Genomic DNA, 56,717 nt, shown 5'->3' with positions numbered 1-56,717 from the left:
CGATACTTCATCAATCCACCAACCTGAACTGTTGCAAGTGCTGGTAATCAGCCTGAAGTTGTTGAGCCAGACGTTGCGCACGCCCCAGGCGCACCGGCGCCAGTTCCATATCCACCAGCAGAGTGGCACACGGCATCGGCTGCACGGTGTTCCAGTGCTGCAGGCGACCGTCGGTAAACACCAGGCAACGTAACGCTTCTTCAGGCTGGGCCCGTTGCCGCCCCTGTAGCCAGTGCCGAGCCTGCTCCAGCGCCGCGATCAATGGCGTGCCACCACCGGCCCCCAAGGCTTGCAGCCACGGTTGCAAAGCGGCCGAGGCCTTCAGGCCGTGGCGCTGCCATTGCGGCGTGCGCCCGCTGGCAGTAAGCAGGGCCAGCCGGGCACGCTGGCGGTAGGCCTGGTCGAACAGCGCCGCCAGCAGCCCTTTGGTTTGTGCCAGCGCCTGATGGCGGCGGGTCGAGGCCGAGGCATCGACGATCACCAACCACAATTCTGCGGGCCTGGCCTGGCGTTGCTGCCAGCACAGGTCCTGGCGCTGGCGTGGCCGGCCCTTGAGCAGGGTCGGCAGCCAGGCCACACGACCGGCCGCAGCACTGTGCGCCCGCCCACGGCTGGCCCCGTACTGCTTGCCCGCGCCGGTTTTGGCATCCGCCCCTTTGGCAGGTGGCTGGGGGATGCTCAGGGCTTTTTTGCCCAGTTCGGCACCTCGCGGCGGGCACCGCTGGCCACGGGCTGCGCCGGCAATGCGCCCCAGTCGCCCTGCCCGCCTTGTTCGCCAGGGTTGCCAGCGCCTTGCTGACTGGGCGGCTGCTCAGGCTGCGACGGCGGGTTGGCCTGGGGCGTAACGCGGCGACGATGGCGCAAGGCGAACTCGGCCACTGCATCGACATCGGCTTCTTCGATCGCCACACCACCGCGCCAGGCGCAGTGGGCGCGGGCGGCGCGTAGCCAGACCAGGTCGGCGCGCAGGCCATCGACCCCAGCGGCGTAACAGCGCTCGGTGATCCAGGCCAGCGCCTGGTCATCCAGGGCAATGGCGGCCAGGGCGTGGCGCGCCGCCTGGCAGCGCTCGCGCAATTGCGCCTGGGCTTGCGCCCATTGCGCGCAGAACGCTTGCGGGTCACTGTCGAAGGCCAGGCGACGGCGGATGATCTGCTGCCGCGCCTGCGGCTCGGGCAAACCCTCCAGTGCCACATTCAAGCCAAAGCGGTCGAGCAACTGCGGGCGCAGCTCGCCTTCTTCCGGGTTCATGGTGCCGATCAGTACGAAACGGGCATTGTGCCGGTGCGAAATACCATCGCGCTCGATGCGGTTGGTGCCGCTGGCTGCCACGTCGAGCAACAGATCGACCAAGGTATCGGGCAGCAAGTTGACTTCATCGACATACAGCACGCCACCGTCGGCCTGGGCCAGCACGCCCGGGGAAAACTGTGCCTTGCCCTGCCCCAGCGCGGCATCCAGGTCGAGGGTGCCGACCAGCCGCTCTTCACTGGCGCCCAGCGGCAGGGTGACGAACGGGCCCTCACCGAGCAGGTCGGCCAAGCCGCGGGCCAAGGTGCTCTTGGCCATGCCGCGTGGGCCTTCGATTAGCACACCGCCGATTTTCGGGTCGATGGCGGTCAGGCACAGCGCCAGCTTCAGGTCGTCGGCGCCGACCACGGCGGCCAGCGGAAATTGTACGGGTTCACTCATTTCAAGCCTGTTCCTCGCCGTCGAGCAGCTGCTCCTCAAGGGCTTCGCGGTAGTCGCCTGGCGCCTGCCACAGGCCGCGCTGCTGGGCCTCCAGCAGGCGTTCGGTGAGGTCGCGCAGGGCCTCGGGGTTGTGCTCGCGCATGAAATCGCGGGTTGCCGGGTCGAGCACGTAGGCATCGGCCAACCCCTGGTAATGATGGTCGTCGATCAGGTGCGTGGTGGCGTCGAAGGCGAACAGGTTGTCGACCGTCGCTGCCATCTCGAAGGCGCCCTTGTAGCCGTGGCGCTTGACCCCGTCGAGCCACTTCGGGTTCAACGCCCGGGCGCGGATGACCCGGTTCAGCTCTTCCTTGAGGGTGCGGATGCGCGGCCGGTCAGCCTGGCTGTGGTCGCCGTGGTAGCTGGCAACGTCAGCCCCGCTCAAGGTTTCCGACGCCGCCAGCATACCGCCCTGGAACTGGTAGTAGTCGTTGGAATCGAGCAGGTCATGCTCGTGGTTGTCCTGGTTCTGCAGCACCGCCTGCACCTTGGCCAGGCGTTGGGCGAACTGGGCGCGGGCCGGGGTACCGTCGTCGCTGGCGCCATAGGCGTAACCGCCATGGTTGAGGTAGACCTCGGCCAGGTCGTGGCGGCTATGCCACAGGCGACCGTCGATAGCGTTCTGCACCCCGGCACCGTAGGCACCGGGCTTGGCACCAAACACCCGCCAGCCGGCCTGGCGCGCGGCCTGTTCGGCGTCCACGCCCTGCTCCAGCAGTGCGGCCCGCTCGCTGCGCACGCGGGCGGCCAGGGGGTTGAGGTCGTCGGGTTCGTCCAGCGCGGCCACTGCCTGCACAGCGGCGTCGAACAGGCGGATCAGGTTGCCGAAGGCATCGCGGAAAAACCCGGAAACGCGCAAAGTCACGTCCACCCGTGGGCGGTCGAGCAAGCTTAGCGGCAGTATTTCGAAGTCGTCGACGCGCTGACTGCCGGTGGCCCACACCGGCCGCACGCCCATCAGCGCCATGGCCTGGGCGATGTCGTCACCGCCGGTGCGCATGGTTGCCGTACCCCACACCGACAGGCCCAGCTGGCGCAGGTGGTCACCATGGTCCTGCAAGTGGCGTTTCAAGAATCAGGTTGGCCGAGGCGAAGCCAAGGCGCCAGGCCGTGGTGGTGGGCAAGTTGCGCACGTCCACGGTATAGAAGTTGCGGCCGGTGGGCAGCACGTCGAGGCGCCCACGACTAGGCGCGCCGCTGGGGCCGGCGGGCACGAAACGCCCGGCCAGCGCTGCCAGCAGGCCATTCATTTCGGCGGTGCCACAGGCGTCCAGGCTTGGTGCCACCGCATCGCGCAGGGCCTGTACAACGTCCTGCACCGGCTGCCATTCGCTCTGGTCGGGCAACTGCGCTGCGCTGCTTAACGCCTGTTCGATCACCTGCAGCGCCAAAAGCTCCAGGCGTTCGCGGGTGTCGCCACAGGTGCGCCAAGGTTCACTGCTCATGGCCTGCAGCTGGTCAGGGCGTGCGCCCTGCCACGGCTGGCCAAGTTCGCAATCGAGCGGGTCGAAGCCCGGCACCAGCGCCTTGGCCAGGGCCCGCAACAGGCTGGCATTGCCGCCACGGCCGTCGCCACGCTCGACCCGCAACAGCGCCAGCAGGGTATCCAGGCGCAGCCGCCCTTCAGGCGATTCTCCGAACACATGCAGGCCATCGCGAATCTGCGATTCCTTCAGGTCGCACAGGTAGGTGTCCAGCCGTGGCAGCCACACGGCGGCATCGTCCAGTTGCCCTTCCAGTTGCAGCTCGCGGTCGATGTGGTTGGCCTTGACCAGTTCGAGGATATCGCGCTGCAACTCGCGCGCGCGCCGCGGGTCGAGCAGCTGTGCTTCGTAGAACTCGTCGGCCAGTTGCTCCAGGTGCCGCAGCGGCCCATAGGTTTCGGCGCGGGTCAGCGGCGGCATCAGGTGGTCGATGATCACCGCCTGGGTGCGGCGCTTGGCTTGGGCGCCCTCGCCCGGGTCATTGACGATGAACGGGTAGATGTTCGGCAGCGGGCCGAGCAAGGCGTCCGGCCAGCACTGGGCCGACAGCCCTACGCCTTTGCCGGGCAGCCATTCGAGGTTGCCGTGCTTGCCAACATGGATCACCGCATCAGCTGCAAAGGCATGGCGCAGCCAGAAGTGGAACGCCAGGTAGCCGTGCGGCGGCACCAGGTCGGGGTCGTGGTACACCGCACTGGGGTCCACCTGGTAGCCGCGTGCCGGCTGGATGCCGACGAAGGTCAGGCCGAAGCGCAGGCCGGCGACCATCAACCGGCCACTGCGGTGCATCGGGTCTTGCTCGGGCGGCCCCCAGCGCTCCAGTACCGCCTGGCGGTTGCCCTCGGGCAGGCGCTCGAATGCGGCCTGGTAATCGGCCAGGCTCAGGCTCTGGGCGCAGGGGCGCTGATCGAGGTGGTCGAGATCGTTGGTCACGCCGCCAAGCAGCTGGTGGATCAGTTGCGTGCCGCTGCCCGGCAAATCGGCCAGCGGGTAGCCTTCGGCTTGCAGGGCCTTGAGGATGTTCAGCGCGGCTGCGGGGGTATCCAGGCCGACACCATTGCCAATGCGGCCATCCCGGGTCGGGTAGTTGGCCAGCACCAGGGCCACGCGCTTCTGGGCGTTCGGCAGGCGGGCAAGCTCGACCCAGCGGCGCGCCAGTTCGGCGACGAAGTCCATGCGCTCGGGGTGGGCGCGGTAGCACACCACATCGGACTGGCTGCGTTCGCTGCGCCAGGCCATGTCCTTGAAGCTGACCGGGCGGGTGATGATGCGCCCGTCCAGCTCGGGCAAGGCAATGTGCATGGCCAGGTCGCGCGCGCCCAGGCCCTGCTCGCTGGCTTCCCAGCCGGGCTGGTTGTCTTGCGCGCAGATGGCCTGCAGCACCGGAATGTCGCGACGGAACGGGCGCAGGTTGGGGCGTTCCGGGCTGGACAGGGCAAAACCGGTGGTGTTGACCAGCACCTCGGCGCCGACCTCGTCCAGCCAGGCTTCGACCTGCTCCAGGCAGGCGCTTTCCTTGAGGCTGGCCACGGCGATCGGCAACGGGTTGAGCCCGGCGGCCTGCAGGCGCTGGCAGAACACGTCGATGAACGCAGTGTTGGCCGCCTGCAGGTGCGAACGGTAGAACAACAGCGGCGCCACTGGGTGTTCGGGGTGCCAGTGCGGGTACCAGTCCTCCAGCGCCGCGCTGCCCTTCTGCGGGTGGTACACCGCCGTGCGCGGCAACGGCTGCGGCTCGTCCCAGGCATAGTCGCGGCCCAGCCATTGGTTGGCCAGGCAGTTGAACAGGTTGATGGCGTTGGCCTTGCCGCCCTGGCGCAGGTAGTGCCAGAGGCGCTCGGCCTGCGCGCCGCTGACAGTGCCCAGGCTGGTCAGCTCCGGGTCCGGGCGGTCGTCGCCCGGCACCAAAATCAGCTGCACGCCACGGGCTGCCAGCTCGACCAGTTGCTCGACACCATAGCGCCAGTAGCCAACGCCACCGTGCAGCGACACCAGAATGACCTTGGCATGGCGCAGCACTTCGTCAACGTATAGATCGACCGAGGCGTGGTTCTGCACCTGCATCGGGTTGGCCAGGCGCAGGCTGGGGAAATCCTCGGGCAATTGCTCGGCGGTATCGGCGAGCAATGCCAGGTGCGAATCGCCGCTGCAGAGAATCACCAGCTCGGCGGGTGTCTGGCCGAGGTCGGCAATGCTGTCATCCGGCACGAAGCCGCCGGGCTGGGTCCGCAGCAGGTGCATGGGTCAGGCGCCCAGGGCCTGGCGCAGGCGCGCTTCAAGCTGGGCGGCATCGAGGTCCTGGCCGATCAGCACCAGGCGGGTGATGCGCGGCTCGTCGGCGCGCCAGGCGCGGTCGAAGTGCTTGTCGAAACGGGTACCCACGCCTTGCACCAGCAGGCGCATCGGCTTGCCCGGGATGGCCGCGAAGCCTTTGGCGCGCAGGATGCCGAACTCCACAACCAATTGGGTCAGGGCGTCGAGCAGCAGGCTTTCGTCGGCTTCCGGCAGGTCGATGGAGATGGAATCAAAGGCGTCGTGGTCATGATCGTCATGGTCGTCGCCGTCGTGGTGCGAGTCGTGGTGAGTACGGCGGCCATCGATGTGCGCCTCGGACTCGGCACCCACGCCCAGCAGTACTTCCAGTGGCAGCTTGCCGCTGCTGGCTTCGACCACTTTCACCGCTGGCGGCAGTTCTTCGGCGACTTCGGCGCGGACCTTGGCCAGGCCTTCGGCGTCGATCAGGTCGGCTTTGTTCAGCACCACCAGGTCGGCGCTGGCCAGCTGGTCGGCGAACAGCTCGTGCAGCGGCGATTCGTGGTCCAGGTTAGGGTCGAGCTTGCGCTGGGCATCGACCTGGTCCGGGTAGGCGGCGAAGGTGCCGGCAGCCACAGCCGGGCTATCGACCACGGTGATTACCGCGTCGACGGTGCAGGCGTTGCGGATTTCCGGCCACTGGAAGGCTTGCACCAGAGGTTTGGGCAGTGCCAGGCCGCTGGTTTCGATGAGGATATGGTCCAGGTCGCCACGGCGTGCCACCAGCTCCCGCATTACCGGGAAGAATTCTTCCTGCACGGTGCAGCACAGGCAGCCGTTGGCCAGCTCGTAGACGCGGCCGCTGGCTTCTTCCTCGGTGCAACCGATGCTGCACTGTTTGAGGATTTCGCCATCGATGCCCAGCTCGCCGAACTCGTTGACGATCACCGCGATGCGGCGGCCCTGGGCATTGTCGAGCATGTGGCGCAGCAAGGTAGTCTTGCCCGAGCCGAGGAAGCCGGTGACGATGGTGACGGGGAGCTTGGCCAGTGTTTTCATGTCGCATTGCCCTTGGCAGTGTGGCGCGGGCATGCAGGACGACAGCCGCGGGCCAGGCCGGCCGGGCTTGTTCGCCACCGGATCACCCCGCCCGGTTGAAAGTCGAAAACGTGACGAGGCAGGTCTCCTGGCTCGCACCGTTCCATGTGCCCGCTGGAGCAGCAGGCTGGCGGGATGACGCCTTCCCGCGCGCGGGCGCAGTGGCTGTGTCGATCCGTTGTCGGTGCTTACAGTTGCGGGGGCAGCCGCGGCTTGTACCGCGTTCCCGTCTTAGCTTCGGCCTGGCCGAAGAACCTCGAAGTGGCAAGGCTACGCAGTGGCTGGCGGGTGGTCAACCATTGCTGTCGGGCCGGCCGACAACAATTGGCGCGACTGCGTTACAGTGGTGGCTTTGAGCAGCGAGGCCCACCGGTGAAACCCCTGAACAAGCGCGATATTGCACGCCTGGAGCGTGAACTGGTGGTTTGCCTGACCGATGCCTGCGAAACAGCAAAGGCGGAAATCGTTGGTTTCAGCTGGCTTACCCACCGTCTGGCTCCCGAAGATTTTCCGGCCAGCCTGCGCATTACCTGGGTGTTCGAGCGAGAGGCCGACAAGGCCACCGCCTTGGCGGGCGACGCGAAGGTGCGCATGCTGGCGCTGACGGGCCTTGCGCTGGAGCAGGCCGGCATTCAGCTGGACCATCCGGCCTGGCATGTTCGGTTTGACAGTGAAGAGGCCTGCCAGCAGAGCCACGGGGGCGACTGGAGCAAGCGCTTGATGGGGCGCTGAACCAGGGGCATGCGCGGTTCTGGCGCTTCCTGCCTGCACTGGGCACCGGCTTCGCCGGTGTTCGCGGGCACGCCCGCTCCCACAGGGTCCGTGGCGCACTTGCGGAATCTGTTTTCCCGCGACAACGCTGTCTCTATCCGTTAGGCTACGCATTCCCCTGTTACGAGGTATTCGTCCAATGCGCCATTGATGCCGCCGTCCCTTCGACGGCCAGTCTTCAGCCTCCGGTTCGCCCCGGAGATGTCGCGGCATTTGTGGAGTTGTGCATGACGAACATGTCGATCCTGACGCTGGACAGCGTCTCCTTGGCCTTGCCTGACGGCAGGCTGTTGTTTACCGACCTCAGCGAAACCTTCGACCAACGCCGCACCGGCCTGGTCGGGCGCAACGGCGTGGGCAAGAGCCTGCTCGGGCAGATACTTGCCGGCCAGCGCGAGCCCAGCAGGGGCCAGTGTCGGCGCCTTGGGCGCATCCATCTTCTGGACCAGCAAGTGATCGAGCACAGCACCACGGTTGCCGACCTGGCCCAGGTGGGCTCGGTGCTCGCTGCGCTGGAGCGCATCGAGCAAGGCAGCGTCGCAGCCAGTGACTTCGACACCGTTGGCGAACGCTGGGATATCCGCGAGCAATTGCAGGGGCAGCTGCAACGGCACGGCCTGGGGCAGCTTGACTGGCACCAGCCCGCCCACAGCCTGAGCGGCGGTCAGGCCATGCGCGTGGCGCTGGTCGGCGCCTGGCTCAGCGAAGCGGACTACCTGATCCTCGACGAACCGAGCAATCACCTGGACAGCAACGCCCGCGCCCAACTGCTGAGCATGATCCAAGCCTGGGACCGAGGCTTGCTGGTGATCAGCCATGATCGCGGCCTGCTCGCCCACATGGCGCGCATCGTCGAGTTGTCCAGCCTGGGCTTGCAGGCCTATGGCGGCAACTACAGCTTCTATTCGGCCCGGAAAGCCAGCCAGACTGCGCAGGCCCAACAGCAACTTGCCCGCCTGAAACAGGAGCAACAACGCCAGATGCGCGAACTGCAACGCCAGCGCGAAGACCTGGAACGTCACCAAGCCCGCGCCGGGCGCAACGCCAGGCATGCCAACCAGGCCAAGATCCTGATCGACCGCCAGCAGGAACGCAGCCAGTCCACTGCGGGCAAGCAGCGCCGCGACCATCGTGATGCCCGGCAGGCGCTGCAGGGCAAAGTGCGTGACGCCTCTCGCAAAGTCGGGCAGGACAGTGCCATTACCCTGCACGCACCCACGCCACAGCGCCATCCGGGCCGGGAAGTGCTGGCCCTGCAGGCGCTGCGCCTGCCCCACGGCACGCGCAAACCACTGAACCTGCGCTTGTGCCTGGGCCAGCGTTTGGGCCTGGCCGGCGCCAACGGCAGTGGCAAGTCTACCCTGCTCAAGCTGCTGAACGGTGAATTGCCAGCACCGCCCGAGAATCTGCGCCTCAGTGGCGAAACCGCCCTGCTCGACCAGCACTGCAGCGCATTACCCAGCGATACCAGCGTGCTCGACCACCTGAGCAAGGCGAATCCGACACTGGCCCAGGGCGACTTGCGCAGCCGCCTGGCGCAACTGGGCCTGGATGCGGCCCGTATCGAACTGCCCAGCGGCCTGCTAAGTGGTGGTGAGCGGATGAAGGCGGCACTGGCCGCCGTGCTGTACCGAGAACGACCGCTCGACCTGTTGTTGCTGGACGAACCCGGCAATCACCTGGACCTGCCATCACTAGCAGCCCTGGAGCGCATGCTCGGGCAGTTTCGCGGGGCGCTGGTGGTGGCCTCGCACGACGCGGTATTGCTGCAAAACCTGGCGCTTGACGCGTACCTGCAGCTGTAGCAAACGAAAAAAATGCATTGCAGGCTATCAATTCGTGACTGGCCGTTCCCGATCTGCCACGGATGTATTATGGTGGCGTGGTGCGCATATAACAGCAGCCCGAGCGATCGGGCACCTGCAAGACAATGAGGGTGTCATGAGCAACGAAAGCATTAATTGGGACAAGCTCGGTTTCGACTACATCAAGACCGACAAACGCTACCTGTCCGTATGGCGCAATGGCGAGTGGGACAAAGGCACCCTGACCGAAGACAACGTACTGCACATCAGTGAAGGCTCCACTGCCCTGCACTACGGCCAGCAGTGCTTCGAGGGCCTGAAGGCCTACCGTTGCAAGGACGGTTCGATCAACCTGTTCCGCCCGGACCAGAACGCCGCCCGCATGCAGCGCAGCTGCGCCCGCCTGCTGATGCCGCAGGTGCCGACCGATGTGTTCATCGAGGCGTGCAAGCAAGTGGTCAAGGCCAACGAGAAGTTCGTGCCGCCGCATGGCAAAGGCGCCCTCTACCTGCGTCCGTTCGTGATCGGCACAGGTGACAACATTGGCGTGCGCACCGCCCCCGAGTTCATCTTCTCGATCTTCGCCATCCCGGTTGGCTCGTACTTCAAGGGCGGCATGAAGCCGCACAATTTCCAGATTTCCAGCTTCGACCGCGCGGCCCCGCAAGGCACCGGCGCGGCCAAGGTCGGTGGCAACTACGCCGCCAGCCTGCAGCCGGGCGCGGAAGCGAAGAAAGCCAACTTCGCCGACGCCATCTACCTCGATCCGCTGACTCACACCAAGATCGAGGAAGTCGGTTCGGCCAACTTCTTCGGCATCACCGCCAACAACGAGTTCGTCACCCCGAAATCGGCCTCGGTGCTGCCAGGTATCACCCGCCTGTCGCTGATGGAACTGGCGCAATCGCGCCTGGGCCTGACCGTGATCGAAGGCGATGTGGAAATCAACAAGCTGGACCGCTTCATCGAAGCCGGCGCCTGCGGTACCGCTGCGGTGATCACCCCGATCGGCGGCATCGAGTACAACGGCAAGCTGCACGTGTTCCATGACCTGGAAAAGGTCGGCCCGGTTACCCAGAAGCTCTACAACGAGCTGACCGGTATCCAGAGCGGTGACGTGGAAGCGCCCGCAGGCTGGATCGTCAAGGTTGCCTGAGGCGCTTTGACGGTTTGAAAAACGGGGCATGCCAGCGATGGCATGCCCCGTTTTTTGCGCACTCATGCTCGAAAGACATGTCCCTGTGGGAGCGAGCGCGCCCGCGAACCAGTCGGCTCGGTGGCTGGCACCGGCTTCGCCGGTGTTCGCGGGCATGCCCGCTCCCACAAGGAAGGGCTTATGCAAGGCGACGCTGCATCAGCAGGTGCCGGGCTTTGTCGAAGGCCCAGTTGTACAGCACGGTGTAGGGCAGGATGATCACGAAAAAGCCCAGCTCCACCATGAACGCCTGCAGCAGCGAAATGTCCAGCATCCACGCCGCCACCGGCAGGCACCAAACCACCAATCCGGCTTCAAAGCCCAGACCATGCACAAACCGCGCGCGGGCCTTCCAGTGGATACGCTCGGTCTGCACATAACGATCGACCAGCGCGTTGTAGACAATGTTCCACAGCATGGCGATCACCGACAGGATCACCGCCAGCGCCCCCGCCGTCGCCAGCGATTTGCCCATGATCCAGGACAACAGCGGCGCGCACAGCAGCACGGCGAACACTTCATAACCGACGGCGTGAACCAGGCGTTCGGTGAAAGACACGTTTTTCATTGCACATTCCATCCATTGCGTGAGTCGTGCTTCCTATTTTCTTTGACAGAACCGATACTCGCGAAATAGCTCCCATCGGTTTTATCAATACAATGCGCTACTCACCCGAAGCCCTGGTCGCCTTTGTCGAAGCCGCATCGCTGGGTTCGTTTTCCGCTGCGGCGCGCAAGCTGCGCAAAAGCCAGTCCACCATCAGCATTGCCATCGCCAATTTCGAGACCGATGTGGGTTGCCCACTGTTCGACCGTGGCGGCCGCCACCCCGCGCTGAACGAGGCTGGGCGGCAGGTGCTGAGCCATGTCGAGGCAATTCTCGATGCCAGCGCCCAGCTCGATGCCCTGGCCGTCAGGCTGGCGGAAAACGTCGAGGCGCTGGTCTCGGTAGTGATGTCGGACAGTTACAGCGTGACCTTCCAGGGCGCGGTGATGGCCCGCTTCGCCCAGCACTACCCGCATACCGAACTGCGCTGCGGCCCGTCCGAAGATGCCGATGTGATCGAACTGATCCAGCAGGGCCTGGCACACATCGGCATTCTTGCCACGCAGCCCGGCTACCCCGCAGACGTTGCCGTGGCACGCCTGCCCGAGCAGGCCGAGTTTGGCGTGTACGTAGCCAGCGGGCACCCGTTGGCGGCTTTGCCCAAGGTGCAGACGCAGCACCTGGAAACCGTCAGGCAGCTGTATATAAAGACCTATGCTCCAAGCTTGCACCAGGGTCGTGGCCAGGCCTGGTCGGCACCGGACTACCTCACCCTGCTGGAATTCGCCGTGCGCGGGTTCGGCTGGGCCGAACTGCCCAGGGCACTGGTGGCACGGTTTGGCGGTGGCTTGGTGGAACTGCAGGTGGCTGGGTACCCGCGACGGGTTGATATGGATGTGGTCTGGTCCAGCCGGCGCGCACTGGGGCCGGCTGGGCAGTGGCTGGTAGAGCGGATGTTGGGGCCATAGGCCGTCATTGCTTGCCGGATCGCACAGGGTCAATCCCCCGCAGGCACATCCACCACCTTCCAGCTGTCATCCGGGTCGAAGCGTTTCATCTCCTTGGCCAGCTTGTCCCCGTGGGGGCCGAGGTCTTTTTCGAACACCTCGCCGTCATGGCTGATCATGAAGCTCATCACCCCGGTGTCATCGTACCTGGCCGGCCAGGCAACCATGGCGAAGCCGCGACTCATCTGGTTGCCGATCAGATAGCTGTAGGCACCGCCGGGGGCAGATGGGCCTTGCGCGTCAAGGATGCGAAAATGGTAGCCATACCAGGCATCGCCGACCATGTCCTGGCCGAACAACGGGCCCAGCGGGCTGACCTGGCCATCGTCATCCCAGTACAGCCCGTCATGCTTGCCGGGCTCGCTGAAAATCTTCTGCGCGTACTCCAGCGCACCGTTGCCGTTGTGGTCCTGGGTGGCGTACTCCATCTGCGCATCGTGATAGGCCAGCATCGACTGCATGGCACCCAGTTCGTTGCGACCAATGCGCCGGGCGCGGATTTCGGCGCTGCCGGCCTTGAGGTCGAAACGCCAGCCCTGGCTACCTTTGCTCAACGGTATGGGCAGCGTCCAGTGATCACTCCCTACCGCGAGAATGGCCTTGTTCGCCCCCGACATGTCGATGCTGTGCTGTGCGCGGTACTGCTCCAGGAATGTGTCCACATCACTGCGTTGCACGCCGCCACGCGGTATGTAGGTACGCCAGTCATCACCCAGCAATTGAGCCAGGCGGGCTTCATCCGGTTGCGCCTGGCCCAGTGCCGCAACAAAGGCTTCCACGGCCTTCTCTGGCGTCGGGAATGCCTCCTGCGCAGCGGCCAGGGTTGACCAGGCGATACCGGCGGTGAAAAGCAGTGCTGCTAGCGATTGACGGTTCATCGACGGCCACCTCCGCCACGGCGTGCGGGCGCACTGGGCCGGGAAATCTGGTGCCCGGCAGCACGCGATGCGCTCGGGCGCTGGGCGAACGACTGGCTGGTACGGCCACGGCTGGCCTGCGCGCTGGTGCTCAAGGGCGAACGCACGCCGGCGAAGGCGTTGTTACGCGCCCGGCCGGCGGTGTTGGCGGGCCGGTTTTGCGCCAGTTGCCGCCCCTCGCCTTCGCCCTGCCTGCGCTGGTTCACCTGGTTGTTCTGCTGCCTGGCCTGGGTAGTGCGGGTGTCCTGGCGGCGGTCGGTTGCCCTCGGGTTGTCGCTGCGGGGCTGCATGCGGTTGCCGACCGTATTGCCCGCCTGCGCCTCGCGCATCTGCTGGCGTGCCTGTCGGTTGCTGGTGGCCGGCCGTTCGATGCCGGCCCGGTCCATCGACGCCCGGGCCTTGTCCCGCGCCTGGGCGCGCTGCGCGTCGTCACCACGGAAGGCAGTTCGCTGGGTGGCGCCATCCAGCTGGCGACCGTACTGCTGGCGGCTGCGGGAGTCGCGGTATGGCACGCCGTCGCGGTTGGCGGCGTTGTGCTGCCATTTGTTCTGGTTGTTGGTGATGCGGTTGTTGGCGTTGATGTTGTTGTAGCGGTTGACGTCGATGTCGATGTCATTGTTGCCCCAGTCGCAGTCACCCCACAGCGAGGCAACGATCGCCACGCCAGTACCGAAGGCGAGGCCCGCCACCAGCGCGGAACCAGGATAGTACATGGGCGGTGGCGGGTAGTACGCCGGCGGAGATGCCGGGTAGGCCCAGGTGCCGTAGGTGGTAGTCGGGTTGTAGCTGGGCACGTACACCACTTGCGGGTCGGACGGCTCGATGATGATGGTGGTGGGCGGGCTGCTGGTCTTGACGACCTGGGTGCTGCTACCGCTGGAGGCCTGTGCTGTTGCTGGCGCGGTCTGCACAGTCACGTTCTGGTACTGGTTGCTCTGCAGGTTGCCGGCGGCCTGGGCCTGGTGACGCAGGCGCTGCACCCCGCCCATGACATCGTCGGGCTGCGCGAGGAAGGCGTCGCCCAGGCGCTGCACCCAGACCGGGTCCTGACCCAGGGTTGCCAACACCTGCGGGAAGGCCACCAGCGCTTGTACGCTAGGGTCCCAAGGCTGGTTCGCCACCTTCTTGACGGCATCGTCACCAGTGGCCTTGGGGTTGGCCTTGGACCAGGTCACCGCTTCGCTCACTTGCCCCGGATAAGTGGAAGCCATCAATACCTGTGCCAGCAGCGCATCGGGATACAGCGCGATGGGCGCGAGCATCTGGTCCAGTTGCTCCTGGGTGAACACAGGGTCCTTGGCCGCGACCGTGTCGGCTTGTGGTGCCGGGTCGGGGGCAGGAACGTCTTCTGCCAGCACCAAGCCGGGCGTGGCGCCAAGATACAGAACTACCGACAGGACCGCTGACAACGGGATGCGCATCGCTTCTCTCCATGAGATCTGACCGCGTGGGTTAAGGGTAGCAATGGCGCTGCTTTTGGCCAGATGCGCGGGCGCAAACTTTTCGCGCTCTAATGGATGGGGTGGTTGCTGCTTTTGAATCTATATCAGGGCCGGGCTGAGATCTGTAATTGACTGTACCGGCCCTTTCGCGGGCACGCCCGCTCCCACCGGTACTCCACAATGTTCAGGCCTGTGGTGATCCTGTGGGAGCGGGCGTGCCCGCGAAGAGGCCGGCGCATGCACAAGAACGCATCCAGAAGGAGCCCACCCCGATGAACACGCCCCGCCTCATCGCCGCCATCATGCTAGCCGTGCTCTGCACCTCGGCCTGGGCAGCCACCGACCGCGCCGAACGGCGCCGTGAGGCCCGTGATGTCCGGCAGGAAACCCGCCAGGATGCGCGGCAGACGAAACAGGACTGCCGCCACGCCGACCAGCAAAGCAACGCCGGCTGCCGGCAGGACAAACGCCATACCAAACAGCAAGGCCGTGAGCGCGCCCGCGACATAAAATACTGAGGGGACGATGCTCACCCGCCCAGTGCGATGATCGCCATGATCAGCGCTGCCCCGACCGCGGCCAGGACCACGCCGGTCAACAGGGTACGGCCACCGGAATAGCGTGCCAGCAGCCAGCCCGCAAGGAAGAGCATGGCCAGGGCGACCAGGTTCGACACGCGGATGGCCGTGCCGGTGGTCTCGATCAGCAGGAATGGAATTACCATCGGGAAGGTTGCCACCACCACCAACAGGAAAGTGGCCAGGGCTGCCTTGAAATCATCCACCCCCAGGCGCACCGGCAGCGGGCGGCCAGTATCACGCAGCATCCGCCCGCGCATCATCTCAAGGCCGTCTTCATCCAGTGCCAGGCCAATGCGCGCGGGCAGCGCATCGGCAATCAGCCTGCGCCCCTGGCTGACATCAGCGGCTTGCAGGCGGGCCAGCAAGGTTCGGCTGCGGGTACGCTCGGTCCAGGTACGCAGCAAATAGATGACCGCATCGGCCAGGCCCCAGGCCAGGTTGCAGCCGAACGCGGCAATCAGCATCAGCCGGGCCTCTTCGCGCCCTGCCGTGGCCACGCTCAGCGAGCCGATGAAGGTCATCGCCATCAACAGGCCGAAGATGACTTCGGTGATCCGGTCGATCGGCTCCAGCACGCCCCATTTGCGCGGTTGCTCGTCTTGCCCCATCGCACCCTCCCGGTTCCCATGGAACCATCGATAGTCACTATCGAGAATGGCAATTTCTGCCGAACAACCTGGCCGAATAACCTAGCTCCATCGACTCGCCGCCCACGACCCTGGCCCCTGGAGCTACCTGATGAACACCCTGGCCCGCCTGCTGTCCGCCACCCTTGCCGTTTTGGCCATCGCCATCATGAGCGGCTGTGCCAGCCACCCCGAACTGCGCCCTTACACCGCTGAAGAAACCCGGCAACTGCAACTGGAAGCGCTGCAGCGCCGTGGCCTGTCACTGGACGACTACGAGCAGCAACGGCGAGTAATCCAGCGGGCCGGCAGCCTGCCTGTGGTAACCGAAACCACCGACGCTGACCGGTCGACCAAAAGCTGAGTGAAATGACCAGTCGGGTTACCAGCTGAGGTTGATACATTATAGTCAGGCAGACGTTGCAGGCCCCGACAGTCACGCCCTGCCACGCCCTTCACCCGTTTAACGGCGCGGCGCCAGCGCCAGGGCGATACCGCCGAGCACCACCACGCACGCCACCAGCAAGCGCAACGACAATGGCTCGCCGATCAGGCCGACCCCACCCAACGCCGCAATCACCGGGACGCTGAGCTGCATGGTCGCTGCCTGCTGCGCGCTGACTTGCCTGACCACGCCGTACCACACGGCATAGCCCGCCCCCGAGGCCAGCACGCCGGAGCCCAACGCATACAGCAAACCGGGCGGGGTCAGGTGCAAGCCGGCACCCAGTGACAGCATCGGTACCAGCAGCACCAGGCAAGGCAGGCTCCGGGCGAAATTGCCGGCAGTATCGGCCAGCGGTCTGGGCGAACCTTTGCCCAGCAGCGTGTATACGCCCCAGGCTACGCCGGACAAGGCCATGAGCAAGGCACTTGCAAAGGGTGGCGCCGAGGTACCAGGCAACAGCAGCACCAGCAGGCCGGCAAAGGCGATCAACATACCCAGCAGCATCCGCGCGGTGATGCGTTCGCCCTTGTACCAGGCGAATCCGAACATGGTGATCTGCACCGCGCCGAACAGCAGCAACGCACCCGCGCCTGCACCTAGTTGCAGGTATGCCGCAGAGAACAGGAACGCATACAGGAACAAGGCCAGGCCGCCGCGCCAGCTGCCCCCCATGGCGCCCGCGGGTTTACGCAGGCGGAGCAAGAGCAGCAGGAACAGTGCACCACTGGCCAGGCGCACCACAGTGAAGGATGCCGGGTCGATGGCCCCGTCCTTCAGCGCCAGCCGGCAGAACACCGAGTTGGCAGCGAAGGCCACCAGGCTGAAAAGTGCAGGCCAGACCCAGGCCCGGGCCTTGCGGTCGGCGAGCGCGGTGGTGCCGGTGCTCATGGTGTGGTCACCTCTGAGATCAATTGTTGTCATGGCGGCCATGCTGCCAGGCCTGCACCGATATACAACAGAGTGATTGTCTGGCGCCACCACCGAATGGCCTCACCTATACCGCTGCCACCGCCTCTATCTCCACCAGCATGCCGTCCAGCGCCAGCCGGGGTACCGGTATCAGCGTGCAGGTCGGTTTCATGGAGGAGCCCCAGGCCTTGTCAGCCTCGATTACCCACTCACGCAGGCGCGTTTCAGAATGCTCGACGATCAGCAGGGTCAATTTGAACACCTGGGCCAGGCTGGCGCCTTTCGAGGCCAGGGCAATCTCCAGGTTGGCCAGCGCCTGGCGCGCCTGCTCGGCAAACAGCGGCGACAGCTGCCCGTCGCGGTCTTCCCCGCCCTGGCCGGCGATGAACAGCAGGCGGCCGCCGGCATGTACCTCGGCGACATGGGAATAGGCATTTCCGCTGGGGTCGTACAGGCCTTCAGGATTGCTCAGCTGGAACACGCTTGAGTGGTTCATGGGAAACCCTCGATAAGTTGAAGAGCGAGGGAGTATCGGACCTTGAGTTAACTTGAGGTCAAGCGCGAAAGAGACGGCTCCCGCGTAGCGCGGCACCGCAGCGTAGGACGTTTCGCACAGCGCACCCGCTTGCATGAACCACGCGTGTGTATGCGCAGTGGCCATCAGGCGCTAGATTGCAAGGCCCGGCATGGAGGCCTGCATGCAACAAGGAAAACACCATGAGCAAACACGAATTTCTACTCGCCTACACGATCAAGCCACGTGACCCACAGCGGGACGACTACGATGCGGCACAGGCGCGCCAGCACCTGCGCGAGAACATCGGGCTGGACACCGTGGAACACATCGAAACCACCCTGCTCGGGCTGGTCCAACTCGACAGCATTTCAACGTCTGACAAGGCCCTCGAAGCCGAGAGGCTTGTCCGTGAGCGCATCCACGAAGAGCTCAAGGGCCTGCGGGTTTTGTCGAAAGTGAAGTTCTACGGCTGCCTGATGGTCGACGGCCTGGGGTCAGCAATCCGCTTCGACATTGTCTAGCGAATGAGCGGCATCAGGCCAAAAGCCTGATGCCGCACCCCGTCATTTTTCCTGCAGCACCGCCCTGCCCTTCACCGCCCGAGGCCCGCGCCAGGCCCAGAACAGCAAGCCGGGGAATGGCGCGTAGACCACGAAGACGATCCATAGCATCTTGCGCTCGGCGCGCCTGTCACTGCCGATGATGTGCCAGATGGCCCAGATTTCCAGCAAAATCACAAAGGCCGCGACGATGATCCAGATCGTTCCGATTTCCATGAGCGCTCTCCCATTTGGCATGTAATGGGTTGGGTTGCAGAAGCGGCCCAGGGTTCAGATTGATTTGGCTGGCGGCATGGCAACGCGACCCATTACAGGAGTGGCTTTCAATGCCGTGGTGCTGCCTCCAGCGCCGCCTTCAACGCCGGCGCATCGGCAAAAGCCTTTTGGCTCACCAGCTTGCCCTGCTCCAGTTGCAACCACTGCACCTGGCCATCCTGCCCGGGATAACGGCTGGCCACCCGCCCGTCGCGATCGAGCAGCACCCGGTAGGTGTAATCGCGCATGGCCGGGATGGCCAATAACTTGCTGATCAGCGCCGGCATGCGCTGGATGTCGGCAACGAACACCGCATCGCGCGCTTCCAGGTACCCCTTGGGCTGCTCGGCCAACGCCGCCTTCACCAGCTTGGCACCGTCCATGTCGCGTGCCACCAGCAGAATGTGCGTACCGGCGTCGAGGCTGTAAGCCTGGTCGTACTGGTCCAGCAACGTCCACGGGGCAAGTTTTTCGCCCGGTTCCAGGGCATTGGCCAGTACTGGCATCAGGCAAAGCAACAGGGCAGCGGCGTATTTCATCAAGGGCATCCTCAGTGACGGGAACATCAGCATAGCGGCAATGTGCCAAACCAGGCAGGTTGCCTGAACACGACCTGGAATACGACATGGCCACCCGGAAGATTGTCTTTCCCCCAACCACCCGCCACACTCTCCAGGCCAGCCAGGAAGCGGAGTCCAGAGTGCCCACGCCACGCCAGTTCAGCAAGAAGACCAGCACCAGCAACATGCTGCGGCTAAAGTCCACCAGCGCCAACGCCCAGGCCCCTTATCGGGTCGACTTCGTATTGCTCGAACACTTTTCGATGGCCAGTTTCACCGTGGCCATGGACGTGCTGGTCACGGCCAACCTGCTGCGCGCCGACAGCTTCCGGTTCACGCCGCTGTCGCTCGAAGGCGACCGTGTGCTCAGTGACCTGGGGCTGGAGCTGGTGGCCACCGACATGTCCGCCGAAGCACTGAAGGACCTGGACCTGCTGGTGATCTGCGGCGGCTTGCGCACGCCATTGAAGTACCCGGAGCTTGACCGGCTGCTGGACGATTGCGCGGGCCACGGTATGGCCCTGGGCGGGTTGTGGAATGGCGCGTGGTTCCTCGGCCGCGCCGGGGTACTGGACGACTATGGCTGCAGTATCCACCCCGAGCAGCGTGCCAGCCTGTCCGAGCGCAGCCCGCAAACGCGGATTACCCCGGCCAGCTTCACCCTCGACCGCGACCGCCTCAGCGCCGCCAGCCCCCATGGCGCCATGGAGCTGATGCTCGGCCTGGTGCGCCGGCTGTATGGCGACGGCCTGGCCGAAGGCGTCGAGGAGATCCTGTCGTTCTCAGGTGCCCGTTACCGTCAGGTCGGCCCGGGGGCGAAGAAGTCCATGAGCCTGCACCTGCGCACCATCGTCGAGTTGATGGAGAACAACCTCGAGGAAACCCTCAGCCTCGACCAACTGGCTGCCTACAGCGGGCGCTCGCGCCGGCAGATCGACCGCCTGTTCCAGGCCCAGCTGGGTACTTCGCCGCGGCGCTACTACATGGAGTTGCGCATTACCAAAAGCCGTCGCCTGCTGCAGTATTCCGACCTGTCGGTGATGGAAGTGGCAGTGGCCTGCGGGTTTGTTTCGGTGTCGCACTTCAGCAAATGCTACGCGGCCTACTTTGGCTACCCGCCTTCGCGTGAGCAACGATTGGGCGAGTGAACCTCAAGGCTTCATTGATGTGTCACCCGCGAAAGGGCCAGACGCTGAATGTCTACGCGCGGATATACCGCAGCACAGCATCACAGATCATGGCCTTGTGACGCAGCTTGACCTGCTCATCAGACAGGTCGATCTGGAAGATCTCGCCAAAGGTGTGGCGGTTCGACACCCGGTAGAAGCAGAACGAGCTCATCAGCATGTGCAGGTCGATTACCTCGATACCGGCGCGGAACACGCCTTCCTGCACACCGCGGCGCAGGGTATTGCCCAAGGCCTCGAGCACCAGGCTGCTCATTTCGCGAATGGCCGGCGACTGCTTGACGTACTCGCCATAGTGAATGTTTTCGGTGCAGATGATCCGCACGAAATCGACGTTGCGGTCATGGTGGTCGAAGGTGAATTCCACCAGGCGGCGGATTGCCTGCTCAGCCGGCAGCGACTCCAGGTCCAGGCTTTGCTCGGTCTTGCGGATATCGCCGTACAGCTTGACCAGGCACTCGCAGTACAGCTGCTCCTTGCTGCCGAAGTAGTAGTAGATCATGCGCTTGGAGGTGGCGGTGCGCTCGGCGATGGCGTCGACGCGAGCACCGGCCAGCCCTTGCTGGACGAACTCGTTGATGGCGGCCTGGAGGATGTCCTCGCGGGTTTTCTCGGGGTTGTTCTTGCGCGTTCTACGCACCCCTTCGGTTTCAGGCTGACCAAGGCCGATTACGGAATCACTCATACCCACTCACAGGCTGTTTATTGGAATGACGGGATTATCCGCGAGCATGGCGATGCAGGGAAGCTCGCAGTTGGTCGGCGCCTGGTTCCTCGAAGAAGCCCGCGAGCCCGTGATAAAACAAATGGATATAAAAATAACAAAATAATCTAACAAACATGCATATAAAAAATTGAAAGCCAAACGCCACCTCCTTAGTCTGGGCACATCGTTTCTTACCCGACTCAAGGAGCAATGCCCATGCCCGCCCGTGCCTTCTCCCCGCTGCGCCGCCTGTTGATCGGCGGCTTGCTGGCCAGTGTCGCCAGTACCCTGCTGCCCTGGTCACAAGCCCTGGCCGACGAAGCCAAGACCCTGCGTATCGGCTATCAGAAATTCAACAGCATCAACATCCTCAAAGGCAGCGGTGCCCTGGAGAAGGCACTGGCGCCGCAAGGCGTGAAAGTCAGCTGGCACGAGTTCGCCGCCGGCCCGCAACTCCTCGAAGCCCTGAGCACCGGCGCCATCGACCTCGGCCATGCTGCCGACGCACCCTCGGTATTCGCCCAGGCTGCAGGCAAACCGGTGGTGTACCTGGCCGCCGAGCAGCCCTACCCGCGCGGCATCGGCCTGGTGGTGCGCGAGCAGGACCACCTGGCCAGCGTGCAGGACCTCAAGGGCAAGCGCGTGGCCACCGGCCGCGGCTGGAACGCCCAGTACCTGCTGGCCGTGGCCCTGGAACAGGCCGGCCTCAGCTACCAGGACATCACCCCGGCCTACGTCAACAACGCCGCCGATGCCGTGGCCGCCCTGCAATCGGGCAGCGTCCAGGCCGTGACCCTGTGGGACCCGTTCCTCGCCGCCGCAGAAAGCCAGCCGGGCCTGAAGAACCTGCGCGACGGCAGCGGCCTGTCCAACAACCGCACCTTCTACCTGTCCACCGCGACCTTCGCCGACCAGCACCGCGCGTTGCTGAAGACCTTCTTCACCGAACTGGGCAAGGTCAGCCAATGGGCCAATGCCAAGCCTGCGGAAGTCGCCACGCTGCTGGCTCCGCAACTGGGGATAGACGCCAGTGTGCTGCAAGTGGCCAGCGAGCGGCGCAACTACAACGCCGTGGCCATTACCCCGCAGATCGTTGCAGAGCAACAGAAGCTGGCCGATACCTTCCAGGGCCTGGGCCTGATTCCACGCAAGCTGCAGGTGGCCGACGCGGTCTACCCGGCTTCCGTGTTGCCTTGGAGCGGAGCGCCCCCATGCCTCGCCCGATCCGCTTCAACGCCTTCAGCATGAATGCCGCCAGCCACCAGTCCCCCGGGCTGTGGCGTCACCCGCGCAACACCAGCGTGGCCTTCAACCGCCTGGGCTACTGGACCGAACTGGCCCGCCTGCTCGAGCGCGGCCTGTTCGATGCCCTGTTCATCGCCGACGTGCTGGGCATCTACGACGTCTACCAGGGCAGCCCCGAAGCCGCCCTGCGCGGTGGCGTGCAGGTACCGGTCAACGACCCGCTGCTACTGGTGCCGGCGATGGCCGGGGTGACCGAGCATCTGGGCTTCGGTGTCACGTTCTCGCTCACCTACGAACATCCCTACCCGTTCGCCCGGCGCATGTCCACGCTGGACCACCTGAGCAATGGCCGGGTCGGCTGGAACATTGTCACCGGCTACCTCGACAGCGCCGCGCGCAACCTGGGCCTGGCGCACCAGCTGGGCCACGACCAGCGCTATGACCTGGCCGAGGAATACCTGCAGGTGCTGTACAAGTTATGGGAGAAAAGCTGGGACGACGACGCCGTGCTGCTGGAGCGTGACAGCGGGCGCTATATCGAACCCTCCCGAGTGCACCCCATCAACCATGTGGGCGAGCACTTCCAGGTGCCAGGCATGCACCTGTGCCAACCTTCGCCGCAACGCACGCCAGTGCTGTTCCAGGCCGGTGCTTCGGCACGCGGCCAGCAGTTCGCGGCGCGGCACGCCGAATGCGTGTTCATCAGCGGGCCGACGCCCGCGGTACTGCGCCGCTACGCCGAGGGTATCCGCCAGGCCAGCGAGGTAGCCGGGCGTGGCCGTGACGAAGTACTGATCTATGCCCAGGCGCTGTTGATCGTCGCCCCCACCCGGGAAGAAGCCGAGGCGCGCTTCGCCGAGTACCGCAACCATGTCGACCTGGACGCCGCCCTGGCGCTGTTGTCTGGCTGGACCGGCATCGACTTTGCCGGCCTCGACGCCGACGCGCCCATCGAATACGTCGAGAACGATGCCGGCCGCGCGGCACTGGCCGCCTTCACCGCCGCCGACCCGACCCGCCGATGGACCGTGCGCGAGGCTGCCGAGTTCGTTGGCCTGGGTGGCCGTGGCCCGGTGTTGGTGGGTACTGCCAGCGAGGTGGCCGACCAGCTGGAAAGCTGGCTGGACCAGACCGGCATCGATGGCTTCAACCTGACCTACGCAGTGCAACCGGACGACCTGACCCATGTGGTCGAACTGCTGGTGCCCGAGCTGCAGCGTCGTGGCCGCTACCCGCTGAGCTATGCGGAGGGCACCTTGCGCCACAAGCTGTTCGGCAAGGGTGACCGCTTGCCGGAAGGGCATGCTGGCCAGCAGGTTAGCATTCAGCCAGTAAATACCGGGTATTCCAACATTTAATTTGTGGATGGCACACACTCGACTCTATTCTGTCGCCACATCCCCTGCGCCGCACCGGCCGGTGCGGTTCACGGCATGGGGAGAGAACAACAAACGTCGAGATCGTCCATGTCGAACCATTCGTACTTCGCCCCCCACGGTGGGCACCCGGCTCAGACCGAGCTGCTGACTGACCGTGCCATGTTCACCGAAGCCTATGCTGTCATCCCTAAAGGCGTGATGCGCGACATCGTCACCAGCCACCTGCCGTTCTGGGACAAGATGCGCATGTGGGTCATCGCCCGCCCGCTGACCGGCTTTGCCGAAACCTTCTCCCAGTACATCGTCGAAGTAGCCCCGGAAGGCGGCAGCGAGCGCCCTGAGCTGGACCCTAACGCCGAAGCCGTGGTGTTTATCGTCGAAGGCGAACTGGACATCACCGTCGAAGGCAAGCACCACACCCTGGTACCTGGCGGCTATGCCTTCCTGGCCCCGGGCGCCGAGTGGAGCCTGCGCAACAACAGCAAGTCCAACGTCACCTTCCACTGGCTGCGCAAGCACTACCAAAAGGTTGAAGGCCTGGACGTACCTGAGTCCTTCGTTACCCACCGCGACAACGCCACCGTTATCGAAATGCCGGGCACCGAAGGCCGCTGGGTCACCACCCGCTTCGTCGACATGGCCGACATGCGCCACGACATGCACGTGAACATCGTCACCTTCCAGCCGGGCGGCGTGATCCCGTTCGCCGAGACCCACGTGATGGAACACGGCCTGTACGTACTGGAAGGCAAGGCGGTGTACCGCCTGAACCAGGACTGGGTCGAAGTGGAAGCCGGCGACTTCATGTGGCTGCGCGCCTTCTGCCCGCAAGCCTGCTATGCCGGCGGCCCAGGCAAGTTCAGCTACCTGCTGTACAAGGACGTGAACCGTCACGTGCATTTGACGCTGAACCCTAAGCGTTAAGCCCTGGCTGATGCCCGCAAGCCCGCCAACCTGGCGGGCTTTCTGTTTGCCGCGCATACTGAAACACCCATCCCCCGCGGTACCAGCCATGAACCGCTGCCTGCTGCTCACCGCCCTGCTGCTGTGCACACCCGCCCCAGCCGACGATGACTGGAACCTGGCCTACAACCGCGAAGGCATCCGCGTTTACCTGAGCGCCGCCCCCGACTCGCCCTACCAGCAATTCCGTGGTGTCAGCACCATGAAAGCCAGCGTTCGTACGCTCACCGACCTGCAGGAAAACCTGCGGGTGGCCTGCAAGTGGCTGTACGCCTGCGCCGAGATGCGCTTGCTGGATGTGCAAGGCGAAAACACCTGGGTGTACCTGACCACCAACCTGCCATGGCCGACGATGCCGCGGGACATCGTGGTGAAGGTGACCAGCGAGCGGCTGGACGACGGCACGCTGGTGCGGCGCTTGAGCGCCGAGCCGGGCAGAATCCCCAAGGTTGACGGGCTGATCCGCGTGCAGCACCTGAGCGGTGAGTGGCGGATGAGACCATTGGGTGAACGCAAGACCGAGGTGACGTATCAGTTGCAAGCCGACCCGGCCGGAGATGTGCCGGGCTGGCTTGCCAATCGTTTCGTGGTTGATGCTCCGGTGGTGACCCTCAGAACCCTACGGGCTGTAGCCGAGCGTCAGCCCTGAGGTGACTCCACCAGAGCGCCTCGGTATCACTCAAGGTTCAAAATCCGGTTGGCAATGACCGATTGGAGTCGGGTAGGTACCTTCAGGGCATTCCGGTGCTGGCGCTCCTATACTCTGGATAACCGTGCGACCAGCTTGAGGCTGCTCACTGGAATCGGCATCGTTGGCATGGGCGACCTGAACCAGACCTGCGGCGGCCAGCAGTGTAATAAATGCAATTTTTTTCATATTGGTTTCCTGTAACGACGTTAAGGGACTTGCCCGGCAGATCCTATGCTCCGCCCAGCCCTGGGGGCTTTAGCCAATAGCTTCAAGAGCATTCGGAAATCCACTTCCGCCTTGCGGGAAGCGTCAATGCAGCAGACAGCACATGGTTTGAACGCGATGTGGTCGGGGTGGGATGTCGACCTGCTGGTGCGCTATCATTTGTCGCCCAGAAGCTAGCGTTGATGCTGCAATTTTGGGGTTGCTGCGATGGGCCGCTAAGCGACCCCAGCCGTGTCAGATACCACCACCCGCCAGCAGCTGCGTCATCACCTCGGCCAGCGCCTTGACCATCACATCCGCCGTCGGTCGGTGGACGATGACGATTTCATAGCTGTCCACCTCCGGTAGCCCCTGTTCTGCCCCCAGTACCCGGTGCTCGCCAGTCGCCGCCCGTGGCGGTAGCAGGCTGATACCCATGCCATCGGCGACCGCCGCCTGGATGCCGCTGAGGCTGGAACTGGTAAAGCTGATGCGCCAGCGCCGGCCCATGCCTTCGATAGCGTTGATCATGTCTTCGCGGTACAGGCCGCGCGGCGGGAAGGTGACCAGCGGGATCGGGTCCAGCTCGAAGGCCGGCGTGCGCGCACTGTCGATCCACTGCAAGCGTTCTGGCCAGCAGGCCACGCCTTCACGGGTATTGCGCCGCTGCTTGAGCAGCACCAGGTCGAGTTCGCCGTTGTCGTAGGCTTGGCTGAGGTCACGGCACAGGCCGCTGGTCACTTCCAGCTTCACCTGCGGGTGCTGCCGGCTGAATGCCGACAGCGCGTTGGTGGTACGACCGCCAACAAAGTCTTCGGGCACACCAAGGCGCACGGTAGTGCCCACCATCGCCCCGGCCAGGGCTTCGAGCATCTGATCGTTCAGCGCCAGCATGTGCCGGGCATAGCCAAGCAAGGTCTGCCCGGCATCGGTCGGCAACACGTCGCGGTTGCCGCGTACCAGCAAACGGTGGCCGACCATGTCTTCAAGGCGGCGCACCTTCTGGCTGATGGTCGACTGGGTGGAGTGCAGGCGTGCGGCCGCCGTGGTGAAGCTGCCGCAATCGGCCACCACGACAATGGCGCGCAGCAGGTCGAGATCGAACAGTGCTCTATTCGATTTCACGTTGATAGACATCTTGGTATTCAACTATTGAATGACAAGACTGACTTCTAACACGCCCCCTCCTGCACCGCAACGCACAGGGCTAGTCGCCGAGAACCACGCCTTCGCGCCGAGGGTCGGCACCGCCCGACCAGCCTTCGCCAGCACGCTGGATAATCTGCATGCCGCTGGTCATGGTCATGGGGGTTACCTCGTGGCCCCAGGCCGCCAGTTGCCGGATCAGTGCCGGGCTGGCCAGCCCCGCCTCCACTTCGGTGCTGGCATTGCGGCTGCCGAAGTTGGGCAGGCCAGCGGCCTGTTGCGGGTTGAGTTGCCAATCCAGCAGGCCGACCAGTGCCTTGTTCACGTAACCGATAATCTGCGAGCCACCCGGCGAGCCAAGGCTGGCCAACAACTCACCCGATGATCGCGAGAACACCAGGGTCGGCGCCATGGCCGACAACGGCCGCTTGCCCGGCTGCACCCGGTTGGCCACGGGCTTGCCTTGCTCCCGGGGGATAAACGAGAAGTCGGTCAAGGTGTTGTTGAGCAGAAAGCCCTTGACCATCAAGTGCGAACCGAACGCGGCCTCCACCGATGTGGTCATGGCCAGGGCCTGGCCGCTGTCATCCACTGCGCTGAGGTGCGAGGTGGAAATGCGCAGTGGCGAACGGTCAGGCGCCAGTGCCAGGTCGGCACCCTGCGGCTGGCCCGGGCGAGCGCGCTTCATGCTGTGGTCGCTTATCTGCACGGCACGGCTGGCCAGGTACGTGGTGTCGGTCAGGGCCTTGACCGGGACCGGCACATAATCGCTGTCAGCCAGGTACTGGGCACGGTCGGCAAAGGCCAGCCGCTCGGCCTCGGCGATCAGGTGCACGGCCAGCGGCGGCGCCTCAAGGCCTGCCGCAGACGAGCTGGCAAGCGGCCGCAGCGCTGCCAGATCGCGTTGTGGCGCGACGCGCTGCACTGCTTCGAGAATGCCCAAGGTCTGCAACACCGTCACCCCACCCGACGACGGCGGTGGCATGCCGCAGATCTGCCAGGCCTTGTAAGGGCTGCACACCGGCTCGCGCTGCTTGGCCTGGTACTGCTGCAGGTCCTGCAGCGACAGGTAACCGGCATTAGCGTGGCTGCGCACCTTGGCCACGATGGCTTCGGCAATCTCGCCGCTGTAGAACACGTCAGGGCCTTGCGCGGCGATCCGCTCGAAGGTTTGTGCAAGCTCCGGGTTGCGCAGCATCGTACCCACCGCCAAGGGCCTGCTCTGCTCATCGAGAAAATAACGGGCCATGGCCGGTGACCGGGCAATAAAGGGATCGCCTTCGATCAAGGTGTGCAGCCGCGCGGAAACCGGGAAACCGCCACGTGCCAGCGCGATAGCCGGGGCAAACAGGTCTCGCCAGGGTAGCTTGCCATGCTGTTCGTGGACCAGCTTCAAGGCACGCAGTACGCCCGGCACACCGACCGAACGCCCGCCTATTTGCGCCGAGCGGAACGGCATGGTTGAGCCATCGGCTTGCAGGAACAATTGTTCCGTCACCGCCGCCGGGGCTGCCTCACGGCCATCGAATGCCTGGACGCGCTTGCCATCCCAATACAGGATGAACGCCCCGCCACCAATGCCACTGGACTGCGGCTCGACCAGCGTCAGCACCATCTGCATGGCAATGGCGGCATCGATGGCACTGCCACCGGCACGCAGCATTGCCCGCCCCGCTTCGCTGGCCAGCGGGTTGGCGGCGGCGGCCATGTGCCGGCTGGCATGCACCGGCTGCAGGCCGCTGCGATAACCAGAGGCCAGTTCCGGTGGTGCCGGTAGCACCTGATCGCCCCAGGCCGAGCCACTGGCAGCCAGCAGGCACAGGGCACTTATCAGCGGCGTGGAGAATTTCATCGGCTTGCTTCCTGCCTTTTATCTATTCAGCGGGGCACTGTGGGTCATGCGCAAACTTAACTTCAAGCCTTGGTGCGATTTTTCTAGGATGCAGGCAAGTCATCGAGGAGCCCGCCCCATGCGTTCATCACTTGCTGCAATGGTATTTGCCCTGTGCAGCAGCCTTGCCGCCCACGCCGAGACCAACACCATGGACAACCGCCTGCACAATACCGCCCGCCAGGATGACGTGCGCACCCTGCAACAGTTGCTGGGGCAAGGTGCCGAGCTGGAAAGCCGTGACGAAGCGCTGCTGGTCCGCTAAACAGGGCTTGTATGGCACGGGCTCCGCCCGTGATCGCCGGCAAGCCAGCTCCCACAGGTAATGCGCAAGCCTTCAGGTCAGCGCTATCCTTATGGGGCTTGCCGGCGATGAGGCCAGGACAGGCAGCAGCGGACCTCAGGCCACTTCTTCGTACGGCAGGCCTACGTAGTTTTCGGCAATGTTCACCAACCCCGCTGGCGAGGTCAGGAAATACTCTCGGTCGGCCTCCTGCATTTTCTGGTCCCAGGCATCCTTGTGGCTGCCAAAGTCATGCAGTAGTTGAGTCATGAACCAGCTGAAACGCTCGCCCTTCCACACCCGGCGCAATGCCAGTGGCGAGTACTGCTGCAGCAGGTCGGTGCGCCCGTCGCGGTATACCTTGACCAGGATCCGGTACAGGTAGTTGACGTCCGACGCTGCCAGGTTCAACCCCTTGGCGCCGGTAGGCGGAACGATGTGCGCGGCGTCACCAACCAGGAACAGGTGGCCATACTGCATCGGCTCGACCACCAGGCTGCGCAGCGGCGCGATGCTTTTCTCCAGGGCCGGGCCAGTCACCAGGTCGGCCGCCACGTCGGCGGGCAGGCGGTTTTTCAGTTCATCCCAGAAGCGCTCGTCTGACCACTCCTCGACGCGGTCCTGCAACGGCACCTGCAGGTAGTAACGGCTGCGGGTTTGCGAGCGTTGGCTGCACAGCGCGAAACCGCGCTCGTGGTGGGCGTAGATCAGTTCATGGTTGACCGGTGGCGTGTCTAACAGCATGCCCAGCCAGCCAAAAGGGTAGACTCGCTCGTACTGCTTGAGGATACCTTCGGGAATGCTCTGCCGCGAAACACCGTGGAAGCCGTCACAGCCAGCGATGTAATCGCAGTCCACCCGGTGTACCTGACCGTCTTTTTCATAAGTCAGGTAGGGCCGCTCGCCCTTGAGTTCGTGCGGCTGGACATTGCTGGCCGAATAGATGATCGGCGCGCCGCTGGCGTCACGTGCCTGCATCAGGTCACGGGTGACTTCGGTCTGGCCGTAAACCATCACCGTCTTGCCACCGGTCAGGGCCTTGAGGTCCAGGCGTTGGCGACGCCCGCCGACCAGCAGTTCGACGCCCTCGTGTACCAGGCCTTCACGGTCCATGCGCTGGGCCACACCGGCTTCACGCAGCAGGTCGACCGTGCCTTGCTCCAGCACCCCGGCACGGATGCGGCCGAGCACGTACTCGGGCGTCTGGCGTTCGACGATGACCGTATCGATACCGGCCTTGTGCAGCAGTTGGCCCAGCAGCAGGCCAGACGGACCTGCACCAATGATTGCGACCTGAGTTTTCATTTTTATTGTCTCTGTGCGGACGATGCCGGCCCTGGACTGGCAGTGGGACGGCATCTGCTGTTAGGGTTTGCCCTTGCATTTTTACTGGCAAAAACCGCCACTTAACTGTGCTATTCGATATAAAAACTGCACTTTTACAAAAATCGTTCGATTAACGGACAGGTCTACCCCGATGAAGTCCACCCTTCCCGGCGTCCCATTGTTCAAGCTCTATGGCGAAAACCAGCCCTGGCCCGGCACCGATCTGCTGCACTGCGAGTCGATCCCGGCGCGTAGCCGTTTGCACCACTGGGAGATCAAGCCGCACCAGCATGCCGAGCTGTTCCAGCTGCTGTATGTGCAGCGCGGCCGGGCCGAGGTGGAGATCGAGGGGGTGCGTAGCACCATCGGTGAAGCGGCAATCCAGGTGGTGCCGCCGATGACCGTGCATGGCTTTCGCTTCAGCGCCGATATCCAGGGGTATGTGCTGACCTTTGGCACGGCATTGGTGGCAAACCTGGAGCAGCGCCTGGGCGCGCCGCTGGCGGTGCTGGCAAAGGCGGCGTGTTACCCGCTGGGCCTGGACCGGGTGCGCCTGCGCAGCCTGATCGATACCCTGCAGCAGGAATACCAGGGCAACGCCCCGGCGCGGGCGGCCCTGCTCGAAGCGCTGGTGACGGCGCTGATGGTGTGGATAAGCCGCCGCCAGCAGCTGGGGCAGGCGCCGCGCAACCGCGATGAACGCGACCGCCAGCTGCTGGGGCAATACCTGCGCCTGGTCGAGGCACATTACCGTGAGCACCTGTCGGTGGAGGAATTTGCCGCGCGGCTGAATGTTCCGAGTTTGCAGTTGAACCAGCTGTGCCGGGCGCTGAGTGGCCAGACCGCGCTGCAGGTGGTGCACCAGCGGTTGCTGCTGGAGGCGCGACGCAACCTGATCTATACGCGGATGAGCATCGGGCAGTTGTCGGATAGCCTGGGGTTTACCGACCCCACCTACTTTGCGCGGTGGTTCAAGCGGTTGAGTGGGCAGACACCGAACGGGTATCGCAGGTCGGGGTTGTCTGAGTAACTTTTCTCCTGTGCCGGCCTCTTCGCGGGCTTGCCCGCTGCCCACAAGGGCGGCGGTGCCCTCAAGGCCAATGCAATACCTGTGGGAGCGGGCAAGCCCGCGAAGAGGCCGGCACAGGCAATACACATCCAGCGCCCTGCTTGACGTAAACGTCAACCTGCCCTCAGGATACCCGCATACCCCACGCCGAGCCCCAGCATGAGCACCCAGACCTACAGCATCTCCGACCTGTCCCGCGAGCTGGACATCACCACCCGTGCCATCCGCTTCTATGAGGAGCAGGGTCTGCTGAGCCCCGAGCGCCGAGGCCTGGAGCGTATCTACTCGGCACGTGACAAGGTCAGTCTGAAGCTCATCCTGCGCGGCAAGCGCATCGGCTTTTCGCTGGCCGAATGCCGCGAGCTGATCGAGCTGTACGACCCCTCCAGCGGCAACCTCAAGCAGCTCAACAGCATGCTGGCGAAAATCGCCGAGCGCCGCGCCCAGCTGGAACAGCAGATGCTCGACATCCACCAGATGCAGCTGGAGCTGGACACCGCCCAGGAGCGCTGCGAACAAGCCCTGGCCGCCACCCTGAACAACAAAGACAACCGCTGAACGCCACAGGAAACCCGCCATGTCCTTGCCCAAACACGTCCGCCTGGTCGAAGTAGGCCCCCGCGACGGCCTGCAGAACGAAGCCCAGCCCATCAGCGTCGCCGACAAGGTACGCCTGGTGGACGACCTCACCGACGCGGGCCTGGCCTATATCGAAGTCGGCAGTTTCGTCTCGCCCAAGTGGGTGCCGCAGATGGCCGGCTCCGCCGAAGTATTCGCCGGCATTCATCAGCGCCCGGGCGTTACCTATGCGGCGCTGGCACCCAACCTGCGCGGTTTCGAGGACGCCCTGGCCGCTGGTGTGAAGGAAGTGGCGGTGTTCGCGGCTGCCTCCGAGGCCTTCTCGCAACGCAACATCAACTGCTCGATCAGCGACAGCCTCAAGCGCTTCGAACCGATCATGGAAGCCGCCCGCAACCACGGCGTGCGCGTGCGCGGCTACGTGTCGTGCGTGCTCGGCTGCCCTTACGAAGGCAAGGTCAGCGCCGAGCAAGTGGCACCAGTGGCTCGCGCCCTGCACGACATGGGCTGCTACGAGGTATCGCTGGGCGACACCATCGGCACCGGTACCGCCGGCGAAACCCGGCGCCTGTTCGAGGTGGTCTCGGCACAGGTACCGCGCGGGCAGCTGGCCGGGCACTTCCACGATACCTATGGCCAGGCCCTGGCCAACGTGTATGCCAGCCTGCTCGAAGGCATCAGCGTGTTCGACAGCTCGGTGGCCGGGCTGGGCGGCTGCCCCTACGCCAAAGGGGCTACCGGCAATATCGCCAGTGAAGACGTGGTGTACATGTTGCAGGGGCTGGGCATTGAAACCGGCATCGACCTGGACCGGCTGATCGCCGCCGGCCGCCGCATCAGCAGCGTGCTGGGCCGCGACAACGGGTCGCGGGTAGCGCGGGCGCGCAGCGCGCAATAAGTCATACGGATGTCACAAACGTGTGGGTGAAGTGTTACCGCCACCACGTTTCACAGCAAAAAATCGGGTAACAGGGAAACAAATCGGCAGAATTTCAGGCCTGACGATTTCGCAGGAAAACGCCAACTGCTTGATTTTAAAGGGTTTCCAAAAGTTGGCACGCACCCTGCTATATCTCTGGTACAACAACAAAAAAAATGTGACACCCAATAAAAACAACAGATAACGGCTCTGACATAACAAGAACAACACGGCAGAGGCGTAGCAAGCAGATTTTTTTGGAGTCGACACGCTTTTCAGGGGTACGCCCCGCGGTCTGGCACAGAACAATAAAACTACCTCAAGGTAGCGGCAGCCAGGTTCGGATCAGCAATGATGAAGGCAGGTCAGCGCTCAAAAAAATACGTTTGCTCTTGACCCCGCATGGGGGTCGCCCGCAACACCAGGACAGGCTGACAAAAACAACAACAGGCCGTCCCAATAATAAAAAAAGAGCAGGCAACAACGCTTTGAGGGGAGCTTCGGCTCCCCTCAGTGCTTCCTGCCCTCTTCCTCCTTCTGCTTCCCCTCCTCCTGCCCTTCGAGCTTGTCCACCAGCAACGGCATCGTGCCCAGCACCAGCAGGGCCAGGATCGTGCTGATCAACGCCGTGGCTTCGCGGCCCATGCCGGCTGCCGTACCAATGGCGGCGGTCATCCATAACCCGGCCGCAGTGGTCAGGCCTTTCACATGGCTGGCGTCCTGGCCGTTACCCTTCAAAATGGTACCTGCGCCGAGAAAACCGATACCGGCGACAATGCCCTGAATCACCCGGCTCAGCGCGTCCTCCTCTGCGCCAGCCATGCTCGGTGCCAACACGAACAGCGCAGCGCCCAGCGAAACCAGCATGTGCGTGCGCACCCCCGCGGCCTTGCCCTTGTGCTCGCGCTCGAAGCCCAGCACAGCACCGAGCAGGGCTGCCATCAGCAGGCGGACGAGGATTTGCGTGACTTCGCGAGCGTCGGTGATATCGGCGAATTCAGCCTGGATCGCTTGCCAGATGAGGTCCATTGCTTTCTTCTCATGCGGAGCCTTGTGTTGTCAGGGCCAGCCTATTCGCGGGCATGCCCGCTCCCACAGGATCGTCACAGGCTCAAGAACTGTGCAGTGCCTGTGGGAGCGGGCGCGCCCGCGAAGAGGCCGGGCGTGGCATCTGCAAGGTTGACCTCCGGACAAGCGATAAAGTGCCGCTCGGCATGCGGATGCAGCAACTGCCCCAGCCCTGTGGTCCACACCAGTAACCCAATGCGGAGGATCACCCCATGCCCGTAGAAATCGACGAATCCACCCGCCGCTGCACCCTGATCGGCGAAGACCTGCGCATCGAGGGTGATGGCCCGGACATCGAAATCGTCACCGACGAACAACTGCGCATGTCAGTGGCGCTGCTCGCCGGCCAGCGTGTGCCCATCACCGAAGCCGAGGCCGATGCGCTGACCGTGGCGGGTGCGGTGGATAGCCGCAGGCATCTGAAGGCCAGCACGCCAGGCTCGGTAATCTGAGGCCTGGCGGGGCGTACCCGAAAATCTGATACGGTTTTTATCGCAAAATCTGAGCCTGTGCTGATAACAGCCTCAGGGTCATAGTGCTCATGCCTGATCGAGGCCTGAAGAGCACCGAGCCATGAACGATAGAATCCCTTTCACCGAGATCGCCAGCGCCCCAGCCAGCCCCAATCTGCACCGCGCCGACAATGGCATCCACACCCGCAGCTTCACCGGGCTGTACCGCAACTTGCGCATCGGCTTTGCCGGCGCCCTGTTCGTGCTGTTCTTTGGCATCGCCTGGCTGAACTGGAACGGCCGCCAGGCCGTGCTATGGGACTTGGGCAACAGCAAATTCCACATCTTCGGCACCACCTTCTGGCCGCAGGACTTTATCCTGCTGTCGGCGCTGCTGATCATCTGCGCCTTCGGCCTGTTCGCCGTCACCGTGTATGCCGGCCGCGTGTGGTGCGGCTACAGCTGCCCGCAGAGCACCTGGACCTGGCTGTTCATGTGGTGCGAAAAGGTCACCGAGGGCGACCGCAACCAGCGCATCAAGCTGGCCGCTGCGCCCTGGAGCCTGAACAAACTGGCCCGGCGCACGCTGAAGCACAGCCTGTGGTTGGCCATTGGCGTGCTCACCGGGCTGACTTTCGTCGGCTACTTCACCCCGATCCGCCCGCTGGCCGCGGAACTGCTCACCCTGCAACTGGGCGGCGTGGCGCTGTTCTGGGTGCTGTTCTTTACCGCCGCCACTTACATCAATGCCGGCTTGCTGCGCGAAGCGGTGTGCCTGCACATGTGCCCCTATGCCCGCTTCCAGAGCGTGATGTTCGACAAGGACACCCTGGCGGTCGCCTATGACCCGCGTCGCGGCGAAGCCCGTGGCCCGCGCAAGAAAGGCAGCGACCGCCAAGCCCAGGGCCTGGGCGACTGCATCGACTGCACCTTGTGCGTGCAGGTATGCCCGACCGGCATCGATATCCGCGATGGCCTGCAAATGGCCTGCATCGGTTGTGCGGCGTGCATCGATGCCTGCGACGGGGTAATGGACAAGATGGGCTATGCACGTGGCCTGATCGGCTACAAGTCCGAACGCAGCCTGCAAGGAGGCACCACCCATTGGCTGCGCCCGCGCCTGCTGGGCTACGCTGCCGCGCTGGTGGTGATGATCGCGGCGCTGGTGGTGGCCTTGCAGCTGCGGCCGATGGTGTCGCTGGACGTGATTAAGGACCGCGGCCTGTTCCGCGAGAACGCGCAGGGCCAGATCGAGAACATCTACCTGCTCAAGGTCATCAACAAGACCGAAAGCACCCGGCACTACGAGTTGCGCCTGCTCGACGCCGACGGCTTCAGCCTGCAGGGCAAGACTTCATTCATGATCCCGGCCGGTGAAATGAGTGAACTGCCGGTGTCGGTCGCGATGCTCGCCGAGCGCCCGGCCAGCAGCTCGCAGACACTGAGCTTCGAGGTCAGCGAGCGCGACGACCCCGCCATCCGCAGCGTGGCCCACAGCCGCTTCGTCGCACCGATGAACCGGTGATCCCTTACACTGACCCAACCTTGCCTGCCAGGCTTCGACAGAAGGCCAGAATGAAACGCTACGAACGCTTTGCCGACGATATCGCCGAACTGATCCGCTCCGGGGTGCTGGGCCCCGGCCAGCGCGTGCCCTCGGTGCGCTATGCCAGCCAGACTCACGGGGTCAGCCCGTCCACCGTGTTCCAGGCCTACTACCTGCTGGAGCGGCGCGGGCTGATCCGTGCCAGGCCGCGCTCGGGCTACTTCGTCAATGCCCACGCCCCGCGCCAGTTCAGCGAGCCGCAGGCATTGCAGCCGGTCAGCGAGTCCACCGATGTCGACGTCAGCGCGCTGGTGTTCTCGATCCTCGACTCGATCAAGGACCCCAGCACCGTGCCGTTCGGCTCGGCCTTCCCCAGCCCCGAACTGTTCCCGCTGCAACGCCTGTCGCGTTCGCTGGCCAGCGCCAGCCGCAGCATGGACCCGCGCATGGTGGTGACCGACCTGTCGCCCGGCAACCCGCAGCTGCGCCGGCAGATTGCCCTGCGCTACATGGTCGGTGGGCTGATGCTGCCGATGGAGGAACTGCTGATCACCAACGGCGCGCTGGAAGCCCTGAACCTGTGCCTTCAGGCCGTCACCCAGCCTGGTGACCTGGTGGCCATCGAAGCCCCCGCCTTCTATGCCTGCCTGCAGGTACTGGAGCGGCTCAAGCTCAAGGCAGTGGAAATTCCTGTGCACCCGCGCGAAGGCATGGACCTGGCCGTGCTGACGCAGACGCTGGAAAAGCACCCGGTCAAGGCCGTGTGGTGCATGACTAACTTCCAGAACCCGGTGGGTGCCAGCATGCCGGAGGCGAAAAAGCAGGCACTGGTGGAGCTGCTGGCGCGTTATCAGGTGCCATTGATCGAAGACGACGTGTACGCCGAACTGTACTACGCGCAACAGGCACCCAAACCGGCCAAAGCGTTCGACACCCAGGGGCTGGTGATGCACTGCGGCTCGTTCGCCAAGAGCCTGGCGCCGGGCTACCGCATCGGCTGGGTGGCGGCCGGGCGCTTTGCGCAAAAGATCGAGCGGCTCAAACTGATGACCTCGCTGTGTGCTTCGATGCCGGCCCAGGCGGCGATCGCCGACTACTTGCAGCATGGCGGCTACGACCGCCACCTGCGCAAGCTGCGCTATGCCCTGGAAGGCCAGCAGGCCAACATGCTGGCGGCCATCGCCCGGCACTTTCCGGCGCAGACGCGGGTCAGCCAACCGTCCGGCGGCTACTTCCTGTGGCTGGAGCTGCCCGAACAGATGGACGCCCTCAAGTTGTTCCACATGGCACTGGCCCAAGGCATCAGCATTGCCCCCGGGCCGATCTTCTCGCCCACCCGGCGCTTCGGCAACTGCATCCGCCTGAATTACGGCAGCCCCTGGCATGAGGATGCCGAACGGGCCATGGAAACCCTGGGGCGGATCATCCGCTCGTTCTGATGGCTGATGATCCGGTGAGCGACTATAGTTGCCCGATCCGCTCACCGGGCCATCGTCATGCAAGCAGATTCGCTCCCGTCATTGGCACAGCTGCAAGCGCGCGTCGCAGAGCTGGAAGCCCGCCTGGCCGAGCGCGACAACACTGCACAGGCGCACATCCAGCTACTGGGCGAACTGCTCGACAACAGCCTGGCCAACGTGTTTGCTGCCGACCGCAGGCTGCGCCTGATAGCCATCAACCGCATGGCCCGGGAAACCTTCGAGCATTACCGTGGCTTCGTGCCGCAGATCGGCGATTATGTGCCGCAGTTTTTGGCCAACCAACCGGACATCATGGGCCGCCTGGCACCGGTGTGGCCACGCGTGCTGGCCGGCGAAGCCTTCATCGATACCATCACCCTGGGCCCGCCTGACGCTCCCCGTCATTACGAAATCCGCTACCACCCGTTGCGCGATGCGCAGCAGCAGATCCAGGGCGGGTACCTGTTTGCCTACGACATCACCGAACGCATGGCCGAGCAGGAGCGCCTGCGCCACGCCGAAGAGGCGCTACGCCAGTCGCAGAAAATGGAGGCGGTCGGCCAGTTGACCGGCGGTATCGCCCACGACTTCAACAACCTGCTGGGCAGCCTGCTGGGCATACTGGAGCTGGCAGAGCAACGCCTGGGCCAGCAACGCTTTGCCGACACAGCCCGCATGCTCGAGCTCGGCCGCAGCAACGCACTGCGCGCCGCAGCCCTGGTGCAGCGATTGCAGGCCTTTTCGCGCCAGCAGACGCTGATGCCACAAGCGGTGGATGTGCAGCGCCTGGTTGCCGACATGCATAATTTGATCCGCAGCTCGACCGGCCCGCACATTGACTTCCAGGACCAGACGCAGGCCGCGCAATGGTCGATTTGCATCGACCCGCAACAGCTGGAAAACGCCCTGCTCAACCTGTGCATCAACGCCCGTGACGCCATGCCGCTGGGCGGTACCTTGCGCATCGGCTGCGAAAACGCCGATTTAGCCCCAGCCGAGGCCAAGCGCCTGGACCTGCCGACGGGCCACTATCTGCACATTCGTGTCGAGGACACCGGCGTGGGCATGTCCAGTGCGGTGCAGGAGCATGCCCTGGAACCCTTTTTCACCACCAAACCGTTGGGCCAGGGCACCGGCCTTGGGTTGTCCATGGCCTATGGCTTTGTCCGCCAGTCTGGGGGGCAGTTGCTGATCGATAGCGTCATCGGGCGAGGCACTTGCATTCACCTGTACCTGCCTCGGGACAAGAACGCCCCCGCAACCTGCCACGAGGCGCCGGCCGCAGCCACCGCCGCCCCCGTGCAGCAGCGCGGGCACCGGATAATGCTGGTGGAGGACCAACCTGCCTTGCGCCTGGTGCTGGTCGAAGTGCTGACCGAACTGGGCCACCAGGTGCAAGCTTTCGAGGCTGGCCCCCGGGCGCTCGAATCGTTGCAGGAAGGGCCACCACCGGACTTGCTGATCACCGATGTCGGCCTGCCCGGGCAAATCGACGGCTACCAGCTCGCAGAGGCCTACCAGGACCTCGTGGGGCATGCCCCGGTTTTACTGATTACGGGCTATGACACCGCCGATACGGTGCACGTTGGTCGGCCGGACAGGCGCACCGAACTGCTGCACAAACCCTTTGACCTGAAGACCCTCGGCGAACGGGTCGAGCGGCTGCTCGGCATTGCACCACCCCCGCGTTAACTGGCTATTCGCCAGTTGCCGAACACGCTAAAGTCTTGGTTTCATTTACTGTCGGACTTCGGCATGCCCTTCCGCGACCTGCATTCACTGCGCCAACAAGTCGAAGCCCTGCAGCGGCAGAACGCGTTGCTGGAAGCCCGCCTGGCAAGTCATCAGCAACACGATCAGGACTTCTACCGCTCGCTGTTCGACACCATGGACGAAGGCTTCTGCATCATCGAGTTTTTCGACGGCCCGCACGGCCCGCTGAGTGACTATGTCCATGTGCTGGCCAATGCGGCTTACGCCAAGCACGCCGGTATCCCCAACGTGGTCGGGCAGAAACTGCGCGAGATGGTGCCTGACGAGGCCGATGACTGGGTCGCCCGTTATGGCGCGGTGCTGCGCACGGGCGAGCCCCTGCATTTCGAGCAGGAGCTGATCGCCACCGGCCATGTGTTGTCGGTGACCACTTTCCGGGTAGAGCCTGCCGAAAAGCGTCAGGTGGCGGTACTGTTCAAGGATGTTACCGAACGACGGCGGGCCGAGCTTGCCCTGCAGCGCCTGAACGAGGAGCTGGAACAACGGGTTAATGCGGCGTTGGCAGAACAGGCCAAGGCCGAGGAGGCCCTGCGTCAGGCACAGAAGATGGAAGCGATCGGCCAGCTCAGTGGCGGCATCGCCCACGACTTCAACAACCTGCTGGGTGGCATCCTGAGTGCCCAGGAGCTGATGCAACAACGCCTGGAGCAATCCCGTTTCGACGCCCTGGAGCCGTTGCTGAAGCTGTCCAGCGATTCCGCACGGCGGGCCTCTTCGCTGGTACACCGGCTGCTGGCATTTTCCCGTCAGCAGACCTTGCAGCCCTGCTCCACGCAGGTGGCCACGCTGGTGGGCGGCATGGAAGAGTTGCTGCGCCGTACCATCGGCCCTTCCATCACCCTGACCAGCCAGTTCCCCTACCCGCTGTGGCCGACCTTCATCGACCCGCCGCAACTGGAAAGCGCCCTGCTCAATGTGTGCATCAATGCCCGCGATGCCATGCCTGCCGGCGGTGTGATCGATATCCTCGGTGACAACCTGCTGCTCGACGACGAGCAAGCCCGCGCACTGGAACTGCCAGCTGGCGGATACGTACGGCTGAGTATCATCGACAACGGCAATGGCATGTCGGCAGAGGTGGCCGAGCGTGCAGTCGACCCGTTCTTCACCACCAAGCCGATGGGCCAGGGCACGGGCCTGGGCTTGTCGATGACCTACGGTTTCGTGCGCCAGTCAGGCGGGCAGCTACGGGTGCTGTCGACCCTTGGCGAAGGCACCCGCATCGAACTTCTGTTCCCCCGCCACCACCAGGCCCCCGAAGCCCCGCCACCCAGGCCACAGCGCCTGCGGCAGGAAAAAAACAGCACGGCCACACAGCGTATCCTGCTGGTCGAAGACCAGATTGCCTTGCGCGTGGTGGTCTGCGAGGTGCTGGAAGAGCTGGGCTACCTGGTCGACGCATTCGAGAATGGCCCGACCGCCCTTGCCCACCTGCAGACGGCCCAGCGCCCGGACCTGCTGCTGAGCGATATCGGCCTGCCCGGTGGCCTGAACGGCCGCCAGCTGGCGGAACGTTGCCGCCAGCGCTACCCCGACCTCAAGGTGTTGTTCATCACCGGCTACGACGAAAGCGCGGCGCACAGTGACGGCCAGTTGTTGCAAGGCACTCAGGTGCTGACCAAGCCGTTCGAGCTGGAAGTGCTGGCCGAACGGGTACGCACGCTGCTGGAGGATTGACCGGCGCGCTCAGCGCCCGCCGCCCAGGTCGATGAAGCTGCCGGTGGAGTACGAGGCTTTGTCCGAGAGCAGCCAGAGGATGGCCTCGGCCACTTCCTCGGGGCGCCCGCCGCGGCCCATGGGCAAGCCGGGCTCGAGCTTGCTGACCCGGTCGGGGTCGCCGGACAGCGCATGGAAGCCGGTATGGATGTAGCCTGGGCGTACGCCATTGACCCGCACGCCCTCGCCTGCCACTTCCTTTGCCAGGCCGAGGGTGAAAGTGTCGAGGGCACCCTTGGACGCGGCATAGTCCACGTATTCGTTGGGCGACCCCAGGCGTGCGGCCACCGACGACACGTTGACGATCGCCCCGCCTTGCCCGCCGTGCCGGCGCGCCATGCGCAGCAGCGCGTGCTTGGCACAGAGCATGGGACCGACGATGTTGGTTTTCATGACCTTGAGCAGGCGAAATTCGGACATGTCGTCGACCCGGCTTTGCTGACCGATGGTGCCGGCATTGTTGACCAGTGCGGTGACCGGGCCGAGCGCTTCGTCCACACGCTGGAACAGCTGGATGATCTCGTCTTCGACGCTGGCGTCGGCGCGTACGGTGATGGCCTTGGCGCCTAGCTGGCGGACCTGGTCGAGGATGTGCTCGGCGGCCTGCTCGTCGCTGTGGTAGTTGATGCAGATGCGGTAACCCTGGCGGGCGGCCAGCAGTGCCGTGGCTGCGCCAATGCCGCGGCTGGCACCGGTGATGACGATGACTTTCTCCATGGGTCTGCCAATCATTTGAAAAGGGAGCCTCGACAATAGGTGAAAAGGCTGCGCGTGGGAATCACCTCCCTGGTACGCCGCGATTACTTGATCAGGACAGTTGGCAAGCGCAACAGCGTTGATCCTTGCCCTGGCCCGGCTCAATGCCCTGCCGACGCTGGCCCCGCCTTGGCGGTAAAGGGTGGTTTGGCGAACCATACCAGCAGGATCAACCCGGCAAATACCCAGGTCATCAAGGTGAAATAATCCACCGTCGACATCATGTACGCCTGCCCGTTGAGTATCTGCTCCAGTTGCGCATAGCTCTGCGGGTTGGCCCCGCCCAGCTGTTCCAGGGTATGTCGCGTGGCCGGGTCGAACTGGCTGATGTGCTCGCTCAGGTAGGCATGGTGCTGATCCGCCCGACGAATCCAGATCCAGGTCGTCAGCGACGCCGCAAAACTGCCGCCCAAGGTGCGCAGGAAGGTCGCCAGCCCGGAGCCATCGGCAATCTGCTGCGGTGGCAGGTCGGACAGCAGGATGCTCAACGTCGGCATGAAGAACAGCGCCACGCCAATACCCATGAACAGCTGCACTAGCGCCACATGCTGGAAGTCCACCTCGCTGGTGAACCCGGCACGCATGTAGCAGCTGCTGCCGATCGCCAGGAACGCCAGCCCGGCCAGCACGCGCAAGTCGAAGCGGTGCGCGTACTTGCCCACGAACGGCGACATGAGCACCGGCAACAGGCCGATCGGTGCCACCGCCAGGCCTGCCCACGTCGCGGTATAGCCCATCTGCGTCTGCAACCACTGCGGCAAGATCAGGTTGATGCCGAAGAACCCCGCATACCCCCCGACCAGCACGAAGGTGCCGACACGGAAGTTGCGGTACGCGAACAGGCGCAGGTTGACCACCGGGTGACGGTCGGTCAGTTCCCAGATCACGAACACCGCCAGGAACACCACCGAGATCAGGCTGCCGAGCATGATGAACGACGACTCGAACCAGTCCAGGTCATTGCCCTTGTCGAGCACCACCTGCAAGGCGCCGACGCCGATGACCAGCGTCAGCAGGCCGATGTAGTCCATCGGCTGGCGACTGGTGACCACCGGCCGGCTGCGCATCTGCTGGCGCACCACGGCAGCGGCAAACAGGCCGATGGGCACGTTGATGAAGAAGATCCACGGCCAACTGTAACTGTCGGTGATCCAGCCCCCGAGAATCGGTCCGGCAATCGGCGCCACCACCGTGACCATTGCCAGCAGCGCCAGGGCCATGCCGCGCTTGGGCCGGCGGGTAGACGGCGATCAGCAAGGTCTGGGTCATCGGGTACAACGGCCCGGCCACCACGCCCTGCAACACGCGAAAACCGACCAGCTCCGGCATCGACCGGGCTATACCGCACAGGAACGAGGCCAGCACGAACAGCAGCGTCGCCCAGATGAACAGTTTCACCTCGCCAAACCGCCGGCTGAGCCAGCCGGTCAGCGGCAGGGCAATAGCGTTGCTCACCGCGAACGAGGTGATGACCCAGGTGCCCTGCTCGTAGCTCACCCCCAGGTTGCCGGAAATGGTTGGCAAGGCCACGTTGGCGATGGTGGTGTCGAGCACCTGCATGAACGTCGCCAGTGACAGGCCGATGGTGGTCAGCAGCAAGCTCGGCGGCGTGAACTGGGCAGCAGCGTTGTTGCTCATCGCTGGGCCGTCTTGCCGGTTGCGCTGTTTTCGTGGATCAGCCGGGCGATCAGGTTGTCGGCTTCGACCAGCTGGCGGTCATACACCTGGGTGGTGTAGCTGGCCTGCTGCGGTGGTTGCTCAGCCAAGGCCGGGCCACTCTGGTCGTGCAAGTCGACCTCGACCACCGTGGACAGGCCGATACGCAGCGGGTGATCCTTGAGCTGGTCGGGGCTGAGGTGGATGCGCACCGGCACGCGCTGGACGATCTTGATCCAGTTACCGGTGGCATTCTGCGCCGGCAACAGTGCAAAGGCGCTGCCGGTGCCGGCGCCGAGGCTGTCGACCGTGCCGCTGTACCTGACCTCGCTGCCGTAAAGGTCGGCGCTGATCTGCACCGGTTGGCCGATACGCATGTTGCGCAGCTGGGTTTCCTTGAAGTTGGCGTCGATCCACACCTGGTCCAGCGGGATCACTGCCATGGTTGCAGTGCCCGGCTGCAGGCGCTGGCCCAGTTGCACGGTACGCTTGGCGACGTAGCCGGTGACCGGCGCCACCAGGGTAGTACGCGCGTGGTCGAGGTAGGCTTGGCGCACGTCGGCGGCGGCAGCCATCACCTCGGGGTGCGAGGACACCACGGTGTCGTCGACCAGCGCGCTGCTGGTGCTGAGTTGCTGGCGCGCACTGTTGACGGCAGCCTCGGCCACGCTCAGGTCATCGCGGGCATGGGACAATTCTTCCGCAGCAATTGCACCGCTGTCGGCCAGCACCTTGCGTCGGTTGAAGTCCTGCCGGGCCTTGCGCAGTTCGGCCTGGCGCGTCTCCAGCTGGGCCTTGAGCGAGTCGACGTTGCTGTACAGCCCGCGCACCTGACGCACGCTGCGCGCCAGCCTGGCTTCGGCGGACTGCAAGGCCACCTCGCTGTCAGCCGGGTCGAATTGCAGCAATACCTGGCCGGCATGGACCAGGTCGCCGTCATCGGCACCGATGCTGGTGACGGTGCCGGTAATCAGCGGGGTGATCTCCACCACGTTGCCGTTGACGTAAGCATCGTCGGTGCTTTCGTGCCAGCGCCCGACCAGGCTGTACCAGGCCCAGGCGCCGACACCGGCCAGGATCAGCAGCAACAGCAGGCCAAGCAACCAGGCTTTGCGTTTGCGCGACGGCTCGGGCGCAGCGGAGGGAGTCGGGGTGTCTGCAGGAGTGGCCATGACAATACCTTGGATAATTCGTGACAGGGATCAACGATCGCCGAAGCGGCGGATCGTCAACGGGTCGCCGGCAGCGAGCAGAACCTTGGCCAGCAAGCCTTCCAGGGCCTCGAGCTCTTCGGGTGCCAGCGCACCGCACAACTCGTTCATGGCCGCCGCGCCGATTTCCGGCAGGCGGTCAGCCAGGCGCTGGCCATCGGTAGTAAGGGCCAGGCGCACCTGGCGACGGTCGTCGGCGCAGCGGTTGCGCACGATCAGTTCCTTCTGCTCGAGGCGGTCGAGCATGCGGGTCATCGACCCGCTGTCCAGGCCCAGGTAGCGGCACAGCTCGGCCGGGGTGTCTACCTGGTACTGGGTGACGATGATCAGCACCTTGAACTGCGCGGCGGTGACACCTTCGGATTCGAGGTGCCAGTCGAGAATGCGGTCCTTGAGGATCGCCGCACGGCCAAGCAGCATGCCAATGGCGCAGGTCTGGAAGTTTTCGGGGGAGAAATGGGCCATCGGAAGCTGCTCGGGTAATTGTGTGAAAATATTACTGCCTAGGCAGTGAATGTCAAAGCTTTGATTAGGTTGCTATGGAAAAATTCATGATTTGGCATCCTCTGTGGGAGCGGGCATGCCCGCGAACACGGGCGACGCCCGTGCCATCCACTGCGGTGCCTGCTTCGCGGGCACGCCCGCTCCCACAGGGATTGATGACTGCTGTTACGACAGCGCTCGCAGGCCCAACGCCTCAACCGCCCCGCAGGCAATGGCCATACCCACCAGTTCCGCCAGGCTATCCGCCTGCAACCGCTTCATCACCCGCCCCCGGTACAGGTCCACCGTCTTCACGCTGACGCCCAGCCGCTCGGCAATCTCGCGGTTGCTCAGCCCCTGGGCCAGAGGCACGAACACGTCACGCTCGCGCGGGGTCAGGCCATCGATACGCGCCTGCACCCGAGCCAGCACCTGGTCGCCCTGGTGTGCCCGCCCGGCGCTTTCCAGCGCGGCCTGTACACTATCGAGCAGCAACTGGTCGTTGTAGGGTTTTTCGATGAAGTCGCAGGCGCCGGCCTTGAATGCCCGCACCACGATCGGCACATCGGCATGGCCACTGACGAAGATCACCGGCAAACCCAGACCACGCTCGCGCATCGCCTGCTGCACCGCCAACCCGCCCAACCCCGGCATGCGCACGTCCAGCAGCACGCAGGCCGGCCCATCGTCGACGCAGGCATCGAGAAACGCCTGCCCGTCGGCGAACGGCAAGGCCTGCAAGCCCACCGACTGCAGCAACCACACTGTCGAGTCGCGCATACCCTGGTCGTCATCGACCACATACACTTTCGCTTGCACCACCCTCTCCCCTTATCCCCTGCTGACCGTCAGGCGGCAGCACAGTACCAGACCGCCATTGTCACCGGCTCGCGCCCACAGGCTGCCGCCAAAGCCTTCGATCAGGCTGCGGCTCATGCTCAGGCCCAGGCCCAGGCCATCGGCCTTGCTGGTGGTGAACGGCGTGAAGATTTCATCCAGGCGCTCGGGCGCCACGCCCGGGCCCTGGTCGGCCACCTCGACGAGCACGCCATCGCCATCGCGCGCGGCGCCGAGCAGGATACGTGACGGCCGCTCGCCATGCTGCTCGCGGTTGGCATCGATGGCGTTGCGCAGCAGGTTCACCAGTACCTGCTCCAGCAGTACCCGGTCGGCATATACCAACGGCAGCTGCGCGCTCATGCGCAGCTCGACCACCACCTGATCACGCGCGGCCTCCCAGGCGCACAGGCGCATGGCTTCGCCCGCCACCTCGGCCACGTCCAGCGCCTGCAGGCGGCGCGGCCCCTTGCGCAGAAAGGCGCGCAGGCGGCGGATCACGTCGGCGGCATGGGTGGCCTGTTCGCTGATGCGCTGCAGGCCCTGCCCCACCCGCTCGCGGGCTTGCGGATCGCGCTCCAGGCCCTGCAGGTAGCGCTGGCTGGCATTGGCGTAGTTGACCACTGCGGCCAACGGCTGGTTGATCTCGTGGGCTATGCCCGAAGCCAGTTCGCCCAAGGTGGCCAACCGGGCACTGTGCGCCAGACTTTCCTGGGCCTCGATGCGCAGGGTGATGTCACGTGACACGCTGACCACCTCCACCACCGCGCCGGTGTAGGTTTCGCGGATAGCCCGGCTGGCGATTTCGAACCAGCGGTAGCCGCCTGCGGCCTGGCGTACCCGGCAGGTCATGGTGTGGTAGCCATCCTGGTCCAGGGCGGCGGCGGCCTGTCGCAGCACCTGGCGGCGCTCACGGGGGTGCAGCAGGGAATGCACGGCCATGCCGCGCAGTTGTTCGGGCCACAGGCCAAGCAGGCGGAATGCCGCCGGCGAAGCATCGAGGAAACGGCCATCGGGGCTATGCCGGGAGATCAGGTCAGTGGTGTTCTCGATGATCAGCCGGTACAGCCGCCGTGCGCGACTGGCCTCGCGTGCGCCGTGGCGCTCGTCACTGGCGTCGCGGCAACGCGCCAGCACCTGCTGGCCCTGGTCGTCTGGGATAAAGCTCCACAACACGATGCGTTCGCCGACTTGCACTTCGACCTCGGCGATCGCCCGGCGCTGGCGCAGGCAGGCGCGCACCAGGGCGGCGCAGTTGCCCGGCAGCCAGCTGGCCAGTGCCGGGCCTTCATCGACCCAGGCTTGCAGCGCCGGGTTGAGTGCCAGCGGCCTGGCGTCGCCGGCCAGCATCAGGCTGGGTTGTGGGTCCTTGGAGAGCAGGGGGTAGGCAGTGTTGTCCACGGTAGGCGGCTCGTTGTTATAGTAGTTCTACTATATTGCTATAGTCGATATTCCTAATACCATAGCGACTCGCGTAAAACTGCGACAAGGGGGAGCGGCTAACCGTCCGCCTCCCTGCACCCTGAACAGAGCTAACAATCAGCCACCGGGGGCCAAGCGCACAGGTTGTGCCTGCCTCCCCTACAGGATTACCGCATGTCGATCTATGCCCAGGGCCTGATGCCCGCTGCCGTCAATCATGTCGCCCTCACCCCGCTGAGCTTCATCGAACGCACCGCTGCCGTATACGGCAACTACCCGGCGGTGATCCACGGTGCCATCCGCCGCAACTGGCAACAGACCTACCAGCGCTGCCGGCGCCTGGCCAGCGCCCTGGTGGGCCGGGGTATCGGCCGTGGCGACACCGTGGCGGTGATGTTGCCGAACATTCCGGCCATGCTCGAAGCCCATTTTGGCGTACCCATGACCGGCGCCGTGCTCAACACCCTGAACGTCCGCCTGGACGCCGAGGCCATTGCCTTCATGCTGCAGCACGGCGAGGCCAAGGTGCTGATCACCGACCGCGAATTCCATACCGTCATCGAGGCGGCCCTGGCCCTGCTCGAACACCCGCCTTTGGTGGTGGACGTGGATGACCCGGAGTACGGCGAAGGCCGTGCCGTCAGCGAACTGGATTATGAAGCGTTTCTCGCCGAAGGCGACCCGGACTTTGCCTGGCAATGGCCCGATGACGAGTGGCAGGCAATCTCGCTCAACTACACCTCTGGCACTACCGGCAACCCCAAGGGCGTGGTCTACCACCACCGTGGCGCTTACCTGAACGCCCTGGGCAACCAGATGGTCTGGGCCATGGGCCACCGCCCGGTGTACCTGTGGACGTTGCCGATGTTCCACTGCAACGGCTGGTGCTACCCGTGGACCATTACCGCACTGGCCGGCACCCATGTGTTCCTGCGTCGGGTAGACCCGCAGAAGATCCTGAACCTGATCCGCGAGCACCGGGTCAGCCACCTGTGCGGCGCGCCGATCGTGCTCAACGCCCTGGTCAACATGCCCGAGGCGGCCAAGGCAGCCATCGAGCACCCGGTGCAGGCCATGGTCGCCGGCGCCGCGCCACCTGCCAAGGTCATCGGCGCCGTGGAAGAGATGGGCATCCGGGTCACTCACACCTACGGCCTGACCGAAGTCTACGGCCCGGTAACCGTATGTGCCTGGCATGACGAATGGGATGAACTGTCGTTGGAGGATCGCGCACGGATCAAGTCCCGCCAGGGCGTGCGCTACCCGACTCTCGACGGCCTGATGGTCGCCGACCCGCAAACCCTCGAGCCGGTACCGCGCGACGGCAACACCCTGGGCGAGATCTTCATGCGTGGCAACACGGTGATGAAGGGCTACCTGAAGAACCCCGAGGCCACCGCCGAAGCCTTCCGTGGCGGCTGGTTCCACACCGGTGACCTGGCCGTGTGGCACAGCGACGGCTATGTCGAGATCAAGGACCGGCTCAAGGACATCATCATTTCCGGTGGCGAGAACATCTCCACCATCGAGGTCGAGGACGCCCTGTACAAGCACCCGGCGATACTGGAAGCCGCGGTGGTGGCGCGCCCGGATGAAAAATGGGGGGAAACCCCGTGCGCCTTCGGTTGCCCTCAAGCCGGGCCGCGAAGACACCCGCGAAGCCGACATCACCAGTTGGTGCCGCGAGCACCTGGCCGGGTTCAAGGTGCCGAAGACCGTGGTGTTTGGCGAATTGCCAAAGACCTCTACCGGCAAGATCCAGAAGTACGTGCTGCGCGACCGGGCCAAAGCCCTCTGATCCAGTGGTGGCCTCTTCGCGGGCATGCCCGCTCCCACAGGGACGGCACCGGCCTCGAACCCTGTGCTTTACCTGTGGGAGCGGGCGTGCCCGCGAAGAGGCCAGCCCATATTTCCATTATTCCAAGAGCTCCCGATGACCACCTACACCGCCCCCCTGCGCGACATGCGCTTCGTCCTGCATGACGTATTCAACGCCCCGGCCCTGTGGGCCCGCCTGCCCGCCCTGGCCGAACGCATCGACGCCGACACGGCCGACGCCATCCTCGAGGAAGCAGCCAAAGTCACCGGCCAGCTGATTGCCCCGCTCAGCCGCAACGGTGACGAGCAAGGCGTGCGCTTCGACGCAGGCGTTGTCACCACCCCCGATGGCTTCCGCGAGGCCTGGCACACCTACCGCGAAGGCGGTTGGGTCGGCCTGGGTGGCAACCCCGAACATGGCGGCATGGGCATGCCGAAAATGCTCGGTGTACTGTTCGAAGAAATGCTCTACGCCGCCGATTGCAGTTTCAGCCTGTATTCGGCATTGAGCGCCGGCAGCTGCCTGGCAATCGATGCCCACGCCAGCGAAACGCTCAAGGCCACCTACCTGCCGCCCCTGTACGAAGGCCGCTGGGCGGGCACCATGTGCCTCACCGAACCCCATGCCGGCACCGACCTGGGGCTGATCCGCAGCCGCGCCGAACCCCAGGCCGATGGCAGCTATCGCATCAGCGGCAGCAAGATCTTCATCACCGGCGGCGAACAGGACCTGACCGAGAACATCGTCCACCTGGTGCTGGCCAAGCTGCCGGATGCGCCCACGGGCGCCAAGGGCATCTCACTGTTCCTGGTGCCCAAGTACGTGGTCGAGGCCGACGGCCGCCTGGGAGCGCGCAACGCCGCCCATTGCGGCTCGGTCGAACACAAGATGGGCATCAAGGCCTCGGCCACCTGCGTGATGAACTTCGACGGTGCCGTCGGTTACCTGGTGGGTGAGCCGAACAAGGGCCTGGCGGCGATGTTCACCATGATGAACTACGAGCGCCTGTCCATCGGCATCCAGGGCATCGGCTGTGCCGAGGCCTCCTACCAGAGCGCCGCCCGCTACGCCAACGAACGCCTGCAAAGCCGTGCCGCCAGCGGCCCGCAGGCACAGGACAAGGCGGCCGACCCGATCATTCACCACGGCGACGTGCGGCGCATGCTGCTGACCATGCGTACCCTCACCGAAGGTGGCCGGGCGTTTGCCGCCTACGTCGGCCAGCAGCTGGACCTGGCGCGCTACGCCGAAGACGCCGGCGAACGCGAGCATGCGCAGCGCCTGGTGGCGCTGCTGACGCCGGTGGCCAAGGCGTTCTTCACCGACAACGGCCTGGAAAGCTGCGTGCTCGGCCAGCAGGTGTACGGCGGCCATGGCTACATCCGTGAATGGGGCCAGGAGCAGCGCGTGCGCGACGTACGCATCGCGCAGATCTACGAAGGCACCAACGGCATCCAGGCCCTCGACCTGCTCGGGCGCAAAGTGCTGGCCGACGGTGGCCAGGCGCTGGCAAGCTTCGCCGCCGAGGTGCGGGCCTTCAGCGTGGATGCACCGTTGCACCGTGAGGCCCTGCAAACCAGCCTGACGCGGCTGGAAGCTACCAGCGCCTGGCTGCGGGCACGTGCCGGCGAGGACGCCAACCTGGTCAGCGCGGTGGCAGTGGAATACCTGCAGCTGTTCGGGCTGACTGCGTATGCCTATATGTGGGCGCGGATGGCGGCGGTGGCGTTGGCCAGGCGTGACGAAGATGACGCGTTTCATGGGGCCAAGCTTGCCTGTGCGGAGTTTTTCTTCCAGCGGGTGTTGCCGCGGGGGTTGGGGCTGGAGGTGAGTATTCGGGCGGGAAGTGCCAGTCTTTATGGGATGACAGCCGAACAATTCTGATCTTCCTGCTCCGGCCTCATCGCCGGCAAGCCGGGCTCCCACAGGGATCGCGCAGGCCCAAGACCTTGTGCAGTCCTTGTGGAAGCCCGGCTTGCCGGCGATGAGCTGCAAGGCAGCCCCAGGATTTCTGCCCCTATACCTGTGCGCGAAGGGTTCTCAAACGCTGGAAAACCATTGCCAATCCGACGAAAAACCGGCACAACTGATAGTCATTCGCCATTACCTCGGTTCTCGGGAGCCCTCCTGCAAGGGTAGAATGCGCAAAATCCGGAGCCGCAATGAACCACGACCGCCTCAATCCCAGCCCAGACGATGCCATCACCGACGCCGCCGCGCACTGGTGCATGCGCCTGCACGCCGAAGATTGCACGGCGGCCGAGCGCGAGGCCTTCGCCCGCTGGCTGGCGGCCGACCCGCGGCATGCCGAGGAATACCAGGCGATGCTGGAAATCTGGCAAACCGCCGACCTGCTGCCGCGCAATGCCACCGTCATCGATTTCAACCCGCCTGTGCAAAAGGCTGCGCGCCCGCGCAACTGGCGACGGCTGGCATCCGCTGCCGCGATCGCCCTGGCAGTGCTGCCGCTGGCCGGCTGGGTGGGCTGGGAACAAGGCTGGCTGCCCAACCACTACCAGCACTTCGAAGCCGGCACGCGCATGCAGACCGTGCAACTGAGTGACGGCAGCACGGTACAGCTCAACCTCAACACCGAGCTCACCTACCTGAACTACAAGGACCAACGCCAGGTCACGCTAGAGCGTGGCGAGGCGTTCTTCAAGGTAAAGCACGACAGCAGCCACCCGTTCGTCGTGCATGCCGGTCGTGGCCAGACCCGCGTCACCGGCACTCAGTTCAACGTGTGGAAGTACCAGGACCAGGTCAAGGTCACGCTGGTGGAAGGTTCGGTGCTGGTGTCCAGCGACGGCAGCACCGGTGGCTACCGCCTGGGCCCGGGAATGCAGGCCAGCTACCACAAGGGCGACTTCGAGCCGCAACTGGAGCAGAGCGACGACTACGGCAACAGCCTGGCCTGGCGCGACGGCAAACTGGTGCTCGACAACCTGAGCCTGGAACAGGCGCTGCCAATGATCAACCGCTACCTCGATGCGCCCTTGCTGCTGGCCGATGCCAGCACCGGCCGCATCCGCATCAGCGGCATCTACAACACCCGCGAGGTGGGGCGGCTGGTCAACAACCTGCCCAAGGTGCTGCCGGTCTACCTGACCCGCAGCAAGGACGGCAGCACCGTGCTCAACCGCATCTCGCCGCCGCCCGACAAGGGCTGATGCCCTTCCCGCCTTACAGCGTCATCGCCGCCAACCAGCCGAACGCCAGCAGTGGCAGGTTGTAGTGGATGAAGGTGGGCACCACGGTGTCCCAGATATGGTGGTGCTGGCCGTCCACGTTCAACCCCGAGGTCGGGCCCAGGGTCGAGTCCGAGGCAGGCGAGCCCGCATCACCCAGGGCACCGGCAGTACCCACGATGCACACTGTGGCCAGCGGGTCGAAGCCCAGCTGCACGCACAGCGGCACGAAGATCGCGGCCAGGATCGGCACGGTGGAGAACGACGAGCCGATGCCCATGGTCACCAGCAGGCCCACCAACAGCATCAGCAAGGCACCGATGCCCTTGCTATGGTCGATCCACTGCGCCGAGGCTTCCACCAGGCTCTTCACGTCACCGGTCGCCTTCATCACGTCGGCAAAGCCCGAGGCGGCAATCATGATGAAGCCGATCATGGCCATCATCTTCATGCCTTCGGTGAACAGGTCGTCAGTGTCTTTCCAGCGCACGATGCCCGACAGCGAGAAGATCAGGAAGCCGACCATGGCGCCGATGATCATCGAGTCCAGCCACAACTGCACGATGAACGCCGAAGCAATCGCCAGCCCTGCCACCAGCAGGGTCAGCGGGTTGTACTGCACACTCACCTGCTCCACCTGCTCGATGCGCGCCAGGTCGTAGTCACGCTTCTTGCGGTAGCTGATGAACACCGCCAGCAACAGGCCGGCCAACATGCCGGCGGCCGGGATGGCCATGGCGTGGGTCACATTCACGCCACTCACGTCGGCACCCGCGCGGGCCACGTTGGCCAGCAGGATTTCGTTGAGGAAGATTTTGCCAAAGCCCACCGGCAGGAACATGTAGGGGGTGATCAGGCCGAAGGTGATGACGCAGGCGATCAGCCGACGGTCGATGCGCAGGCGGGTCAGCACGTACAACAGCGGCGGCACCAGCAACGGGATGAAGGCGATGTGGATAGGCAGGATGTTCTGCGACGACACCGCCACCACCAGCATCAGGCCCACCAGCAGCCATTTGACCTTGCCGCCATTGGCATGGCCCTGGCGCTCGATCATGGCCAGGGCGCGGTCGGCCAGGGCGTGGGCCAGGCCGGACTTGGCGATGGCCACGGCAAATGCGCCCAGCAGTGCATACGACAGGGCGACCGTGGCCCCGCCGCCGAGGCCGCCGTTGAAGGCCTTGAGCGTACCCTCGATACCCAGGCCGCCCACCAGCCCGCCGGCCAGGGCCCCGATGATCAGGGCGATGACCACGTGCACGCGGGACAGGCTGAGTATCAGCATGATGCCGACCGCGGCGATCACAGCATTCATGGTTGGCTTACCTCATTGCGACAGAAAAAAAGCGCGCACTGTGCCGCAGTGGGCTGCCGATGTCAAAAACGCCATGTTACGGCGCATTACCAATGCCTCGTGCGGACCGGCGGTTAAATTGAACGTTCGAATAAAGAAAAGCCCGCGATGGCCGAAACAATCGTCAGCCACACTCTTATTACAAGGGATCCCCCCCATGCCTTTGCGACAACTTTCCATTCAGTGGAAGATCACCCTGCTCGCCGGTCTCTGCCTGGCTGGCATCGTCACCTTGCTCGTCGGCCTGTCGCTGTACCGCATGGACCACAGCTCGGACCTGGTCAAGGCCAGCAGCATGCAGATGCTGACCGAGTCGGCGCAGTCGCGCATCGAGTCGCAGGGCGAGGTGCAGGCGCTGAACATCCGCCGCCAGTTCATGGACGCTTACCAGTACGGCGCCGGGTTCGCCCGCCAGGTGCTGTTCCTGCGCGAGCAGGCTGAAAAGCGCTTTCTCGATGCCTTCGACCTGCGCGAGGACATGACCCGCCAGGTGCGCGCTGCGTTGCAGGCCAACCCTGACCTGCTCGGCCTGTCGCTGGTGTTCGAGCCCAATGCCCTGGACAACAAGGACAGCCTGTTCGCCGGCAAGGCGGAACTGGGCAGCAACGAGACCGGGCGCTTCGCCCTGTACTGGTCGCAACCGCGTGTCGGCCAGCTGACGGCCATGGCCTTGCCCGAGCATGACATGGCCAACACCGAGATCGGCCCCAGCGGCCAGCCTGCCAATACCTGGTGGGTGTGCCCACGCACGTCCGGCAAGGTGTGCGTGGTGGAACCCTACTTCTACGACATCGATGGCCAGCAGGTGCTGATGACCAGCATCGTCTTCCCGCTGGCGGTAAACGGCAAGGTGATCGCCACCCTGTCCATCGACATCAACCTCAACAGCCTGCAGGCCCTGAGCCAGGAGGCCAGCCGCAGCCTGTACGAAGGCCGTACCACCGTCGGCATCCTCAGCCCGGTCGGCCTGCTGGCCGGCTACAGCGCCGACGCCAGCAAGCTGGCCCAGCGCTTCGACCAGGTCGACAGCGCCAAGGGTGCCGAACTGGTGCGCAAGCTGGCCGACGGCAAGATGACCATCGTGCACGACCAGCAGCGCCTGAAAGTGCTGGCCGCGTTCCGGCCGATACCGGACGCCCAGCCCTGGGGCGTGCTGCTGGACGTACCGGAAAACGCCCTGACCGGGCCGGCCGAAGCGCTGAAACAGGAACTGGACGCGCTGAACACCAGCGGCACCCTGCTGGAACTTGGCCTGGGCCTGGCGGCGGCGATTGCCGGCCTGCTGATGGTGTGGCTGATGGCCCGCGGCGTTACCCGGCCGATCCTCGGCGTGGCAAGCATGCTCAAGGACATCGCCAGCGGCGAAGGTGACCTGACCCGCCGCCTGACTTACCAGAAGCAGGACGAACTGGGCGAACTGGCCGGCTGGTTCAACCGCTTCCTCGACAAGCTGCAGCCGACCATCGCCGAGGTCAAACGCTCGGTGCAGGCCGCGCGTGGCACCGCCGACCAGTCTTCGGCAATTGCCGCGCAGACCAGCGCCGGCATGGAGCAGCAGTACCGCCAGGTCGATCAGGTGGCCACTGCCTCGCACGAGATGAGTGCCACCGCGCAGGACGTCGCCCGCAGCGCCGCCCAGGCCGCGCAGGCCGCCCGCGACGCCGACCAGGCCACTCGCGAAGGCCTGGCGGTGATAGACCGCACCACCCACAGCATCGATGCCCTGGCCGCCGACATGAGCAACGCCATGGCCGAAGTCGAGGGCCTGGCGCAGAACAGCGAGAAGATCGGTTCGGTGCTGGAGGTGATCCGTTCGATCGCCGAACAGACCAACCTGCTGGCGCTCAACGCCGCCATCGAGGCGGCCCGAGCCGGTGAAGCCGGCCGTGGCTTTGCCGTGGTCGCGGACGAGGTGCGCAACCTGGCCCAGCGCACTCAGGAGTCGGTGGAGGAAACCCGCCAGGTGATCGAAGCGTTGCAGAGCGGCACCCGCGAAGTGGTCGGGGCCATGGACAACAGCCACCGCCAGGCCCAGGGCGGCGTGCAGCAGGTTGGCCAGGCCGTCACCGCGCTGCAGCGCATCGGCCAGGCGGTGACGGTGATCACCGACATGAACCTGCAAATCGCCTCGGCCGCCGAGGAACAAAGCGCAGTGGCGGAGGAAATCAACAGCAACGTGGCAACCATCCGTGATGTCACCGAGTCGCTGTCGGGGCAAGCCAACGAGTCGGCGCGGGTGAGCCAGTCGCTGAACAGCCTGGCCAACCAGCAACAGGCGCTGATGGACCAGTTCCGCGTCTGAGGCGCCTGCAGGCCGCTGCCAGTCGCTTGCAGCGGCCTTCCTGCCGGGCCCGGAGCCGGTCGTCTACACTTGCGGCAACTCAGTAGCGCCACTCCAAGAGGCCCCATGAAAAAGATTCCGACGCTGCTGGCCGGCCTGCTGCTCGCAGTCGGCTTGGCCAGCACCGATAGCGCCGCTTCGGCGCAACGCTCCACGCCCATCCGCTTTGGCGCCATCGGTTGGGAAAGCGGCGCGCTCACCACCGAGATCTTGCGGCTGATCGTGGAGCGCGGGTATGGCTACCCCACCGACACCCTGCCCGGCAGTACCGTCAGCATGGAGGTGGCACTGGCGCGCAACGATCTGCAGGTAATAGCCGAGGAATGGGCCGGGCGCAGCCCTGCCTGGGTCAAGGCAGAACAGGCCGGGCAGGTGTTCGCGTTGGGCGACACGGTCAAGAACGCCGAAGAAGGCTGGTGGGTACCGGCCTACGTGATCGAGGGCGATACCGCACGCAAGCTCAGGCCCATGGCGCCCGACCTGCGCAGCGTCGACGACCTCAAGCATTACCCGCAGGTGTTCCGCGACCCCGAGTCGCCCGACAAAGGGCGTTTTCTCAACAGCCCCAGCGGCTGGACATCCGAGACCGTCAACAGCCAGAAACTCAAGGCATACGGGCTGAATGATCTGTATACCAACTTCCGCAGTGGCTCCGGGGCTGCAATGGATGCCGAAATCGGCTCGGCCATCCGCCGTGGCCAGCCGGTGCTTTTCTACTACTGGAACCCGACCCCCTTGATGGGGCGTTACAAGCTCATACGCCTGCAAGAGCCCCCTTTCGATGCCCAGGCCTGGGCCACCCTCACCGATGCCGGCAACCCCGAGCCCAAGGGTAGCAGCTCGCTGCCAGCCAAATTGTCGATTGGCGTGTCCAAGGCCTTTCGCGAGGGCTACCCGGAACTGGTGAGCGTGTTCGAGCGGGTCGACCTGCCCATCGACCGACTGAACAAGGCGCTGGCCGACATGAGCGAACAGCGCACCCCGCCCCGCGACGCAGCCCTTACCTTCCTGCGCAATAACCGCGAAGTGTGGAAAGCCTGGTTGCCTGCGGACATTGCCACCAAGGTCGAGGGCAGCCTGTGAGCGGCGACTTCCCCCAAGCCCTGCAATTCTCCTTTGCCGACAGCGTCAACCGGCTGGTCGACTGGCTGGTGCTGAATTACGGCGATCACCTGCGCGGCTTCTCTGACCAGTTGCTGCAACTGCTGGTCGGCCTGGAAACCCTGCTGCGCCTGCTGCCCTGGTGGCTGCTGCTATTGCTGGTAGGCCTGCTCGCCTGGCATGCCAGCCGCAGCTTGCTGCGCAGCGCGGTACTGGTGGCGCTGCTGGCCCTGATCGGCA

At 64.6% G+C, this 56,717-nt stretch carries 49 protein-coding genes, 3 pseudogenes and 1 riboswitch (1 of these 53 running past the window's edge); of the genes and pseudogenes, 27 read left to right on the top strand and 25 right to left on the bottom strand.

Going from position 1 to position 56,717, the window contains the following annotated elements; translation table 11 throughout:
• Positions 1 to 10: 10 nt before the first annotated feature.
• From QIY50_22525 to cobW, 4 genes and pseudogenes are all read right to left on the bottom strand, one after another.
• Positions 11 to 577 carry a VWA domain-containing protein gene (locus QIY50_22525; GenBank protein ID WGV20046.1) on the bottom strand — a complete coding sequence of 189 codons (567 nt, stop codon included), beginning with the start codon at positions 575 to 577 and terminating at the stop codon, positions 11 to 13.
• A 101-nt stretch (positions 578 to 678) separates the two neighbouring features.
• Entirely contained in the window at positions 679 to 1,692 is a 1,014-nt protein-coding gene (locus QIY50_22520) for an AAA family ATPase (GenBank protein ID WGV20045.1), read from the bottom strand.
• Position 1,693: 1 nt separating this feature from the next.
• Positions 1,694 to 5,456, bottom strand: a pseudogene (gene cobN / locus QIY50_22515) (cobaltochelatase subunit CobN).
• A gap of 3 nt (positions 5,457 to 5,459) precedes the next feature.
• The gene (cobW, locus tag QIY50_22510) at positions 5,460 to 6,527 is read right to left on the bottom strand and encodes a cobalamin biosynthesis protein CobW (protein ID WGV20044.1); all 1,068 of its coding nucleotides are present in this window, start codon (positions 6,525 to 6,527) and stop codon (positions 5,460 to 5,462) included.
• Positions 6,528 to 6,626: 99 nt separating this feature from the next.
• Positions 6,627 to 6,840, bottom strand: a riboswitch (cobalamin riboswitch).
• 98 nt (positions 6,841 to 6,938) lie between these two features.
• Between cobW and QIY50_22505 the strand changes: the two genes are divergently transcribed.
• From QIY50_22505 to QIY50_22495, 3 genes are all read left to right on the top strand, one after another.
• A complete protein-coding gene (locus QIY50_22505) occupies positions 6,939 to 7,298 on the top strand; it encodes a hypothetical protein (protein ID WGV20043.1) in 360 nt (119 codons plus the stop codon).
• Between the two features lie 266 nt (positions 7,299 to 7,564).
• Positions 7,565 to 9,142, top strand: coding sequence for an ATP-binding cassette domain-containing protein (locus tag QIY50_22500; protein ID WGV20042.1), 1,578 nt, complete (start codon positions 7,565 to 7,567; stop codon positions 9,140 to 9,142).
• 136 nt (positions 9,143 to 9,278) lie between these two features.
• On the top strand, positions 9,279 to 10,298 hold the full coding sequence (locus QIY50_22495; protein WGV20041.1) for a branched-chain amino acid aminotransferase: 1,020 nt from the start codon (positions 9,279 to 9,281) through the stop codon (positions 10,296 to 10,298).
• 178 nt (positions 10,299 to 10,476) lie between these two features.
• On the opposite strand, the gene QIY50_22490 is transcribed toward QIY50_22495, so the two are convergent.
• Positions 10,477 to 10,905, bottom strand: coding sequence for a multidrug/biocide efflux PACE transporter (locus tag QIY50_22490; protein WGV20040.1), 429 nt, complete (start codon positions 10,903 to 10,905; stop codon positions 10,477 to 10,479).
• Between the two features lie 92 nt (positions 10,906 to 10,997).
• Here QIY50_22490 and QIY50_22485 point away from each other — a divergent pair, with 92 nt between their 5' ends.
• Positions 10,998 to 11,852 carry a LysR family transcriptional regulator gene (locus QIY50_22485; protein WGV20039.1) on the top strand — a complete coding sequence of 285 codons (855 nt, stop codon included), beginning with the start codon at positions 10,998 to 11,000 and terminating at the stop codon, positions 11,850 to 11,852.
• A 29-nt stretch (positions 11,853 to 11,881) separates the two neighbouring features.
• Here the strand turns inward: QIY50_22485 and QIY50_22480 are convergent, their stop codons facing one another.
• Positions 11,882 to 12,769 (bottom strand): DUF2950 domain-containing protein, encoded by an 888-nt coding sequence (locus QIY50_22480; protein ID WGV20038.1) that lies wholly within the window; start codon positions 12,767 to 12,769, stop codon positions 11,882 to 11,884.
• Entirely contained in the window at positions 12,766 to 14,229 is a 1,464-nt protein-coding gene (locus QIY50_22475) for a DUF3300 domain-containing protein (GenBank protein ID WGV20037.1), read from the bottom strand. Before QIY50_22475 ends, QIY50_22480 begins: the two co-directional genes overlap by 4 nt.
• Positions 14,230 to 14,552: 323 nt before the next feature.
• On the opposite strand from QIY50_22475, the gene QIY50_22470 reads away from it, so the two are divergent.
• Positions 14,553 to 14,768, top strand: coding sequence for a hypothetical protein (locus QIY50_22470; GenBank protein WGV23106.1), 216 nt, complete (start codon positions 14,553 to 14,555; stop codon positions 14,766 to 14,768).
• An 11-nt stretch (positions 14,769 to 14,779) separates the two neighbouring features.
• Here QIY50_22470 and QIY50_22465 read toward each other — a convergent pair whose 3' ends face one another.
• Positions 14,780 to 15,439 carry a hypothetical protein gene (locus tag QIY50_22465; protein WGV20036.1) on the bottom strand — a complete coding sequence of 220 codons (660 nt, stop codon included), beginning with the start codon at positions 15,437 to 15,439 and terminating at the stop codon, positions 14,780 to 14,782.
• Between the two features lie 130 nt (positions 15,440 to 15,569).
• Between QIY50_22465 and QIY50_22460 the strand changes: the two genes are divergently transcribed.
• Entirely contained in the window at positions 15,570 to 15,821 is a 252-nt protein-coding gene (locus QIY50_22460; GenBank protein ID WGV20035.1) for a hypothetical protein, read from the top strand.
• 99 nt (positions 15,822 to 15,920) lie between these two features.
• Here QIY50_22460 and QIY50_22455 read toward each other — a convergent pair whose 3' ends face one another.
• Both QIY50_22455 and QIY50_22450 read right to left on the bottom strand, forming a co-directional pair.
• Positions 15,921 to 16,793, bottom strand: coding sequence for a DMT family transporter (locus QIY50_22455; protein WGV20034.1), 873 nt, complete (start codon positions 16,791 to 16,793; stop codon positions 15,921 to 15,923).
• Between the two features lie 106 nt (positions 16,794 to 16,899).
• Positions 16,900 to 17,310, bottom strand: coding sequence for a RidA family protein (locus QIY50_22450; GenBank protein WGV20033.1), 411 nt, complete (start codon positions 17,308 to 17,310; stop codon positions 16,900 to 16,902).
• A 221-nt stretch (positions 17,311 to 17,531) separates the two neighbouring features.
• Between QIY50_22450 and QIY50_22445 the strand changes: the two genes are divergently transcribed.
• Entirely contained in the window at positions 17,532 to 17,852 is a 321-nt protein-coding gene (locus QIY50_22445; protein WGV20032.1) for a hypothetical protein, read from the top strand.
• Positions 17,853 to 17,894: 42 nt separating this feature from the next.
• On the opposite strand, the gene QIY50_22440 is transcribed toward QIY50_22445, so the two are convergent.
• Positions 17,895 to 18,107: a PLDc N-terminal domain-containing protein gene (locus QIY50_22440; protein WGV20031.1), complete on the bottom strand. Its 213-nt coding sequence runs from the start codon at positions 18,105 to 18,107 to the stop codon at positions 17,895 to 17,897.
• A gap of 107 nt (positions 18,108 to 18,214) precedes the next feature.
• Positions 18,215 to 18,685, bottom strand: a complete 471-nt coding sequence (locus QIY50_22435) for an FAD/FMN-containing dehydrogenase (GenBank protein WGV20030.1) — start codon at positions 18,683 to 18,685, stop codon at positions 18,215 to 18,217.
• Between the two features lie 161 nt (positions 18,686 to 18,846).
• On the opposite strand from QIY50_22435, the gene QIY50_22430 reads away from it, so the two are divergent.
• Entirely contained in the window at positions 18,847 to 19,854 is a 1,008-nt protein-coding gene (locus tag QIY50_22430; GenBank protein WGV20029.1) for a GlxA family transcriptional regulator, read from the top strand.
• Between the two features lie 52 nt (positions 19,855 to 19,906).
• Here the strand turns inward: QIY50_22430 and QIY50_22425 are convergent, their stop codons facing one another.
• Positions 19,907 to 20,578, bottom strand: a complete 672-nt coding sequence (locus tag QIY50_22425) for a TetR/AcrR family transcriptional regulator (protein WGV20028.1) — start codon at positions 20,576 to 20,578, stop codon at positions 19,907 to 19,909.
• Between the two features lie 237 nt (positions 20,579 to 20,815).
• On the opposite strand from QIY50_22425, the gene QIY50_22420 reads away from it, so the two are divergent.
• The 4 genes from QIY50_22420 to QIY50_22405 all read left to right on the top strand — a co-directional run bounded on the left by QIY50_22420 (position 20,816) and on the right by QIY50_22405 (position 24,835).
• A complete protein-coding gene (locus tag QIY50_22420) occupies positions 20,816 to 21,847 on the top strand; it encodes an aliphatic sulfonate ABC transporter substrate-binding protein (GenBank protein ID WGV20027.1) in 1,032 nt (343 codons plus the stop codon).
• Positions 21,811 to 23,202, top strand: coding sequence for an LLM class flavin-dependent oxidoreductase (locus tag QIY50_22415; GenBank protein WGV20026.1), 1,392 nt, complete (start codon positions 21,811 to 21,813; stop codon positions 23,200 to 23,202). The genes QIY50_22420 and QIY50_22415 overlap by 37 nt, the downstream gene beginning before the upstream one ends.
• A 108-nt stretch (positions 23,203 to 23,310) precedes the next feature.
• On the top strand, positions 23,311 to 24,147 hold the full coding sequence (locus QIY50_22410; protein ID WGV20025.1) for a bifunctional allantoicase/(S)-ureidoglycine aminohydrolase: 837 nt from the start codon (positions 23,311 to 23,313) through the stop codon (positions 24,145 to 24,147).
• A gap of 88 nt (positions 24,148 to 24,235) precedes the next feature.
• Entirely contained in the window at positions 24,236 to 24,835 is a 600-nt protein-coding gene (locus QIY50_22405; GenBank protein WGV20024.1) for an START domain-containing protein, read from the top strand.
• A gap of 30 nt (positions 24,836 to 24,865) precedes the next feature.
• On the opposite strand, the gene QIY50_22400 is transcribed toward QIY50_22405, so the two are convergent.
• The 3 genes from QIY50_22400 to ggt form a co-directional block, all read right to left on the bottom strand.
• Entirely contained in the window at positions 24,866 to 25,063 is a 198-nt protein-coding gene (locus QIY50_22400) for a hypothetical protein (GenBank protein WGV20023.1), read from the bottom strand.
• A 273-nt stretch (positions 25,064 to 25,336) separates the two neighbouring features.
• Positions 25,337 to 26,218 (bottom strand): LysR family transcriptional regulator, encoded by an 882-nt coding sequence (locus tag QIY50_22395; GenBank protein ID WGV20022.1) that lies wholly within the window; start codon positions 26,216 to 26,218, stop codon positions 25,337 to 25,339.
• 70 nt (positions 26,219 to 26,288) lie between these two features.
• Complete coding sequence (gene ggt, locus QIY50_22390) at positions 26,289 to 28,079, bottom strand: gamma-glutamyltransferase (GenBank protein ID WGV20021.1); 1,791 nt, start codon at positions 28,077 to 28,079, stop codon at positions 26,289 to 26,291.
• A 118-nt stretch (positions 28,080 to 28,197) separates the two neighbouring features.
• On the opposite strand from ggt, the gene QIY50_22385 reads away from it, so the two are divergent.
• A complete protein-coding gene (locus QIY50_22385; protein WGV20020.1) occupies positions 28,198 to 28,383 on the top strand; it encodes a hypothetical protein in 186 nt (61 codons plus the stop codon).
• Positions 28,384 to 28,518: 135 nt separating this feature from the next.
• Here QIY50_22385 and pobA read toward each other — a convergent pair whose 3' ends face one another.
• On the bottom strand, positions 28,519 to 29,706 hold the full coding sequence (gene pobA, locus QIY50_22380; protein WGV20019.1) for a 4-hydroxybenzoate 3-monooxygenase: 1,188 nt from the start codon (positions 29,704 to 29,706) through the stop codon (positions 28,519 to 28,521).
• Positions 29,707 to 29,878: 172 nt separating this feature from the next.
• Here pobA and QIY50_22375 point away from each other — a divergent pair, with 172 nt between their 5' ends.
• The 3 genes from QIY50_22375 to QIY50_22365 all read left to right on the top strand — a co-directional run bounded on the left by QIY50_22375 (position 29,879) and on the right by QIY50_22365 (position 32,273).
• A complete protein-coding gene (locus QIY50_22375; protein WGV20018.1) occupies positions 29,879 to 30,757 on the top strand; it encodes a helix-turn-helix domain-containing protein in 879 nt (292 codons plus the stop codon).
• A gap of 198 nt (positions 30,758 to 30,955) precedes the next feature.
• On the top strand, positions 30,956 to 31,354 hold the full coding sequence (locus QIY50_22370) for a MerR family DNA-binding transcriptional regulator (GenBank protein WGV20017.1): 399 nt from the start codon (positions 30,956 to 30,958) through the stop codon (positions 31,352 to 31,354).
• A gap of 19 nt (positions 31,355 to 31,373) precedes the next feature.
• A complete protein-coding gene (locus tag QIY50_22365; protein ID WGV20016.1) occupies positions 31,374 to 32,273 on the top strand; it encodes a hydroxymethylglutaryl-CoA lyase in 900 nt (299 codons plus the stop codon).
• A gap of 531 nt (positions 32,274 to 32,804) precedes the next feature.
• Here the strand turns inward: QIY50_22365 and QIY50_22360 are convergent.
• Positions 32,805 to 33,323, bottom strand: a complete 519-nt coding sequence (locus QIY50_22360) for an MgtC/SapB family protein (protein ID WGV20015.1) — start codon at positions 33,321 to 33,323, stop codon at positions 32,805 to 32,807.
• A 251-nt stretch (positions 33,324 to 33,574) separates the two neighbouring features.
• Here QIY50_22360 and QIY50_22355 point away from each other — a divergent pair, with 251 nt between their 5' ends.
• The 5 genes from QIY50_22355 to QIY50_22335 all read left to right on the top strand — a co-directional run bounded on the left by QIY50_22355 (position 33,575) and on the right by QIY50_22335 (position 40,270).
• Positions 33,575 to 33,814, top strand: a complete 240-nt coding sequence (locus tag QIY50_22355) for a DUF3203 family protein (GenBank protein WGV20014.1) — start codon at positions 33,575 to 33,577, stop codon at positions 33,812 to 33,814.
• Between the two features lie 121 nt (positions 33,815 to 33,935).
• A complete protein-coding gene (gene ccoG / locus QIY50_22350; GenBank protein WGV20013.1) occupies positions 33,936 to 35,339 on the top strand; it encodes a cytochrome c oxidase accessory protein CcoG in 1,404 nt (467 codons plus the stop codon).
• A 50-nt stretch (positions 35,340 to 35,389) separates the two neighbouring features.
• On the top strand, positions 35,390 to 36,799 hold the full coding sequence (gene mapR / locus QIY50_22345; GenBank protein ID WGV20012.1) for a GntR family transcriptional regulator MpaR: 1,410 nt from the start codon (positions 35,390 to 35,392) through the stop codon (positions 36,797 to 36,799).
• A gap of 57 nt (positions 36,800 to 36,856) precedes the next feature.
• Positions 36,857 to 38,512, top strand: coding sequence for a PAS domain-containing protein (locus QIY50_22340; protein WGV20011.1), 1,656 nt, complete (start codon positions 36,857 to 36,859; stop codon positions 38,510 to 38,512).
• 63 nt (positions 38,513 to 38,575) lie between these two features.
• Positions 38,576 to 40,270 carry a response regulator gene (locus tag QIY50_22335; GenBank protein ID WGV20010.1) on the top strand — a complete coding sequence of 565 codons (1,695 nt, stop codon included), beginning with the start codon at positions 38,576 to 38,578 and terminating at the stop codon, positions 40,268 to 40,270.
• A 9-nt stretch (positions 40,271 to 40,279) separates the two neighbouring features.
• On the opposite strand, the gene QIY50_22330 is transcribed toward QIY50_22335, so the two are convergent.
• From QIY50_22330 to QIY50_22305, 6 genes and pseudogenes are all read right to left on the bottom strand, one after another.
• Positions 40,280 to 41,026 (bottom strand): SDR family oxidoreductase, encoded by a 747-nt coding sequence (locus QIY50_22330; protein ID WGV20009.1) that lies wholly within the window; start codon positions 41,024 to 41,026, stop codon positions 40,280 to 40,282.
• 140 nt (positions 41,027 to 41,166) lie between these two features.
• Positions 41,167 to 42,703, bottom strand: a pseudogene (locus tag QIY50_22325) (DHA2 family efflux MFS transporter permease subunit).
• On the bottom strand, positions 42,700 to 43,893 hold the full coding sequence (locus QIY50_22320; GenBank protein WGV20008.1) for an HlyD family efflux transporter periplasmic adaptor subunit: 1,194 nt from the start codon (positions 43,891 to 43,893) through the stop codon (positions 42,700 to 42,702). Before QIY50_22320 ends, QIY50_22325 begins: the two are co-directional and overlap by 4 nt.
• 30 nt (positions 43,894 to 43,923) lie before the next feature.
• Entirely contained in the window at positions 43,924 to 44,397 is a 474-nt protein-coding gene (locus tag QIY50_22315; protein WGV20007.1) for a MarR family transcriptional regulator, read from the bottom strand.
• Between the two features lie 204 nt (positions 44,398 to 44,601).
• The gene (locus QIY50_22310) at positions 44,602 to 45,237 is read right to left on the bottom strand and encodes a response regulator (protein WGV20006.1); all 636 of its coding nucleotides are present in this window, start codon (positions 45,235 to 45,237) and stop codon (positions 44,602 to 44,604) included.
• A 9-nt stretch (positions 45,238 to 45,246) separates the two neighbouring features.
• Positions 45,247 to 46,653: a PAS domain S-box protein gene (locus QIY50_22305; GenBank protein WGV20005.1), complete on the bottom strand. Its 1,407-nt coding sequence runs from the start codon at positions 46,651 to 46,653 to the stop codon at positions 45,247 to 45,249.
• A 195-nt stretch (positions 46,654 to 46,848) separates the two neighbouring features.
• Here QIY50_22305 and QIY50_22300 point away from each other — a divergent pair.
• From QIY50_22300 to QIY50_22290, 3 genes and pseudogenes are all read left to right on the top strand, one after another.
• Positions 46,849 to 48,472 (top strand): annotated as a pseudogene (locus QIY50_22300) (acyl-CoA synthetase).
• A 135-nt stretch (positions 48,473 to 48,607) separates the two neighbouring features.
• Positions 48,608 to 50,377 carry an acyl-CoA dehydrogenase C-terminal domain-containing protein gene (locus QIY50_22295; protein ID WGV20004.1) on the top strand — a complete coding sequence of 590 codons (1,770 nt, stop codon included), beginning with the start codon at positions 48,608 to 48,610 and terminating at the stop codon, positions 50,375 to 50,377.
• Positions 50,378 to 50,655: 278 nt separating this feature from the next.
• Entirely contained in the window at positions 50,656 to 51,663 is a 1,008-nt protein-coding gene (locus QIY50_22290; GenBank protein WGV20003.1) for a FecR family protein, read from the top strand.
• A gap of 13 nt (positions 51,664 to 51,676) precedes the next feature.
• Here the strand turns inward: QIY50_22290 and QIY50_22285 are convergent, their stop codons facing one another.
• Complete coding sequence (locus QIY50_22285) at positions 51,677 to 52,996, bottom strand: Na+/H+ antiporter family protein (protein WGV20002.1); 1,320 nt, start codon at positions 52,994 to 52,996, stop codon at positions 51,677 to 51,679.
• A gap of 196 nt (positions 52,997 to 53,192) precedes the next feature.
• On the opposite strand from QIY50_22285, the gene QIY50_22280 reads away from it, so the two are divergent.
• The 3 genes from QIY50_22280 to QIY50_22270 form a co-directional block, all read left to right on the top strand.
• The gene (locus tag QIY50_22280) at positions 53,193 to 55,337 is read left to right on the top strand and encodes a methyl-accepting chemotaxis protein (protein ID WGV20001.1); all 2,145 of its coding nucleotides are present in this window, start codon (positions 53,193 to 53,195) and stop codon (positions 55,335 to 55,337) included.
• A 105-nt stretch (positions 55,338 to 55,442) separates the two neighbouring features.
• Positions 55,443 to 56,459: an ABC transporter substrate-binding protein gene (locus tag QIY50_22275; protein WGV20000.1), complete on the top strand. Its 1,017-nt coding sequence runs from the start codon at positions 55,443 to 55,445 to the stop codon at positions 56,457 to 56,459.
• Positions 56,456 to 56,717: the 5' portion of an ABC transporter permease subunit gene (locus QIY50_22270; GenBank protein WGV19999.1), read on the top strand. The gene runs 587 nt beyond the window's last position; 262 of the gene's 849 nt are visible here — the first part of the coding sequence; its start codon is at positions 56,456 to 56,458; its stop codon lies off the right edge, out of view. The genes QIY50_22275 and QIY50_22270 overlap by 4 nt, the downstream gene beginning before the upstream one ends.

The organism is Pseudomonas putida (genome assembly GCA_029953615.1).
Classification (GTDB): domain Bacteria; phylum Pseudomonadota; class Gammaproteobacteria; order Pseudomonadales; family Pseudomonadaceae; genus Aquipseudomonas.
Note: the sequence above shows the minus strand (reverse complement) of the source record. Positions and strands in the feature narration are given on the sequence as shown.

What these genes read in the sequence shown, in the direction of transcription:
- QIY50_22415 (WGV20026.1), top strand. Translation starts at nt 21,811, where the DNA reads ATGCCTCGCCCGATCCGCTTCAACGCCTTCAGCATGAATGCCGCCAGC.
- QIY50_22290 (WGV20003.1), top strand. Translation starts at nt 50,656, where the DNA reads ATGAACCACGACCGCCTCAATCCCAGCCCAGACGATGCCATCACCGAC.
- QIY50_22385 (WGV20020.1), top strand. Translation starts at nt 28,198, where the DNA reads ATGCGTTCATCACTTGCTGCAATGGTATTTGCCCTGTGCAGCAGCCTT.
- QIY50_22435 (WGV20030.1), bottom strand. Translation starts at nt 18,685, where the DNA reads ATGAAATACGCCGCTGCCCTGTTGCTTTGCCTGATGCCAGTACTGGCC.
- QIY50_22465 (WGV20036.1), bottom strand. Translation starts at nt 15,439, where the DNA reads ATGGGGCAAGACGAGCAACCGCGCAAATGGGGCGTGCTGGAGCCGATC.
- mapR (WGV20012.1), top strand. Translation starts at nt 35,390, where the DNA reads ATGAAACGCTACGAACGCTTTGCCGACGATATCGCCGAACTGATCCGC.
- QIY50_22400 (WGV20023.1), bottom strand. Translation starts at nt 25,063, where the DNA reads ATGAAAAAAATTGCATTTATTACACTGCTGGCCGCCGCAGGTCTGGTT.
- pobA (WGV20019.1), bottom strand. Translation starts at nt 29,706, where the DNA reads ATGAAAACTCAGGTCGCAATCATTGGTGCAGGTCCGTCTGGCCTGCTG.
- QIY50_22375 (WGV20018.1), top strand. Translation starts at nt 29,879, where the DNA reads ATGAAGTCCACCCTTCCCGGCGTCCCATTGTTCAAGCTCTATGGCGAA.
- QIY50_22475 (WGV20037.1), bottom strand. Translation starts at nt 14,229, where the DNA reads ATGCGCATCCCGTTGTCAGCGGTCCTGTCGGTAGTTCTGTATCTTGGC.
- QIY50_22425 (WGV20028.1), bottom strand. Translation starts at nt 20,578, where the DNA reads ATGAGTGATTCCGTAATCGGCCTTGGTCAGCCTGAAACCGAAGGGGTG.
- QIY50_22275 (WGV20000.1), top strand. Translation starts at nt 55,443, where the DNA reads ATGAAAAAGATTCCGACGCTGCTGGCCGGCCTGCTGCTCGCAGTCGGC.
- QIY50_22480 (WGV20038.1), bottom strand. Translation starts at nt 12,769, where the DNA reads ATGAACCGTCAATCGCTAGCAGCACTGCTTTTCACCGCCGGTATCGCC.
- QIY50_22470 (WGV23106.1), top strand. Translation starts at nt 14,553, where the DNA reads ATGCTAGCCGTGCTCTGCACCTCGGCCTGGGCAGCCACCGACCGCGCC.
- QIY50_22495 (WGV20041.1), top strand. Translation starts at nt 9,279, where the DNA reads ATGAGCAACGAAAGCATTAATTGGGACAAGCTCGGTTTCGACTACATC.
- QIY50_22365 (WGV20016.1), top strand. Translation starts at nt 31,374, where the DNA reads ATGTCCTTGCCCAAACACGTCCGCCTGGTCGAAGTAGGCCCCCGCGAC.
- QIY50_22455 (WGV20034.1), bottom strand. Translation starts at nt 16,793, where the DNA reads ATGAGCACCGGCACCACCGCGCTCGCCGACCGCAAGGCCCGGGCCTGG.
- QIY50_22395 (WGV20022.1), bottom strand. Translation starts at nt 26,218, where the DNA reads ATGTCTATCAACGTGAAATCGAATAGAGCACTGTTCGATCTCGACCTG.
- QIY50_22420 (WGV20027.1), top strand. Translation starts at nt 20,816, where the DNA reads ATGCCCGCCCGTGCCTTCTCCCCGCTGCGCCGCCTGTTGATCGGCGGC.
- QIY50_22285 (WGV20002.1), bottom strand. Translation starts at nt 52,996, where the DNA reads ATGAATGCTGTGATCGCCGCGGTCGGCATCATGCTGATACTCAGCCTG.
- QIY50_22280 (WGV20001.1), top strand. Translation starts at nt 53,193, where the DNA reads ATGCCTTTGCGACAACTTTCCATTCAGTGGAAGATCACCCTGCTCGCC.
- QIY50_22520 (WGV20045.1), bottom strand. Translation starts at nt 1,692, where the DNA reads ATGAGTGAACCCGTACAATTTCCGCTGGCCGCCGTGGTCGGCGCCGAC.
- QIY50_22440 (WGV20031.1), bottom strand. Translation starts at nt 18,107, where the DNA reads ATGGAAATCGGAACGATCTGGATCATCGTCGCGGCCTTTGTGATTTTG.
- QIY50_22405 (WGV20024.1), top strand. Translation starts at nt 24,236, where the DNA reads ATGAACCGCTGCCTGCTGCTCACCGCCCTGCTGCTGTGCACACCCGCC.
- QIY50_22500 (WGV20042.1), top strand. Translation starts at nt 7,565, where the DNA reads ATGACGAACATGTCGATCCTGACGCTGGACAGCGTCTCCTTGGCCTTG.
- ggt (WGV20021.1), bottom strand. Translation starts at nt 28,079, where the DNA reads ATGAAATTCTCCACGCCGCTGATAAGTGCCCTGTGCCTGCTGGCTGCC.
- cobW (WGV20044.1), bottom strand. Translation starts at nt 6,527, where the DNA reads ATGAAAACACTGGCCAAGCTCCCCGTCACCATCGTCACCGGCTTCCTC.
- QIY50_22485 (WGV20039.1), top strand. Translation starts at nt 10,998, where the DNA reads ATGCGCTACTCACCCGAAGCCCTGGTCGCCTTTGTCGAAGCCGCATCG.
- QIY50_22360 (WGV20015.1), bottom strand. Translation starts at nt 33,323, where the DNA reads ATGGACCTCATCTGGCAAGCGATCCAGGCTGAATTCGCCGATATCACC.
- QIY50_22460 (WGV20035.1), top strand. Translation starts at nt 15,570, where the DNA reads ATGAACACCCTGGCCCGCCTGCTGTCCGCCACCCTTGCCGTTTTGGCC.
- QIY50_22450 (WGV20033.1), bottom strand. Translation starts at nt 17,310, where the DNA reads ATGAACCACTCAAGCGTGTTCCAGCTGAGCAATCCTGAAGGCCTGTAC.
- QIY50_22335 (WGV20010.1), top strand. Translation starts at nt 38,576, where the DNA reads ATGCCCTTCCGCGACCTGCATTCACTGCGCCAACAAGTCGAAGCCCTG.
- QIY50_22355 (WGV20014.1), top strand. Translation starts at nt 33,575, where the DNA reads ATGCCCGTAGAAATCGACGAATCCACCCGCCGCTGCACCCTGATCGGC.
- QIY50_22315 (WGV20007.1), bottom strand. Translation starts at nt 44,397, where the DNA reads ATGGCCCATTTCTCCCCCGAAAACTTCCAGACCTGCGCCATTGGCATG.
- QIY50_22445 (WGV20032.1), top strand. Translation starts at nt 17,532, where the DNA reads ATGAGCAAACACGAATTTCTACTCGCCTACACGATCAAGCCACGTGAC.
- QIY50_22370 (WGV20017.1), top strand. Translation starts at nt 30,956, where the DNA reads ATGAGCACCCAGACCTACAGCATCTCCGACCTGTCCCGCGAGCTGGAC.
- QIY50_22320 (WGV20008.1), bottom strand. Translation starts at nt 43,893, where the DNA reads ATGGCCACTCCTGCAGACACCCCGACTCCCTCCGCTGCGCCCGAGCCG.
- QIY50_22340 (WGV20011.1), top strand. Translation starts at nt 36,857, where the DNA reads ATGCAAGCAGATTCGCTCCCGTCATTGGCACAGCTGCAAGCGCGCGTC.
- QIY50_22295 (WGV20004.1), top strand. Translation starts at nt 48,608, where the DNA reads ATGACCACCTACACCGCCCCCCTGCGCGACATGCGCTTCGTCCTGCAT.
- ccoG (WGV20013.1), top strand. Translation starts at nt 33,936, where the DNA reads ATGAACGATAGAATCCCTTTCACCGAGATCGCCAGCGCCCCAGCCAGC.
- QIY50_22410 (WGV20025.1), top strand. Translation starts at nt 23,311, where the DNA reads ATGTCGAACCATTCGTACTTCGCCCCCCACGGTGGGCACCCGGCTCAG.
- QIY50_22330 (WGV20009.1), bottom strand. Translation starts at nt 41,026, where the DNA reads ATGGAGAAAGTCATCGTCATCACCGGTGCCAGCCGCGGCATTGGCGCA.
- QIY50_22490 (WGV20040.1), bottom strand. Translation starts at nt 10,905, where the DNA reads ATGAAAAACGTGTCTTTCACCGAACGCCTGGTTCACGCCGTCGGTTAT.